The sequence below is a fragment of the Bacillus sp. jun7 genome, assembly GCF_051034795.1.
Lineage (GTDB): Bacteria > Bacillota > Bacilli > Bacillales > Bacillaceae > Bacillus > Bacillus velezensis.
This window is the reverse complement of sequence record NZ_CP093219.1, coordinates 2,893,095-2,950,765: the sequence shown is the minus strand read 5'-3', so window position 1 is coordinate 2,950,765 and position 57,671 is coordinate 2,893,095. Positions and strand designations below refer to the sequence as shown.

At 46.1% G+C, this 57,671-nt stretch carries 55 protein-coding genes (2 of these 55 cut by a window edge); 9 read left to right on the top strand and 46 right to left on the bottom strand.

Translation table 11 applies throughout. The features are described from left to right. The 3 genes from uvrA to MJQ52_RS14415 all read right to left on the bottom strand — a co-directional run. Nucleotides 1-1,351, bottom strand: the 5' portion of a protein-coding gene (uvrA, locus tag MJQ52_RS14425; RefSeq protein WP_071543379.1) for an excinuclease ABC subunit UvrA. It extends 1,523 nt beyond the left edge of the window; 1,351 of the gene's 2,874 nt are visible here — the first part of the coding sequence; the start codon lies at nucleotides 1,349-1,351; the stop codon falls past the left edge of the window. Between the two features lie 7 nt (nucleotides 1,352-1,358). After that, nucleotides 1,359-3,344, bottom strand: coding sequence for an excinuclease ABC subunit UvrB (uvrB, locus tag MJQ52_RS14420; RefSeq protein ID WP_015387640.1), 1,986 nt, complete (start codon nucleotides 3,342-3,344; stop codon nucleotides 1,359-1,361). Nucleotides 3,345-3,519: 175 nt separating this feature from the next. Next, nucleotides 3,520-3,756 carry a CsbA family protein gene (locus MJQ52_RS14415; RefSeq protein WP_003151438.1) on the bottom strand — a complete coding sequence of 79 codons (237 nt, stop codon included), beginning with the start codon at nucleotides 3,754-3,756 and terminating at the stop codon, nucleotides 3,520-3,522. Nucleotides 3,757-4,056: 300 nt separating this feature from the next. On the opposite strand from MJQ52_RS14415, the gene MJQ52_RS14410 reads away from it, so the two are divergent. The 4 genes from MJQ52_RS14410 (at nucleotide 4,057) to MJQ52_RS14395 (ending at nucleotide 10,009) form a co-directional block, all read left to right on the top strand. Further along, nucleotides 4,057-6,558, top strand: coding sequence for a PEP/pyruvate-binding domain-containing protein (locus MJQ52_RS14410; protein ID WP_025853529.1), 2,502 nt, complete (start codon nucleotides 4,057-4,059; stop codon nucleotides 6,556-6,558). Nucleotides 6,559-6,629: 71 nt separating this feature from the next. Next, nucleotides 6,630-7,253 (top strand): TetR/AcrR family transcriptional regulator, encoded by a 624-nt coding sequence (locus tag MJQ52_RS14405; protein WP_015387638.1) that lies wholly within the window; start codon nucleotides 6,630-6,632, stop codon nucleotides 7,251-7,253. Beyond that, nucleotides 7,226-8,563: an MFS transporter gene (locus tag MJQ52_RS14400; RefSeq protein WP_025853530.1), complete on the top strand. Its 1,338-nt coding sequence runs from the start codon at nucleotides 7,226-7,228 to the stop codon at nucleotides 8,561-8,563. Before MJQ52_RS14405 ends, MJQ52_RS14400 begins: the two co-directional genes overlap by 28 nt. A gap of 162 nt (nucleotides 8,564-8,725) precedes the next feature. Then, a complete protein-coding gene (locus MJQ52_RS14395) occupies nucleotides 8,726-10,009 on the top strand; it encodes a BslA/BslB family hydrophobin (RefSeq protein WP_434181829.1) in 1,284 nt (427 codons plus the stop codon). A 42-nt stretch (nucleotides 10,010-10,051) separates the two neighbouring features. Here the strand turns inward: MJQ52_RS14395 and MJQ52_RS14390 are convergent, their stop codons facing one another. From MJQ52_RS14390 to ctpB, 3 genes are all read right to left on the bottom strand, one after another. Further along, on the bottom strand, nucleotides 10,052-11,242 hold the full coding sequence (locus tag MJQ52_RS14390; RefSeq protein WP_094247456.1) for a S1C family serine protease: 1,191 nt from the start codon (nucleotides 11,240-11,242) through the stop codon (nucleotides 10,052-10,054). Nucleotides 11,243-11,316: 74 nt separating this feature from the next. After that, nucleotides 11,317-11,670, bottom strand: coding sequence for a swarming motility protein SwrAA (swrA, locus tag MJQ52_RS14385; protein ID WP_014305920.1), 354 nt, complete (start codon nucleotides 11,668-11,670; stop codon nucleotides 11,317-11,319). 372 nt (nucleotides 11,671-12,042) lie between these two features. Next, nucleotides 12,043-13,446 carry a carboxy-terminal processing protease CtpB gene (gene ctpB, locus MJQ52_RS14380; RefSeq protein ID WP_094247455.1) on the bottom strand — a complete coding sequence of 468 codons (1,404 nt, stop codon included), beginning with the start codon at nucleotides 13,444-13,446 and terminating at the stop codon, nucleotides 12,043-12,045. 167 nt (nucleotides 13,447-13,613) lie between these two features. On the opposite strand from ctpB, the gene MJQ52_RS14375 reads away from it, so the two are divergent. After that, nucleotides 13,614-15,020 carry a right-handed parallel beta-helix repeat-containing protein gene (locus MJQ52_RS14375; RefSeq protein WP_071392356.1) on the top strand — a complete coding sequence of 469 codons (1,407 nt, stop codon included), beginning with the start codon at nucleotides 13,614-13,616 and terminating at the stop codon, nucleotides 15,018-15,020. Nucleotides 15,021-15,066: 46 nt separating this feature from the next. Here MJQ52_RS14375 and ftsX read toward each other — a convergent pair whose 3' ends face one another. The 26 genes from ftsX to degS form a co-directional block, all read right to left on the bottom strand. After that, nucleotides 15,067-15,957, bottom strand: coding sequence for a permease-like cell division protein FtsX (ftsX, locus tag MJQ52_RS14370; RefSeq protein WP_013353766.1), 891 nt, complete (start codon nucleotides 15,955-15,957; stop codon nucleotides 15,067-15,069). After that, on the bottom strand, nucleotides 15,950-16,636 hold the full coding sequence (gene ftsE, locus MJQ52_RS14365) for a cell division ATP-binding protein FtsE (RefSeq protein WP_003151418.1): 687 nt from the start codon (nucleotides 16,634-16,636) through the stop codon (nucleotides 15,950-15,952). Before ftsE ends, ftsX begins: the two co-directional genes overlap by 8 nt. Nucleotides 16,637-16,854: 218 nt before the next feature. Then, nucleotides 16,855-17,196 carry a cytochrome c551 gene (cccB, locus tag MJQ52_RS14360; protein WP_003151417.1) on the bottom strand — a complete coding sequence of 114 codons (342 nt, stop codon included), beginning with the start codon at nucleotides 17,194-17,196 and terminating at the stop codon, nucleotides 16,855-16,857. Nucleotides 17,197-17,231: 35 nt separating this feature from the next. Continuing rightward, entirely contained in the window at nucleotides 17,232-18,080 is an 849-nt protein-coding gene (locus MJQ52_RS14355) for a YitT family protein (protein ID WP_434181828.1), read from the bottom strand. Between the two features lie 169 nt (nucleotides 18,081-18,249). Continuing rightward, nucleotides 18,250-19,351, bottom strand: a protein-coding gene (gene prfB, locus MJQ52_RS14350; protein WP_096034905.1) for a peptide chain release factor 2 whose coding sequence is annotated in 2 segments (ribosomal slippage) — nucleotides 18,250-19,278 and nucleotides 19,280-19,351 — 1,101 coding nt in all. Because the reading frame shifts where the segments join, the coding sequence is not laid out codon by codon here. A gap of 74 nt (nucleotides 19,352-19,425) precedes the next feature. Continuing rightward, the gene (gene secA / locus MJQ52_RS14345) at nucleotides 19,426-21,951 is read right to left on the bottom strand and encodes a preprotein translocase subunit SecA (protein WP_003151414.1); all 2,526 of its coding nucleotides are present in this window, start codon (nucleotides 21,949-21,951) and stop codon (nucleotides 19,426-19,428) included. Between the two features lie 166 nt (nucleotides 21,952-22,117). Beyond that, nucleotides 22,118-22,684, bottom strand: coding sequence for a ribosome hibernation-promoting factor, HPF/YfiA family (gene hpf / locus MJQ52_RS14340; protein ID WP_003151413.1), 567 nt, complete (start codon nucleotides 22,682-22,684; stop codon nucleotides 22,118-22,120). 194 nt (nucleotides 22,685-22,878) lie between these two features. Further along, on the bottom strand, nucleotides 22,879-23,256 hold the full coding sequence (locus MJQ52_RS14335) for a hypothetical protein (protein ID WP_003151412.1): 378 nt from the start codon (nucleotides 23,254-23,256) through the stop codon (nucleotides 22,879-22,881). A 9-nt stretch (nucleotides 23,257-23,265) separates the two neighbouring features. Further along, a complete protein-coding gene (gene fliT / locus MJQ52_RS14330; protein ID WP_003151410.1) occupies nucleotides 23,266-23,610 on the bottom strand; it encodes a flagella biosynthesis regulatory protein FliT in 345 nt (114 codons plus the stop codon). Beyond that, nucleotides 23,610-24,011: a flagellar export chaperone FliS gene (gene fliS / locus MJQ52_RS14325; protein WP_003151407.1), complete on the bottom strand. Its 402-nt coding sequence runs from the start codon at nucleotides 24,009-24,011 to the stop codon at nucleotides 23,610-23,612. The genes fliT and fliS overlap by 1 nt, the downstream gene beginning before the upstream one ends. Nucleotides 24,012-24,030: 19 nt before the next feature. Beyond that, nucleotides 24,031-25,551, bottom strand: coding sequence for a flagellar hook-associated protein 2 (locus MJQ52_RS14320; protein WP_015387632.1), 1,521 nt, complete (start codon nucleotides 25,549-25,551; stop codon nucleotides 24,031-24,033). A gap of 249 nt (nucleotides 25,552-25,800) precedes the next feature. Next, nucleotides 25,801-26,787, bottom strand: a complete 987-nt coding sequence (locus MJQ52_RS14315; protein WP_007407474.1) for a flagellin — start codon at nucleotides 26,785-26,787, stop codon at nucleotides 25,801-25,803. Nucleotides 26,788-26,931: 144 nt separating this feature from the next. Next, nucleotides 26,932-27,156, bottom strand: a complete 225-nt coding sequence (gene csrA / locus MJQ52_RS14310; RefSeq protein WP_003151402.1) for a carbon storage regulator CsrA — start codon at nucleotides 27,154-27,156, stop codon at nucleotides 26,932-26,934. After that, entirely contained in the window at nucleotides 27,150-27,581 is a 432-nt protein-coding gene (gene fliW, locus MJQ52_RS14305; RefSeq protein ID WP_060657507.1) for a flagellar assembly protein FliW, read from the bottom strand. Before fliW ends, csrA begins: the two co-directional genes overlap by 7 nt. 29 nt (nucleotides 27,582-27,610) lie before the next feature. Beyond that, nucleotides 27,611-28,180, bottom strand: a complete 570-nt coding sequence (locus MJQ52_RS14300) for a DUF6470 family protein (RefSeq protein ID WP_003151397.1) — start codon at nucleotides 28,178-28,180, stop codon at nucleotides 27,611-27,613. Between the two features lie 90 nt (nucleotides 28,181-28,270). After that, nucleotides 28,271-29,188: a flagellar hook-associated protein FlgL gene (flgL, locus tag MJQ52_RS14295; protein ID WP_003151396.1), complete on the bottom strand. Its 918-nt coding sequence runs from the start codon at nucleotides 29,186-29,188 to the stop codon at nucleotides 28,271-28,273. A gap of 11 nt (nucleotides 29,189-29,199) precedes the next feature. After that, nucleotides 29,200-30,717, bottom strand: coding sequence for a flagellar hook-associated protein FlgK (gene flgK / locus MJQ52_RS14290; RefSeq protein WP_015387629.1), 1,518 nt, complete (start codon nucleotides 30,715-30,717; stop codon nucleotides 29,200-29,202). A 15-nt stretch (nucleotides 30,718-30,732) separates the two neighbouring features. After that, on the bottom strand, nucleotides 30,733-31,215 hold the full coding sequence (locus MJQ52_RS14285) for a flagellar protein FlgN (protein WP_003151394.1): 483 nt from the start codon (nucleotides 31,213-31,215) through the stop codon (nucleotides 30,733-30,735). A 14-nt stretch (nucleotides 31,216-31,229) separates the two neighbouring features. Beyond that, nucleotides 31,230-31,496 carry a flagellar biosynthesis anti-sigma factor FlgM gene (flgM, locus tag MJQ52_RS14280; protein WP_003151393.1) on the bottom strand — a complete coding sequence of 89 codons (267 nt, stop codon included), beginning with the start codon at nucleotides 31,494-31,496 and terminating at the stop codon, nucleotides 31,230-31,232. A gap of 69 nt (nucleotides 31,497-31,565) precedes the next feature. Further along, nucleotides 31,566-31,985 carry a TIGR03826 family flagellar region protein gene (locus MJQ52_RS14275; protein WP_043867469.1) on the bottom strand — a complete coding sequence of 140 codons (420 nt, stop codon included), beginning with the start codon at nucleotides 31,983-31,985 and terminating at the stop codon, nucleotides 31,566-31,568. A 73-nt stretch (nucleotides 31,986-32,058) separates the two neighbouring features. After that, a complete protein-coding gene (locus tag MJQ52_RS14270; protein WP_202980098.1) occupies nucleotides 32,059-32,748 on the bottom strand; it encodes a phosphoribosyltransferase family protein in 690 nt (229 codons plus the stop codon). A gap of 5 nt (nucleotides 32,749-32,753) precedes the next feature. Beyond that, complete coding sequence (locus MJQ52_RS14265; protein WP_017418816.1) at nucleotides 32,754-33,038, bottom strand: late competence development ComFB family protein; 285 nt, start codon at nucleotides 33,036-33,038, stop codon at nucleotides 32,754-32,756. A gap of 57 nt (nucleotides 33,039-33,095) precedes the next feature. Next, entirely contained in the window at nucleotides 33,096-34,481 is a 1,386-nt protein-coding gene (locus tag MJQ52_RS14260; protein WP_094247454.1) for a DEAD/DEAH box helicase, read from the bottom strand. 107 nt (nucleotides 34,482-34,588) lie between these two features. After that, nucleotides 34,589-35,437 carry a DegV family protein gene (locus MJQ52_RS14255; protein WP_003151387.1) on the bottom strand — a complete coding sequence of 283 codons (849 nt, stop codon included), beginning with the start codon at nucleotides 35,435-35,437 and terminating at the stop codon, nucleotides 34,589-34,591. Nucleotides 35,438-35,534: 97 nt separating this feature from the next. Further along, a complete protein-coding gene (gene degU / locus MJQ52_RS14250; protein ID WP_286047703.1) occupies nucleotides 35,535-36,224 on the bottom strand; it encodes a two-component system response regulator DegU in 690 nt (229 codons plus the stop codon). A 76-nt stretch (nucleotides 36,225-36,300) separates the two neighbouring features. Beyond that, the gene (degS, locus tag MJQ52_RS14245) at nucleotides 36,301-37,464 is read right to left on the bottom strand and encodes a two-component sensor histidine kinase DegS (protein WP_003151385.1); all 1,164 of its coding nucleotides are present in this window, start codon (nucleotides 37,462-37,464) and stop codon (nucleotides 36,301-36,303) included. Nucleotides 37,465-37,686: 222 nt separating this feature from the next. On the opposite strand from degS, the gene MJQ52_RS14240 reads away from it, so the two are divergent. Together MJQ52_RS14240 and MJQ52_RS14235 are read left to right on the top strand one after the other, a co-directional pair. After that, the gene (locus MJQ52_RS14240) at nucleotides 37,687-38,334 is read left to right on the top strand and encodes a YigZ family protein (RefSeq protein ID WP_060657503.1); all 648 of its coding nucleotides are present in this window, start codon (nucleotides 37,687-37,689) and stop codon (nucleotides 38,332-38,334) included. 4 nt (nucleotides 38,335-38,338) lie between these two features. Then, nucleotides 38,339-39,514 (top strand): LCP family protein, encoded by a 1,176-nt coding sequence (locus tag MJQ52_RS14235; RefSeq protein ID WP_071392366.1) that lies wholly within the window; start codon nucleotides 38,339-38,341, stop codon nucleotides 39,512-39,514. Between the two features lie 89 nt (nucleotides 39,515-39,603). On the opposite strand, the gene MJQ52_RS14230 is transcribed toward MJQ52_RS14235, so the two are convergent. The 12 genes from MJQ52_RS14230 to MJQ52_RS14175 all read right to left on the bottom strand — a co-directional run bounded on the left by MJQ52_RS14230 (nucleotide 39,604) and on the right by MJQ52_RS14175 (nucleotide 53,926). After that, entirely contained in the window at nucleotides 39,604-40,680 is a 1,077-nt protein-coding gene (locus tag MJQ52_RS14230) for a glycosyltransferase family 4 protein (RefSeq protein WP_003151382.1), read from the bottom strand. A 132-nt stretch (nucleotides 40,681-40,812) separates the two neighbouring features. Further along, nucleotides 40,813-42,009 (bottom strand): teichuronic acid biosynthesis protein TuaH, encoded by a 1,197-nt coding sequence (gene tuaH / locus MJQ52_RS14225; RefSeq protein ID WP_094247452.1) that lies wholly within the window; start codon nucleotides 42,007-42,009, stop codon nucleotides 40,813-40,815. Nucleotides 42,010-42,028: 19 nt separating this feature from the next. Next, a complete protein-coding gene (gene tuaG / locus MJQ52_RS14220; RefSeq protein WP_003151380.1) occupies nucleotides 42,029-42,787 on the bottom strand; it encodes a teichuronic acid biosynthesis protein TuaG in 759 nt (252 codons plus the stop codon). A 23-nt stretch (nucleotides 42,788-42,810) separates the two neighbouring features. Further along, entirely contained in the window at nucleotides 42,811-43,491 is a 681-nt protein-coding gene (gene tuaF / locus MJQ52_RS14215; RefSeq protein WP_094247451.1) for a teichuronic acid biosynthesis protein TuaF, read from the bottom strand. Beyond that, nucleotides 43,488-44,975, bottom strand: a complete 1,488-nt coding sequence (gene tuaE, locus MJQ52_RS14210) for a teichuronic acid biosynthesis protein TuaE (RefSeq protein WP_094247450.1) — start codon at nucleotides 44,973-44,975, stop codon at nucleotides 43,488-43,490. The genes tuaF and tuaE overlap by 4 nt, the downstream gene beginning before the upstream one ends. 67 nt (nucleotides 44,976-45,042) lie before the next feature. Beyond that, on the bottom strand, nucleotides 45,043-46,383 hold the full coding sequence (gene tuaD, locus MJQ52_RS14205; RefSeq protein WP_094247449.1) for a UDP-glucose 6-dehydrogenase TuaD: 1,341 nt from the start codon (nucleotides 46,381-46,383) through the stop codon (nucleotides 45,043-45,045). 4 nt (nucleotides 46,384-46,387) lie between these two features. Beyond that, a complete protein-coding gene (gene tuaC, locus MJQ52_RS14200) occupies nucleotides 46,388-47,584 on the bottom strand; it encodes a teichuronic acid biosynthesis protein TuaC (protein WP_070082464.1) in 1,197 nt (398 codons plus the stop codon). Continuing rightward, complete coding sequence (gene tuaB / locus MJQ52_RS14195) at nucleotides 47,581-49,029, bottom strand: teichuronic acid biosynthesis protein TuaB (RefSeq protein WP_071392371.1); 1,449 nt, start codon at nucleotides 49,027-49,029, stop codon at nucleotides 47,581-47,583. Before tuaB ends, tuaC begins: the two co-directional genes overlap by 4 nt. 36 nt (nucleotides 49,030-49,065) lie before the next feature. Beyond that, nucleotides 49,066-49,725, bottom strand: coding sequence for an exopolysaccharide biosynthesis polyprenyl glycosylphosphotransferase (locus MJQ52_RS14190; RefSeq protein WP_003151373.1), 660 nt, complete (start codon nucleotides 49,723-49,725; stop codon nucleotides 49,066-49,068). 218 nt (nucleotides 49,726-49,943) lie between these two features. Then, a complete protein-coding gene (locus tag MJQ52_RS14185) occupies nucleotides 49,944-51,434 on the bottom strand; it encodes an N-acetylmuramoyl-L-alanine amidase (protein WP_015387619.1) in 1,491 nt (496 codons plus the stop codon). 21 nt (nucleotides 51,435-51,455) lie between these two features. After that, entirely contained in the window at nucleotides 51,456-53,576 is a 2,121-nt protein-coding gene (locus tag MJQ52_RS14180) for a SpoIID/LytB domain-containing protein (protein WP_003151371.1), read from the bottom strand. Nucleotides 53,577-53,608: 32 nt separating this feature from the next. Then, nucleotides 53,609-53,926, bottom strand: coding sequence for a hypothetical protein (locus MJQ52_RS14175; RefSeq protein ID WP_003151370.1), 318 nt, complete (start codon nucleotides 53,924-53,926; stop codon nucleotides 53,609-53,611). A 181-nt stretch (nucleotides 53,927-54,107) separates the two neighbouring features. Here MJQ52_RS14175 and MJQ52_RS14170 point away from each other — a divergent pair, with 181 nt between their 5' ends. Beyond that, the gene (locus MJQ52_RS14170) at nucleotides 54,108-55,025 is read left to right on the top strand and encodes a LytR family transcriptional regulator (RefSeq protein ID WP_003151369.1); all 918 of its coding nucleotides are present in this window, start codon (nucleotides 54,108-54,110) and stop codon (nucleotides 55,023-55,025) included. A 32-nt stretch (nucleotides 55,026-55,057) separates the two neighbouring features. Here MJQ52_RS14170 and wecB read toward each other — a convergent pair whose 3' ends face one another. Beyond that, on the bottom strand, nucleotides 55,058-56,197 hold the full coding sequence (wecB, locus tag MJQ52_RS14165) for a non-hydrolyzing UDP-N-acetylglucosamine 2-epimerase (protein ID WP_015387618.1): 1,140 nt from the start codon (nucleotides 56,195-56,197) through the stop codon (nucleotides 55,058-55,060). Nucleotides 56,198-56,425: 228 nt separating this feature from the next. On the opposite strand from wecB, the gene galU reads away from it, so the two are divergent. After that, entirely contained in the window at nucleotides 56,426-57,310 is an 885-nt protein-coding gene (gene galU / locus MJQ52_RS14160) for a UTP--glucose-1-phosphate uridylyltransferase GalU (protein ID WP_003151367.1), read from the top strand. A gap of 39 nt (nucleotides 57,311-57,349) precedes the next feature. On the opposite strand, the gene tagH is transcribed toward galU, so the two are convergent. Next, a protein-coding gene (gene tagH, locus MJQ52_RS14155; protein WP_094247448.1) for a teichoic acids export ABC transporter ATP-binding subunit TagH crosses the window boundary here: on the bottom strand, nucleotides 57,350-57,671 show its 3' end. 1,223 nt of this gene lie beyond the right edge of the window; only the last 322 of its 1,545 coding nucleotides appear in the window; its start codon lies beyond the right edge, outside the window; it ends in the stop codon at nucleotides 57,350-57,352.

Below are 57,671 nucleotides of genomic sequence, written 5' to 3'. Positions count from 1 at the left end.
TCTCAGACAGCGTCAGGTTTTTGAAAAATTCCAGTGCATCGCCGACGGAAAGCTCGGTAATGGTGCCGATGTGGCGCCCGTTGACCAAAACGGCAAGCGCTTCTTTCTTCAGCCGGTAGCCTTTGCACGTCGGGCACGGCTTCTGTGACATGTACTGCTCCATCTGTTCACGGATATAATCGGAGCTTGTCTCTTTATACCGTCTCTCAATATTGCGCAGCACACCTTCAAATTCAATTTCATTTTCGCGCACTTGTCCGAAATCATTCTCGTATTTAAAGTAGATCCGTTCATTGCCGCTGCCGTACAGCACTTTATCAAGCTGATGCTTCGGCAGGTCTTTGACCGGAGTCTCCATATCAATGCCGTAATGGCGGCAGACCGCCTGAAGCAGCTGCGGATAATATTGTGAACTGATCGGCGTCCACGGCGCGATGGCGTGTTCCTTTAATGACAGTTCAGGATTGGGAATGACGAGCTCAGGGTCCACTTCCAGCTTCAAGCCGAGACCGTCGCAAGTCGGGCAGGCGCCGAACGGGCTGTTAAACGAAAACAGCCGGGGTTCAAGCTCCCCGATAGAAAAACCGCACAGCGGACAGGCGTGATGCTCGCTGAACATCAGCTCTTCCTGACCGATGACATCTATCATGACACGGCCTTCCCCTAAGCGGAGCGCGGTTTCCAGTGAGTCGGAAAGCCGGGCGGCAACCCCTTCCTTGACGACAATCCGGTCAATGACTACTTCAATGGAATGCTTTTTGTTTTTTTCAAGTTCAATATCGTCGGAAAGCTCGGCCATTTCTCCGTCAATCCGCACCCTTACGTAACCTTGCTTTCTGATTTGGTCAAGCACTTTGACATGGGCGCCTTTTCTGCCTGAGATGATCGGCGCAAGCACTTGAAGCTTCGTCCGCTCCGGATATACAAGAATCCGGTCAACCATCTGTTCGATCGTTTGCGACGTAATTTCAATGCCGTGCTCCGGGCAGTGCGGCTTCCCGACCCTCGCGTACAGCAGCCGGAGATAATCATAAATCTCCGTTACCGTTCCGACGGTTGACCGCGGATTGCGGCTCGTCGTTTTCTGATCAATGCTGATCGCCGGAGAAAGCCCTTCGATCGCATCAACGTCCGGCTTATCCATCTGCCCTAAAAATTGGCGCGCATAGGCAGAAAGCGATTCAACATACCGCCTCTGTCCTTCCGCGTAAATGGTGTCAAAGGCAAGGGATGATTTTCCCGATCCGGACAGCCCCGTCACGACGACGAGCTGATCCCGGGGAATCGTTACATCAATGTTTTTTAAATTGTGCGCCCTTGCGCCTTTCACCTCGATCCGGTCAATTGCCATGTGTTCATCATCCTTCCGCTTTAAGCTCTAACAGTAAATCACGAAGCTCTGCCGCCCGCTCGAAATCAAGCGCTCTGGCCGCTTCTTTCATTTCGTGCTCCATTTGCTCAACGACTTTCTGGCGTTCTTTCTTCGTCATCTTCGCCAGTTTAGGCGCGGCTTTTGTTTTATATTCTTCTTTATCCTCAGCGGCCTGCGTCGCGCGGATCACATCGCGGATTTCCTTATTGATCGTTTGCGGCGTAATGCCGTGAATTTCGTTAAAGCGCTCCTGCTGTTCCCGGCGGCGCTTCGTTTCATTAATCGCGATTTCCATCGAATTCGTGATTTTATCGGCATACATGATGACGCGGCCTTCCGCGTTTCTGGCCGCCCGTCCGATCGTCTGAATCAGCGAACGTTCAGAACGGAGGAAGCCTTCTTTATCCGCATCGAGAATGGCGACAAGTGACACTTCCGGAATATCAAGCCCTTCCCTCAGCAGGTTGATGCCGATTAACACATCATGTTTTCCGAGGCGGAGATCACGGATGATTTCAATCCGTTCAAGCGTCTTAATCTCGGAATGCAGATAATTGACCTTGATGCCGATTTCTTTGAGATAATCGGTCAGATCCTCTGACATTTTTTTCGTTAAAGTCGTCACGAGAACGCGTTCATTCCGTTCAATCCTCGCCTGAATCTCGCCGATCAGATCATCAATCTGTCCTTCGATCGGACGGACGTCAATGAGGGGATCGAGGAGTCCCGTCGGTCTGATGATCTGCTCGATCATTTCCGGCGTATGCTCAATTTCATACGGTCCCGGAGTCGCCGACACGTACACGATATTGTGCATATGCTTTTCAAATTCCTCGAATCGGAGCGGACGGTTGTCAAGCGCTGACGGCAGGCGGAACCCGTGATCGACTAGCACCTGTTTTCTCGCCTGGTCACCGTTGAACATGCCGCGCACCTGCGGAATCGTCACATGTGATTCATCAACGACAATCATAAAATCGTCCGGAAAATAATCAAGCAGCGTATACGGCGTAGAACCAGGAGGACGGAGCGTCAAATGTCTTGAATAGTTCTCGATCCCTGAGCAAAAACCCATTTCCCGCATCATTTCAAGATCATACCTCGTCCGCTGCTCAAGCCGCTGCGCTTCAAGGAGCTTGCCGTTTTCGCGCATCACTTTCAAGCGCTCCTCAAGCTCCTGTTCAATATTCAGAATCGCTTTTTCCATCTTTTCCGCCCGGGTGACGAAGTGGGAAGCCGGGAAAATCGCGACATGGTCACGGTCGCCGAGAATTTCTCCGGTCAAAGCGTCGACCTCCCTGATCCGCTCAATTTCGTCTCCGAAAAATTCCACTCTGATACAATGTTCGTCACGGGAAGCCGGGAAGATTTCCACAACGTCTCCGCGCACGCGGAACGTCCCGCGCTGAAAGTCGATATCATTGCGGGCATACTGGATATCCACAAGCTTTCTCAGAAGCTCGTTCCGCTCAATCTCCATTTCCGGTCTGAGCGACACGACCATTTCCCGGTATTCTTCAGGCGAACCGAGGCCGTATATGCATGACACACTCGCGATAATAATGACATCTCTCCGTTCAAACAGAGAGGATGTCGCGGAGTGTCTCAGTTTATCAATTTCATCATTAATGCTTGCGTCTTTCTCTATAAAAGTATCCGTTTGAGGCACGTACGCCTCCGGCTGATAGTAATCGTAATAGCTGACAAAATATTCGACAGCGTTGTTCGGGAAAAACTCCTTAAACTCGCTGTACAGCTGTCCGGCAAGGGTTTTGTTATGGGCAATGACCAGTGTCGGTTTATTCACTTCTTTAATCAGATTGGACACGGTAAAGGTTTTGCCCGTCCCTGTCGCACCCAGGAGAGTCTGGTGTTTTCTGCCTTCCTGTATGCCTTTGACAAGCTTCTCAATCGCTTGCGGCTGATCTCCCTGGGGCTGATATTTCGAGACTAACTCAAAACGATCTTTCACAAAAAAGCCTCCGTTTCTTTACGAAATCTTCCTATTGATATAGTAACACAATGACGGGCAAAATCACTAAAAATACGAACTAAAGTTCGATGGTTTATTTTTACCAAGTCAATTTTTGTATAAAAAACCTGCTTTTATGGCGTAAAAGCAGGCATTCTATTTCATATTCACCATGTCAGGCATTGTCTTTCTTTTTGTCTGCTTCTTTTTTGGCCATGTACAGCCCTCCGGCCACCAGCGATACGACATCCAATCCAACGATAAAATACGTTTCGGTGTAACCCTTTAAATAGGATGCGAAAAGCAGTGCGGCTGTGAGAGCGATCGCCACATAGTGGTTAAACGTGACGCGCGTAAAAAGGACAACCAGCATAAAAGGGAAACATAATGCAAAAACGGCTTTTGTAATCACAAAAACCCTCCTCGGGAATTCTTCATCTCATCTGATTATAGTAAAAAATGAAGAATCGGACAATCGTTCCCCTGCTATCACAATACCCTTTTTCGGCAGTCTTCAATCATCTGTCAAAAAAAATGTGAATATAAATCCATTGAACCATTAACCAGATGAATCGAACTACCTTTCTTCAGCCGAAAGGATGAGAAGGTTTAGGTCTTTGTATCTTTGACAGTTTCTTCCTCCCTCTTTACAATGTAATGATAGTGTTTACTATCATTTTCTTGGATGAAGAAAAAAAGGGGGTCATACCGCATGTATTCAGTGCGATTTCAAAAAGCGGAAGAATCGAGCCGCTCTGCAGGAGCAAAAGGAATGAACCTGATTAAACTGACGAAAAACGGGCTGCCCGTTCCCGGCGGTTTTATCATTCAGACGAATGCCCTGACACGTTTTATGGAAGACAACGGGCTTCAAGCAGATCAGGAACAGATGGAGCGCGCCATTATGAACGGCACGTTTTCAAAAGAGCTTCGGGAGGAACTGACCGCGTCGTTTTATGAATTGAGAGAATCATACGCCTCTGTCGCCGTACGTTCCTCCTCCGCGTCCGAAGATCTTGAAGGCGCTTCTTTCGCGGGCCAGTACGAAACCTATTTAAATATCAAAACAGAAGAAGAGTTTCTCGAAAAAGTGAAAGAGTGCTGGGCTTCCTTCTTCTCGTCGCGGGTCAGCGGTTATAAAGAGAAAATGAACAATGACACCGCAGAACCGTTAATGGGCGTTGTCGTGCAAGGTCTGATCAATTCCGAGGTTTCAGGGGTCATTTTCAGCCGCAACCCCGTCACACACGATGACGGAGAACTGATGATCAGCGCAAGCTACGGCCTCGGAGAAGCAATCGTCTCCGGCAGCGTGACGCCCGACACATTTATCGTCAATAAAGACACATTTCAGATTGAAAAAGAAATCGGCTTAAAAGAAATGTATATCGTTTCTAAAGACGAAGGCGTGACGGAAAAAGAGACGTCCGCTGACATGAGAAGCCGCTTCTGCCTTGATGACGAGAGCATCAAAGAGCTTGCCATGCTGACAATAAAGACGGAAGAACTGTACGGTTATCCCGTGGATCTCGAATTCGGATTTGCCGAAAATAAGCTGTATCTGCTTCAGGCCAGGCCGATTACAACGATCGCGCAGGATCAGAAAGCGGCAGACGAAGAACGGGAATTTATCATGACGCCCCGGGATCAGAAAGATTTTTGGCTCAATATGGAGGCCAATATAGAAGGTCCCGTCAGCCCGTTATTCGCTTCACTCATTGTGCCGGCTTTGGAATACGGCCTCAAAGAGAGCACGAAGGCCTTCCCTGTGATGGGTATCGAGATTGAGCGTGTCAAACTTCATCAGGGCCATGTTTTTTCCAGACAGCATAAGACGGACGACAAGCTGCCCGCAGAACAGTTAGAAGCGCTTTTCCCCGTCTTGGCTGACCGCATGTATGATATTATTCAGGAAACCTTTCTGCCTTTTTATCAAAAGCTGGACGAACTGGCGCATACAGACCATACACCGGAGACTGCCCTTGATGCGTTCCGAAACCTGCAAGACTTCTATTTAAAAGGATACGAAGAACATTTCAATATTGTCTTTCCGCAGGTTGCGTTAAACATGATACTGGAATCTATGTACGGACAGGTTGAGAAAGAAAACACCTCCCTTCTGTATGAAATGCTGGCCGGCGTCATGAATAAGTCATTGGAGACCGACAGACAGCTCTGGCTGCTTTCCGGACAAGTAAAAGACAGCCCTGAACTGCGGCGCGTCTTTACGGTTTCTCATGCCGATGAGCTGCATCAGACGCTTCTGCAATCAAATGAGGGAAAACGCTTTCTCGAACAAGTCGGCGAATTTTTACAGGAATACGGCTGGAGATCCGTGAAAAGTCATGATCTCATTGAACAAACTTGGGCGGAAAACCCTTATTTCGCTTTGGCCAACATTCAGAACTATGTCCGGAACGGATACGATTTTGACAGTGAGTTTCATAAAACGATAGAAAAACGAAAACAGCTCTACGCCGACTTTATGGATAGAATTGAAGATGACGGCTTCCGGGAGACGTTTGACCGCTATTATCAGTGGACATTGTCTTCATCCGTCATCAAAGATGATCACCATTTTTATATTGATGCGATGCTGGACGCCAAAGCGCGCCTTTGCCTTCTGAAAATCGGCGAGCTGCTTCAAAAACAAGGCGTAATCGATGATCGGGAGGATATGTGGTACTTATACAGCGATGAAGTCGAGAAAGCGCTGGCGTCGCCGGTGCCGATGCAGGAAAAAGCCGCTGAACGAAAACAGCTCTTCCAGCAATATCAATTGCTTGAAGCCCCCGCTTATCTCGGGACTCCGACTTCGGAACAGCTGAAAACGGCTGAACAGATTACCGGCTCCATCACAGAAGATGAAAAAAACACTGAACATCAAATTTACGGACTTGCAGCGTCAAGCGGAATCGCAAGCGGACCGGTGAAAGTCATTCGTGACGCAAGTGAATTTTCCCGTTTTTCAACAGGAGACGTGCTTGTCTGCAAAATGACGACACCGCTGTGGACCAGTCTGTTCCAAGATGCAAAGGCCGTCATTACGGACACGGGCGGCATCCTGTCACATGCGGCGATCATCGCGAGAGAATACGGGCTCCCGGCCGTTCTCGGCACACGTGCCGCGACTGACAGGCTCAACGACGGAGATATCGTCACGGTAGACGGGACAAACGGCAAGATTACGATTGTCAAACGCGCTTCATGCTAGGTTTCCCTCTTTATTGACTGGCAGGGCGGGTGTATACTTGTCCTGCCAGTATTTACGCGAGGTGAAACATGTTGAGAACGACGAACAAGAGAATTATTGACGCCGCGATGAATCTGATCATCCAAAAAGGATACCGCGCAGCGACAACAAAGGAAATCGCAGAAAAAGCAAAAGTAAGCGAAGCAACGATTTTCCGTAATTTTAAAAACAAGCAAGGATTAATGAAAGCCATGATTGAACAGCAGGCGCCGGTTCCGGAAAGCATGATCACCAAGGCGGAAGGCGATCTGTATGAGGATCTTCTTCATTTCGCCACGACCCTTCTGCAGCAATTGGAACAAAAAAAAGAAGTGTTCCGCATCTGCCTGCGCGAACCGGAACTATTCGAAGACGTCCTGCAGGATATTGTCGTATATCCTCAATCCGTGAAAAAGCATTTAATCGTTTACTTTAAGGAGCTGACAAAGAAAAATATGATAAGCCCCGGCAGCGAAGAAGCTAATGCAGACGTCTTTATGACGATGGTTTTCGGTTATTTTATACACCGGCTGCAGCTGGGGAAAAGAGTCATTACTCTCTCTGAGGAAACGATGCTGAAACACAGCACTGAGATTTTCATGAAAGGCATTACCGGCCGGTCACTTTCCGGCTCCAAGGAGGATGAAGGATGGGTTCAAAGAAAGAATGGGCGCTGATCGTTTCGCTTTTGCTGGGAGCCATACTCGTTCCCATCAATTCTACGATGATCGCAGTCGCCCTTTCATCCATTTCCCGCTCATTCAGCGAATCAATTGCCAGCATCACATGGGTAGTGACCGTGTACTTAATCGTGATGGCCGTGACACAGCCCATTGCCGGCAAACTCGGTGATATGTACGGAAACAAAAAAATGTATTTATGGGGCGTCGGCCTTTTTCTCATCGCATCATTGGGGTGCGCCCTCTCGCCAAGTCTTTTCTTATTGATTTTCTTCCGGGCGCTTCAGGCTGCCGGCGGCGCTTTGCTTACGCCAAACAGCATCGCCATCATCCGCCATGTCGTGTCTGAAAAACGGCTTCCGAAAGTATTCGGCTTTTTCGGCCTCGGCGCCGGGCTGGGCGCGGCTCTCGGTCCGTTTATCGGCTCTCTATTAATTGAGAGCTTCAGCTGGCATTCGATCTTTTGGGTCAACATTCCGTTTCTTGCGATCGCACTCGTGACGGCATTAATGATGTTTCCTAAATATAAAGAAGAAACGTCTGACGCACCGCTTGATATCATCGGGTCCGTTTTGCTTGCCGGAAGCATTGTATCTATTATTCTTCTGACGAAAAATGAAAGCTCTTTGGGCTATTGGGTGTACGCGCTGCTCATTCTCGTATTTGTTCCGCTATTTTTCAGGCGGGAGCTTCGCACGAAACATCCGATTATTGATTTTGATCTATTTAAAAACACGACCTTTACGAGCGCCAATCTGTCGGTTCTGTTAAGCAATTTAATGATGTACGCCGTTTTATTGATTATGCCGCTCTTTATGACCGGCCACTTCAGCATGAACACGTCGCACAGCGGCATGGCGCTGTCAGTCTTTTCTGTTTTCATGTCCGCCAGCAACTGGGGCGGAGCTCAGCTGCATCAGAAATGGGGCGCGCGAAGAATGATTTTTCTGTCCTTCGGGCTGATGGCCTTAGCCAATCTCTTATTTTTGCTTTTGGTTTATTCCCATTCCGTTCCGTTTCTTATGGCATCGCTTATTGTAGGAGGCATCGCGTCAGGTGCGGGGCTGACGAGCATGCAGGTATCTTCTCTTGCGACGGTAGAACCGGGCATGTCCGGCATCGCATCCGGGATTTTCTCCACCTTCCGTTATTTCGGAAGCATTATTTCTTCAGCACTGATCGGTTTAATCTCCGGGTTTCATATTCTGTTTATCATATTGATCGGAGTTTCTGTGATCGGCTTGTTCGTATCGCTTGGAATTAAGTCCGGGGAAACCGTTCAGACGAAAAAAAGCCATTCGGCATAACGAAAAAGGTTCCGTAAGCATCTGCTTTCCGGAACCTTTTCTAGTTTTCCTTCTTCATTTTCTCTCTCAAAGTGTCACCGCACTCCCCCGATGCATAGAGTATCGCAATGCGGTTTTGCTCTATGAGATTCTTTTTATTTAAAAGAGAAAAGGGGAATGTAAATGGCTGAGAATCCAGATCAAATTCGCCCGCTGGCACCGTCTCTTACGATCACGGCCGTTCAAAACAGCATAGAAGGAACAGCGTCAGATCTCGTTCTTACCTATTCGCCGAATTCCGTGCTTTCGTTAGGCGGAGTCGTATTCCGTCTGCCTGATGGGTTTACCGCGACAACGAATGACATCCTCAACAACAATAACTTAACTTCTTCACAACTATCAGAAGGCGGCAGAAAAGTCACTTTGCCATTGACGCTTGATCTTCTCGGACTTGCCCAGTTCACGCTTGTGCTGAAAAACAAAACACTCCCGGCGCCAGGCACGTATACCTTTTCTGCAGAGAATACGGTGCTGATCATCGGTTCGCTTCTGCCGGCTTCCGCGGATCTTACTGTGAACCCGGCAGCTTTTGCGTATGTGACCAACTATTTAAGCAACCATGTCGGCGTCATCAATAAAATGACCGGCACGGTTTCAAGTGTCATTTCGGTGGGAGCAGCACCGCTGGGCATCACGATAACGCCTGACGGCAGATTTCTGTACGTCTGTAATTCGGGAGAAAACAGCGTATCCGTTCTCTCAACCGAGACAAATAGCGAGGTCGGGAGAATCCCGGCAGGCGCGTCTCCTTATAAAATCGCCGCTTCGCCAAACGGAAACTTTATATACGTCACCAACCAGCAAAGCAGCAATGTATATGTGATCAGCACACAAACCAATACCGTCACCTCAGTCATCCCCGTCGGCCTTCTGCCGACAGGCATCGCCGTATCGCCGAACGGACAGCTTGTCTATGTGCTGAATACCAATACAAACACCGTTTCAATCATCCGCACGTCAGACAATACAGTGGCGGCAACCATTATTATGCCGTACAGCTCCCCTTCAGATGCCGTCTTTTCGCCAGACGGAAGCAAGGCTTATATGACAAACCTTAACAGCAACAATCTCGCCATCATTGATACCGGCACAAACACGATCATTGATACCGTCAATTCGGAGCTGAATCCGCTCGGTGTCACGGTAACGCCTGACGGGGCGAAAGTGTATATTTTAAATTCGAGCAGCAGCACCGTATCTGTGCTGGATACAGCTGCAAACACGATCACCGCGGTTATTCCGGTCGGTCTGTATCCGTTCAGCGCCAAACCGGCAGCTGACGGAACACGTATCTTCGTCACGAATTTTTTCAGCAATCTGATTTCCATCATCGACACGGCATCCGATACCGTCGTCGGCACCATTACCTCAGTATTGTATCCGGCTGACATCGTAATCCGGCCGTAAAAAAAAGCCCGGCCGCCGTGTTGTTAGCGGCACCGGGCTTTTTTATAATGCTGTCATTTCTTCGTGCTCGTGTTCATCCTGCACGAATAAAATACCTAATTCATGATGTTCGCCTTCATAGGACGCGCGCTGATCAAACCGGATCTCACCGTTCAGGCCGATGATCTCCATTTTTACAAATGCGCGGTTTTTTTGAAGTGCTTCATAAAAATCCGATACATGCTTCACGGGGATGCCGTTTACTTTCGTAATAATCTCACCGATCTTCAGCTCAAGATCGTCCGCGGGTGTATTCGGAATGATGCCGAGCACCATTAAGCCCTGATCCCGCTTAGAGAAATAAAACGGAGCCGCGTTATCGTTCAGCCGCTGTCTCAATGATAAAAACAGGCGTCCGAGCACCGCAATACAAGCGGCAGCTCCGGCAAGCGGAGTCCACCAAAGGGCAGCTGCCCCGAATGCGGTCACGATAACCCCGAGAATCATGACACGTTTCGCCGTTATCCTTATGCTGACTTCCGGAAGTGACCCCTGCACACGCTGTCCGAAGCCGGCGATATAAGGAATCCAGATCAAATGGAAAGAGCCGCCCGGCACGGTAAAGACAGGCCACCAAGAAAGGTGTGACTCAAGCCCGCTGCCCGGCACCAAAAAGAAAAGCGGAAGCAGCCATGCGCGATTCGCCAATTGTCGGCCGATGGGCAGGCCTCTGCTGCTGACGACAAGCGCCGGAGATGTTTTCAGATGCGCTGAACGGCAGGCAGCCGCTCCCTCCGTGATAATCAAAAGGCCCATAAACACGGCCGCCGACGCCCAATTCACACCGAATGCCTGCGGAAACCGATCCGCAAACGGCACTGTGTGGGTATACTGAAGGATAAACGCAATGAACATGCCGGCGCTGACAATATAAGCTGAGGACAGCCAATTCATACGGAACGTCAGCGAAGCCAAAGCCGTCACGGCCGCGATTATGCCGAGAAGACCGAATGGAATCGAAATTCCCAGTCCAAAAAATAATATGGAGAGAAGAATACCCGGTATAAGTCCTTTTATGTATGTAAAGATAAGCTCGTCATACATATCCGCGATTTTTGTATGAAACGTATGGCGTTCACGTTTGATCCGCAAATATCCGCATGCGAGACTTATGATGATAAAAAACCAGAACATCGGGTGCAAAAAAAACAGACCGATACTTTTCAGAAGTTCAATTCCCCATTGAACAGACACTGCTTTCACCGCCTCAAGCCAAACATTTTAATTCTATTCTACCAAATAATCATTGGCTTGAATATCTCAAACGTCTATCTCTCTTCCGTCATCCACAGCGTTACATTTGAGAGAGAGAAATCTTTCAGATAGTGGTCAACCTCCACCTCGATCACGCCGCTGATCAGAAGCATGGACCGCTTAATATCCGTCAGATTGATTCCTAAACGTTTATGGTTTTTCATTAAGTAAGTGAAATAATGCTTCGCACACTCTTCATTGATTTCGTGAACGCATTCAACATTTGTGTAATTGACCAGGTATCTGCTGAACAGCATAAGAAGACTTAGTGCTTTTGTTGATGAAAATGTGACGTCTTTTGTTCTGTCTTTTAGTTGTTCCACTAATTCATAATATTTTTTTTCACGCACAATACTTGCCCTCTTCAATTGTGAACCCCCATTTTTTTATCCAGATAAGCACGGGTGATTACAGCTGCCGTGCTGAAGCGCCGCAAACACTTCTGCTTTCGATACTGAAATGCAGCTGCCAAACTAAAACTGTTCTCTATTAGAACCTTCTTTTATTGTAAGAACTAAAACTGACTGAGGCAACTTTCAAAAGTTTCATTTTGAATACATATTAACTCGGCATAAAGTCTCTCTTCTCTATAAATATCGGGTAATGTTTGTCCTTTATAAATGTTTAAATGTGAAAATTTTTTTAATATCTTGTCAAAACCGTCATAATTATATGTCTTTTGGTTCATTTTTTATGAATGACAAAAGAAACAGGAGACGCAAAAAACGCCTCCTTTTCATTTATTTTACAAATAATGATTTTAACGCCATTTGCAGCTGCAAATCATTTTTTTCGTCAGATTTCTTCTCATTCATCAGCTGATTCATTTTTTCCGCTGTCTTTTTATCAATGACTGCTGTTTTATCAAGCTTGTACCGGTCTTGAAACGCCAGAACGGCTTTTTTCATTGGTTTGCTGAAATAGCCGTCCGCTCTGCCCGGGTCGAAGCCTAGGCCTTTCAGCAGGATTTGGGCGTGTTTGACATCCGCGCTGTTCATATCAGGCTGAAGCGGCTGTTTCAGCTGAAGCGGTCCCGCCGCAAAATAATCCGGCTGGCTCACGGCGATTGTCGGAGCAATGCCTTTTTTGTGAATCCAATTGCCTTTCGGTGTCAGCCATTTGTAAAGCGTCAATTTAATGTTGCTCCCGTCTCCCATAGGCACTGCCTGCTGAACCGTTCCTTTACCGAAAGAAGTGTCACCGACAACGTCATAATGTCCCGCTTCTTTTAACGCGCCCGCAAGAATTTCTGAAGCGGAGGCGCTTCCTTTATCTGTTATAATATTGACGGGATACGGCTTCTTATGTTTTAAGGTTGAGAAATATTGTTTTTTATCGCCGTTACGCTCCGCAATTTGGATATACGGCATGTCTTTTGTGATGAAATGCTTTAAAATTTGTTCGACGCTTTGAAGGTAGCCGCCGGGATTCCCCCTTACATCAAGGACGAGACCGTCAATCCCTTGTTTTTCAAGCTTTTTCAGCGCCGCGGCGAAGTCCTCGGCGGTATGCTCGGAAAATGTCGATATGCCGATGTAGCCGACATGATGACCGCCTGATTCTTTGCGGGAAGCAAATACGGTTTCAAGCGGGATTTCCGCTCTTTTAATCCGGAATGACAGCTGTTTTTCAGTACCCGGACGCTGTATTTTAATAGAAACCTTCGATCCTTTTTTTCCTCTGATTTTCAGCACGGCTTCGTTTAAATCTTTCCCGTTCATTGACACGCCGTTTATACTGATGATTTCATCATTCGGCTTGAGGCCCGCTTTTTCCGCCGGAGATTGCTTAAACGGTGATACGATAATGATTTTATTGTCTTTCATACCGACTTCAGCGCCGATCCCTTCGAAAGAAGAATCAAGAGAATCGGAAAACTGCTTAGCGGTCTGCTTGTCCATATAAACGGAATAAGGGTCGTTTAATGTAGACAGCATCCCCTGAATCGCTCCTTCAAGAAGCTTTTCTTTATCTACATTTTCCACGTATTCGTTCGAGATCAGCTCATATGCTTTTTCGATTTTTTCCATTGCCCGGCTTCTTTCTGCGTCTGATGAATTCGGCTGTGCCGCCCCGGCAATATGGGCTCCGCCGCCGCACATCATGCTTAGGGCCGCTATCACTGCGATCATTTTCTGCTTCATCGTTTACCTCCTCTTAGTCCTTTTACGAAAACCTGGAGATAGTATGTGTAAATTGCAAAGAATTCATGTAACGGCAACAAAAAAATGAAAATGCGAGATTGTTTCATATATATGGGTGACGTATAATATTTTGTATGCAATTCATTATATATACAGGAGAATGCGATATGAAAATAAAATTATCGATTTTATCCGCGGCGGTTCTGGCCGCAGGCATTACCGCCTTTGTCTGGCCAAAAACAGAGGCCAATGAGAAAACGCAGACGGACGCCTTGTATGTTTCTCCCGCAGGCAGCGACCAAAATGAAGGAACGAAAGAAAAGCCGTTCCGCACATTAAAACATGCGGCTGAAAAGGCAGAGGCCGGAACAACCGTATTGATTCGGGAAGGGACATATGATGAAACGTTTGAAGTAAAGCACAGCGGCACGGCCGAAAAGCCGATTACATTTCGGAACTATCAGAATGAGCATGTCGCCATCAGCGGCAAATCTGCGCCAAAAAGCGATTCTGAAACTCCGTTAATTCAAATCCGCAATAAACAGTACATTACCATTCACGGCATTACGCTTGAGAATCTCTCCGTATCATCAGAAGATGCGACGGCCATGGGGATCTGCGTCACCGGATCAAGCAGTCATATCAACATTGACGGCAACCATATCCGGAACATTAAAACCACGGCTGATGAAGGAAACGCACACGGCATCGCATTTTACGGCACAGGCGCCATGAAGGATGTCAGCATCACAAATAATACGGTTGAAAAACTGACGCTCGGCGCAAGCGAAGCGGTCGTGCTGAACGGAAATGTTGACGGATTTAAGATTGCCGGCAATACCATCCGGGACAATAACAATATCGGGATTGACGTGATCGGATACGAAGGAACATCCAAGCAAAACGACTATGCGCGAAACGGCATCATTGAAAACAATACGGTGAGCCATAACTCTTCTTACGGAAATCCCGCTTACGGAGATGAATATTCAGCGGGCGGTATTTACGTTGACGGCGCAGAACATGTGGACATTAAGAAAAACACCGTTTACAACAATGACCTTGGGATTGAAGCCACCTCTGAGCATAAAGGGAAATACGCACGAGATATCCGGATCACGGATAACAAGGTGTACGGCAATGCTTATACCGGTATTTCAATCGGAGGCTATGACACGAAACGCGGCGGCACCATCAATTCGGTGATCGCTCACAACATCATGTACCGAAATGACACGAAGGACCTTGACGGCGGCCAGCTGCTCCTGCAGTATGGCACAAAAGGGAACACGATCGAAAAAAACATCATGACGGCAAGCGATTCACGGATTTTTATCGCAAATGATTTTACGAAAAACGAAGAAAATACCGTTAATCATAACGTCTATCACAAAGAAGAGGGAAAAGACGGTATCTGGAATTGGAAGAACAGAGAATATGATTCATTCACAGCGTACCGAAAAGGAACGGCAAACGATTCGGATTCCATTTATGCGGACCCGATGTACCGAGACGAATCGTCTTATGACTTTACATTAAAGCCCGGATCACCGGCCCTGCCCGTCATTCAGTAACGAGACCATTAAAAAAAGCCAGTCTATATCAGACTGGCTTTTGTATTTATACACGAAGGAATTTACGGATGGAAGTCAGACTTCCCCATACCCCGATCACCGCGCCGATCAGAATGAGCACAAGTGATACTTGGAACACAAACGGACTGTACGGCAGAAGTGAAACAAATGATCCCTGAACTTTCGGGGCCACCCAAGCGACCATCGACTGGTACGTACTCAGCACGAGAGCGATCGGTATGACAGAACCGAATACCCCCAGCAGCAGTCCTTCCAGGAAGAACGGCCAGCGGATAAACCAGTTTGTCGCGCCGACAAGCTTCATGATTTCAATCTCTTTTCTTCTGGCGAAAATCGTGATTTTAATCGTATTCGAAATTAAGAACATCGCCGTGAACAGAAGGCCGATGATTAACGCAATCCCGATGTTGCGTGACACCCCGACGATCTTAAACAGACGGCTGACTTCTTCTTTCCCGTATGTCACTTTATACACATGATCAAGCTTCTCAATTTTTTTCGCGACTTTCGGCGTATCATGCGGATCTGTCGTTTTGACGATAAACGCGTTGTTCAGCGGGTTTTCCTGATCTTGCATTTTCATGGCCTTTCCGCTGTCGCCGAAGCTTTTGACCAATTGATCAAGCTCTTTATCTTTAGATGAAAACTCTACGCTTTGGATACCCGAGATGTCTTTAATCTCATTCTGCAGCGTATCCTGCGTTTTCTTATTTGACGTCAGATCGATTAATACTTTAATTTCCACTTCTTTTTCAGCATTTTTAGCCATGTTGTTTAAGTTCAGCATAATGACTAAAAACACGCCGACCAAAATCAATGTAACGGTAACGGCACTGATGGATGCAAATGTCATCCACGTGTTTCTTCCGAGAGACTTAAAACTCTCACGCAAATGGCGCCCGAGAATTTTAATCATAAGAACCATACTCCCCTCTTGACTCATCACGCACAATAATTCCGTCTTCGATCGCGATGACCCGTTTCTTCATGGTGTTTACTATTTCTTTATTGTGTGTCGCCATCACGACGGTCGTTCCGCGGTTATTAATCTCTTCCAGTGTCTTCATCACTTCCCATGATGTTACCGGATCAAGGTTGCCCGTCGGTTCGTCAGCTATCACGACGTCAGGATTGTTGACGATGGATCTTGCGATGGAAACACGCTGCTGTTCTCCTCCGGAAAGCTGGTCGGGAAACTGCCGCGCTTTATGCTTCAGCTGCACAAGATCGAGCACTTCGAGCACGCGTTTTTTAATGACTGACTGCTGCTCTCCGATAACCTCAAGCGCAAACGCTACGTTTTCAAATACCGTCAATTTCGGAAGAAGTTTGAAATCCTGGAAAACAACACCTATTTTACGCCGCACGAAAGGAATCTCTTTTTCTTTCACAGCCGCGAGATCTTTATGATTAATCAATATTTGCCCTTTTGTCGGTTTTTCTTCTCTGTAAATCATTTTAATAAAAGTAGATTTACCGGCTCCGCTCGGTCCTACGACATATACAAATTCTCCGGGATGAATCATGACTGACAGCCCGTTAATCGCTTTTACACCGTTCGGATAGGATTTATATACTTCTTTCATCTCTATCATGAAATCACCTAATCTTTTATTTATGTCTTGCAGCCATAGAGTTCGCAAACGTACAGCGGTTTATGGCCGATTCGTCAGGAAACAGATGAAAAATCTGAAAGTTCCTTTTCCTCAGTACACTTCATTATACGTCAAATTTAGACATATTACTATTACAGTTTCTTTTCATTCCCAGACCGAGAAAAAACCTTGCCCCTATAACAGGCAAGGTTTTTCTGTTATTTTTTCTGTGACAGCCATTTTGCGATCTTCGCGGCTTCCTCATCATTTACAAGATGGCTCGGCATATTGCCGCGTCCGTTTTTAATGATGCTTTCAATTTTAGCTTCATCATACTTCCCGCCGACTTCCTGTAAATTCGGACCTCCGCCGCCTTCTAAGTCTTTACCGTGACAGCCGATACAGCTTTGCTGATAAAGTTCTTCACCCGCTGACGCAGATGCTTTTGATCCGCCTGAGCTGTCAGAGCTTTCTTTTTTCGATTCATTGGATCCGCCGCATGCCGCCAGCAGGACGGACATGGTCAGAACCAGCGCCAGCAGCGCCCATTTTGATTTCATATGTAAGATGCACCCCTTCGCTATTATAACCTCGTTTACGCGCGTTTGAAACCCTCACCGAGCACCTCGCTTGCGTCTGCGACAATGACAAAGGCTGACTCATCAATTTGTTTGACGATTTGTTTCAGTTTTGTGAATTCGGTCTGACCGACGACACACATTAAGATCGGCCGGTCATGTTCCGTATACCCGCCGACTGCGGAGATCTTCGTCACACCCCTGTCGATTTCTTTAAACACAGCCGATCTGACTGCTTCTTCATGCTGCGTAATGATTAAAGCCATTTTGGAGCGGTTGAACCCGACCTGCACGACATCAATCGTTTTGCTTGAAATAAATACCCCGAGCATCGCATACAGTCCCTGCTCCACTCCGAAAACGAGCATCGCGCTCAGCACAATTAATCCGTCCATGATGGCAAGGCACGTTCCCAGCGACAGCCCCGTGTATTTGTGAATGATCTGCGCCGCCAGAGCCGTTCCCCCTGTTGAGCCTTTGCCGAGATACACGATGCCGATTCCCGTTCCGATCCCGACGCCTCCGAAAATCGCCGCCAGCAGTTCATGGGTCGTCGCGGCAGGCAGATCTCTTGTTAAAAAGACGGCGAGCGGCAGAACGATGGAACCGACCAGTGTCTTCATTCCGAACTTCCCGCCGAGAATGATCACTCCGGCGATAAACAAAGGGATGTTAATAATCCACTGCACGTAAGCCGGTTCAAAACCAAACGTTTCTAAAATGGTGCTGATCCCGCTTACTCCCCACGCTGCTATACGGTTCGGCAGCAAAAATACGTTAAACACGACCCCCGTAATCGCCGCGCCGATCATGATATATATGTAATCTTTGATCAGACGGAGCGGCTTATTGTGATTCACATCCATGCAAAATCCTCCGTTCTCCGATTTTCTCTCGATAGCATTTTAATTCTTCCCGGCTTAGAAGTAAATAACAGCCAAATACCGTATTAATTTGCTAAAGCGCTGTTGTGAAAAATGGAAAAAGAGAACGGATAAAAAAACACACCTTGCCAAAGGCAGGTGTGTTCCCGGATTACGACAGTTTAGAACGTAAATAGGCGTCAATGAAGATATCGATATCTCCGTCCATAACCGCCTGCACGTTCCCCATTTCCGTATTGGTGCGGTGGTCTTTCACCATGGAGTACGGATGGAAGACGTACGAGCGGATTTGGCTGCCCCAGCCGATTTCTTTCTGTTCACCGCGGATTTCGTCAAGCTCCGCCTGCTGTTCTTCAATTCTGCGCTGATACAGCTTCGCTTTGAGCATTTTCATCGCCCGGTCGCGGTTTTTGATTTGTGAGCGTTCCGTCTGGCACGTGACGACTACATTTGTCGGCAGGTGGGTGATCCGAACGGCTGAATCAGTCGTATTGACGTGCTGTCCGCCGGCACCGCTCGCCCGGTACGTATCAACTTTAATATCTTCGGTACGAATATCAATGTCGATTTCTTCATTGAATTCAGGCATGACTTCACATGACACGAATGACGTGTGACGGCGGCCTGATGAATCAAATGGAGAAATCCGCACGAGACGGTGTACGCCTTTTTCCGCTTTTAAATAGCCGTATGCATTGTGGCCTTTAATAAGCAGTGTGACAGACTTAATTCCTGCTTCATCTCCCGGGAGATAATCAAGCGTTTCAACTTTGAAGCCGCGTCTTTCCGCCCAGCGGGTATACATTCTGAGCAGCATGGAACCCCAGTCCTGAGATTCCGTACCGCCGGCGCCCGGGTGAAGTTCTAAAATCGCATTATTTTTGTCATATGGTTCACTGAGCAGCAGCTGAAGCTCAAATTCATTCAATTCCTTCGTTAATGACTTCAGCTCTTTCTCAAGCTCTTGCTGAAGGTCCTGGTCAGGTTCTTCTTTTAAAAGATCATGTGTCATTTGCAGCTCTTCGTGAGACTCGCTCAGCTGATGGTAGGAGTTCACGTATTCTTTCAGACCGTTCGCTTCGTTGATGACGGTTTGGGCCTTCTGCTGGTCATTCCAGAATTCCGGTTCCGCCATCTTTTCATCTAATTCTGCAATGCGGGCTTCCTTTGATTCGAGGTCAAAGAGACCCCCTGAAGTCCGCTAAACGAGAAGCCATATTTTCGAGCTCTGCCCTGATTTCTGATAATTCCATTCCATTCACCTCATTAAAAGATCCGGGGCGCCATAAGACGCAGACCCGGTCATGTTCGCTTCATACAGTCCAGACTATTCTGTCCGGCCGCAGCAATTTTTATATTTTTTTCCGCTTCCGCAATGGCAAGGCGCGTTGCGTCCGATATCTACGACTTTTCGCACCGGCGCTTTTTTCGCTTGTTTGGCCTCATCGCCGTCCTGCGGCTGATGAGCCGTCGTTTGGCCCTGAACAACTTCTTCGCGTTCCAAATTGCTTTCAATCTCGGCCTTCATGACGAATTTCGCAACTTCGTCCTCAATGGACTCAATCATGTGCTCAAACATTGCGAAGCCTTCCATTTGATATTCACGCAGCGGATTTGTCTGCGCATAAGCGCGAAGGTGAATTCCTTGACGCAGCTGATCCATCGCATCAATATGATCCATCCATTTTGAATCAACGGCACGCAATACGATGACTTTTTCAAATTCACGCATCTGCTCTGTACCGAAATTCTCTTCTTTTTCATTATATTTTGTCATGATGCGGTCCATGATCATCTCATGCATTTCATCCGGTTCTTTTCCGAAGATATCGCTCTTTTCAAGCGCGCCTTCATCAAGATACGTTGAATTCACCAGCTCCACGAGGCCGTCAAGATTCCATTCTTCCGGAAGCTCCTCTTTCGGCGTATAAGCGGCAATCGCACGCTCCAGAGAAGACTTGATCATGCCTTCCACAATGTCGCGCAGGTTTTCAGAGTCAATGACTTCAAAACGCTGCTTGTAAATGACTTCGCGCTGCTGACGGAGCACGTCGTCATATTGAAGAAGCTGTTTACGTGAATCGAAGTTGTTTCCTTCGACACGTTTTTGAGATGATTCCACGGCGCGTGACACCATTTTGCTCTGAATCGGCGTGGAGTCATCCATACCGAACCGGTCAAGCATCGCCATCGTCCGTTCAGCTCCGAAACGGCGCATCAATTCATCCTCCATTGAAAGATAAAATTGTGTGATGCCCGGGTCTCCCTGACGTCCTGAACGTCCGCGGAGCTGATTGTCAATCCGGCGGGATTCGTGGCGTTCCGTACCGACGACTGCAAGACCGCCAAGCTCTTTTACGCCTTCGCCGAGTTTAATGTCGGTTCCGCGTCCCGCCATGTTGGTTGCAATCGTGACAGCGCCTTTTTGTCCCGCTTCTTCAATAATCTGAGCTTCACGCTCATGGTTTTTGGCATTCAGCACCTGATGCGGAATCCCTTTGTTTTTCAGAAGTTTAGAAATCAATTCAGACGTTTCAACGGCAACCGTACCGACAAGAACCGGCTGTCCGGTCATGTAGCGCTGGGCGACATCCTCCGCCACCGCCTTGAATTTCCCTTCCATTGAGCGGTAGATCAAGTCCGGACGGTCGTCACGGATGACCGGCTGGTTGGTCGGGATGGATACAACCTGCATGTTATAAATATTGCGGAATTCTTCCTCTTCCGTTTTTGCGGTACCGGTCATACCGGCCAGCTTTTCGTACATACGGAAATAGTTTTGGAACGTAATCGTCGCCAATGTCATGCTTTCATTTTGAATTTCCAAGCCCTCTTTCGCCTCAATCGCCTGGTGAAGACCTTCGCTGTAGCGGCGTCCTTTCATCAGACGGCCGGTGAAGGAATCAACGATGACGACCTGGCCGTCCTCAACAACATAATCCACGTCTTTCTGCATCGCCGCATGGGCTTTTAAAGCCTGGTTGATATGGTGGTTCAAGGCCACGTTTTTGACATCAAACAGGTTGTCGATGCCGAACGTTTTTTCAGCCTTCGTCATTCCTTCTTCCGTCAGCTGAACGCCTTTCGTTTTGACGTCATACGTATAATCCTGATCTTTCTTGAGCGTGCGGACAAACGCATTTGCCTGCACGTACAGTTTTGTGGACTTCTGAGCTTGTCCGGAAATAATCAATGGCGTTCTCGCTTCATCGACTAAAATTGAATCGACTTCATCAATAACGGCAAAATGAAGCGGGCGCTGCACCATTTGTTCTTTATAGAGCACCATGTTATCACGCAAATAATCAAAGCCTAGTTCATTGTTCGTTGAATACGTGATATCGGCTGCGTAAGCTTCGCGTTTTTCATCTTTTGACATCGAATTCAGGTTCAGGCCGACTGTAAGCCCGAGAAACGCAAAGATTTCTCCCATTTGCTGGGCATCACGGCTCGCCAGATATTCGTTGACCGTTACGACGTGAACGCCTTTTCCCGTCAAGGCATTTAAATACACGGGAAGCGTAGACGTCAGCGTTTTCCCTTCCCCTGTTTTCATTTCGGAAATGTTCCCCTCATGAAGGGCGATGCCCCCCATGAGCTGCACTTTAAACGGGAACATGCCGGTTACGCGGCGGGAAGCTTCACGAACGACGGCAAACGCTTCGACAAGAAGGTCATCCGTCGTTTCTCCTTTTTCAAGCCGCTCTTTAAATTCTGCTGTTTTATTTTTAAGCGCCTCGTCAGAAAGATTTTCATAATCTCCTCTTACGGCATCAATGTCATTTGCTATTTTTTCGTATTTGTTCAGCGCACGTTTGGTCGGATCAAACATTTTATTTAAAATCCCAAGCATCTATAACGCTCCTCTATGTTCACATGCAGATTTTGCATGGAATAAATGATAATTTTCTGTCCATGTATACCTCTCATTATCATAACATACCTTTTGCTATTTCCAAAGAATTTGCAGATAAAGATAGAGAAAAACCTTCCGCGCGTTCACGGAAGGCTGGATGGGTTTATTCAGTCGGTTCAATTAATCCGTATTTGCCGTCATTTCTGCGGTAAACGACATTTGTGAGATTCGTCTCCGCGTTGGTGAATACGAAGAAATTATGTCCGAGCATATTCATTTGGAGAATCGCTTCTTCATTATCCATCGGTTTTAAATTAAAACGCTTTTGACGGACAATTTCCGGGCTGTCATCTTCAATTTCGTCCTGAACCGCTACGCCCGTATCAGCAGCGCTGCCGTTCTCGAAATAATGTTTCGGAAGACCCTGCTCGCGGAATTTTCGGTTGACTTTTGTTTTATGCTTTCGGATTTGACGTTCCAGCTTGTTTGTTGCGAGATCAATTGCATTGTACATATCCTCGTTATGCACTTCAGAACGAAGCGCCAGATCAGTCATCGGAATGGTGACTTCAACTTTGGATTCCTTATCGTTATAGAATTTTAAGTTGACGTTCACATCGGCATTGACGCTCTGCTCGAAATATCGTTCCAGCTTGCCGATTTTTCTCTCCACATGATCCTTTAACGCAGGTGTAACCTCAATGTTTTCTCCTCTGATATTGTAGTTCATCAAAGAACGCCTCCCTTTATCTAAGGATATGTAACTATTTCTCTTTTACCCCTTCTGATCCCTGCTGAAACGTTAAAATAATGTGTGAATTCGGTGAACGATGACGAATGGTGTCGGTTTTATCCGGCAGCTTCCGGCAGGATTATAAGTATATGCAAAGGACGCAGGCAAAAGACCTGCCGCTTGCAGCAGGTCTAGTGAAGAACATACGGTTTGATGCAGTCGTGCGTCTGCTCCATCCATAGCTTATAATGCGGCAGAAAGATGGTTTTTAAAAACTCCTGAAAAGGGGCGGACGGGAAATCATAATCATTTAACATGCTGAAATCCTGAAAGATCTCGTCAAATGAGCGGATCGCCGTCTCCACGCATCGGCACTCAATGATAGACAGCAGAAGCGCATGAGAGGAATCGAGATGAAAAAAAGCCTGAATCAAATCGTTGTAAATCCGCTCGCCCTCCGTCTTAAAAAAATCATCCTGCGTGTCCAACAGGTAGCAAAGCCCCTCATCAATCGTAAAAAGAAGCTGGTAATAGGCTGACACCAAATGGTAATCGTTCAAACTTCTCAAAACACTCACCTATTTGCGTTTGTCGTAATAACGGCCGTCACTTGTCGTTTGCTGATACGGATTGAAATACGTATTATGGTAGATTCGTTTTTTCTTAAGCGTTTTTATTTCATTTCGGATACCATCCTGAATCCGTTTCACTTCGCCGGTAATCAGACGGTCCATCGCGGCCACCTGCTGAAGCAGCGTTTTTTCTTCTTCGGAAAAAGGCGGCTTTATGCCCGCAAGCATCTCCTCCCTTTTCTCCGTAAATGCCGTAACGCTGCTGATGAGACCGTCGCTTTCCGGGGCGTCCTTCAGTGCGGCGTACATGTTCTTCGTTTCGTTATACAAAGAAAAGACATTGCTGTTCATCAGGCAAGGCCGCCCGCGCCATGGCTGTTTTTCCGTTCACTCTGCATGGCCTGCTTCCACGTGTCGCGAAATTCAGTAACGAGCTTTTCCGCTTCATCTAAAAACTCTCCGTTATTCTGCACGTTCGCATCGATCAGCCGGCGGCGGATGTAATCATAGATTGATGACATCTGCTCAGAAATCTCAATCTCCCGGTTTAACGTGATGCTGAGCTCTTGAATGATGTTTTGCGCCTTTACGATATTTTCATTTTTGGCTTCAAGGTTGTTTTGCTTCATCGCCTGCCTTGCCAGCTTAATGAATCGCAGGCAGCCGTTATAAAGCATAAGGGTCAGCTCTTCCGGAGCGGCTGTAAAGACGGATGTCTGCTGGTAAGCAGCAAAAGGATTATTTATTGCCATTTTTATAAAACCTCCAAGGTTATGATGTTGAAGATCCTAACATTGACGTGAGATATGAAGATTGGCTGTTCAATTTCTCCAATGCCGTATCCAGTGCGCTGAACTTTTTATAATATCTCGTCTCGATGTCATCCAGCTTCGTTTTCATATTGGAAATATTTGTTTCTATTTCATCCAGGCTTTTTCCAATGGCAAAGCTGGTTGATACCGAGCTTTCCGTACCCGCCTGTTTTGAAATTTGAATCTGCATTTTATTTAATGTGTCTTTTAATCTCCGGGCAATCCCCTGTTCCTCCGGGTTTTTGGTTTTCGCTGTATCAGGGCTGTCTGCATTAAACAGTTTAGCCACAAGAGCAGGATTCTCGGTAATTTTCTGTTTCAGTTTCGCTTCGTCTTTAATGACAAGCTTTCCTTGATCCGTATAACTATCAGACGTCTCAATTCCGAAATCGGCAAGCTGATATTTTTTCCCGTCAATCGTAACGGTTGAGTACAGATCAAGCCGCATCTCCGCCAAACCGTTCTGCAGCGTGCTGTCACTCCGTAATAAACCGCTTTTAGCTTTTGCCTCCCACTGCTCAATCTGCTTATCGGTCATCGCTTCTCTTTGTTCATCGGTTAGCGGCTTATAATCACGGTATTTTGATTCTGTCACCTTCTCGTTTGCGCTTTTAATTAACGTATTGTATTTATCAACGAAATCTTTAATGTTGTTAAAAATGCCGTCCGTATCCGTCGTGCTGTTAATCGTAACCGTTTTATTGCTGTCCGTCACGCTGTTCAGCGTGTATTTGATGCCGTTGATCGTAAAGTTATTGGACGTTTTTGTCATTTCAAGCCCGTTGAACGTAAACTTCGCGTTTTTCCCTTCGGCATTGGCCGTCAGTTCATTTGTTGCATCATCAACGGCAAAACCGAGCTGATCTTTCAGAAAGCTTTTGGTCGCGTCATCACCTGCTGAAAGGGTAAACCCTTCCCCCGTTTTATTGGAAGTGAACGCAATCGTGTCCACATAATCCGAGCCGTTAGAGATTTTCTCTTTTAAAGCCGTCACTCCGAGACCCGAGCTGTTCAGTTTAGAAATGACATCGTCAATCGTATCGGTTGCGGCGATCGTGACGTTTACCTCAGTCGGCTTCGTTTCACCCGGATTTGTGACATTGAATTTCAATGTTTGGCTCTGACCCGAAGTGAAATTGATAGCGCCCGATGATTTATATGTCGTCGGCGTAGCCAGCTGCTGTACAGACATGCTCGTTGAAATATTCTGCTCAGCACTGACGGCCACCGCGCTGACACTGGAATCCGAACTTGTTACTGTTTTTTTATTCCAGTTTGTGGACATCAGCATATTATTAAATGTAGTAGAATACATGTCGGCAATCTGGGTATTCATTTCCCGATAAGCATCGCGCTTCCATTCAAGCGTCTGCTTTTGCTGGTTTAATTTATTAAGCGGCTGCTTTTCGGCATCCATCATTTTTTTCACCAGAGAATCTACATCAAGACCGGAATTAAGGCCTGTGATTCTTGTGACCATATGTACCCTCTCCTTTTCGGCGTTTAGTCGTAGACGGCTCTATGACAACAGTGAGTTTCCGACTGTTTATCATATCACAGCTCCATAAATGTATGATCTTATTCTTATATCGGTCATATTAAAAGGTTTTCAATAATTTAACTGCAAAATATAATGTTTCATTTTGTCAATAGGGTTCTTTGGCTTGCTGAAGGGGGAGATAGCTGAAGAAATAAAAAAAGACCCTGGAGAACCAGGATCTTTCCGTCATTAACCTTTAAGCAATTGAAGAACTTGCTGAGGCTGTTGGTTAGCTTGTGCAAGCATAGCTTGAGAAGCCTGAGTAAGGATGTTGTTTTTCGTGTACTCCATCATCTCAGAAGCCATGTCTACGTCACGGATACGTGATTCAGCAGAAGTCAGGTTCTCAGAAGAAGTACCAAGGTTGTTGATTGTGTGCTCTAAACGGTTTTGAACCGCACCAAGTTTAGCGCGCTCGCTAGATACTGTGTCGATAGCTGTTTTGATTGTTGTAAGAGCTGAAGACGCAGCTTTAGCTGAAGAAGAGATGTCGATACCTTTTGTTACTTTAGAATCTGCAGCTAATTTTTCAGATGCAATAACTTTACCGCCAGCATCGTAATAACCAGCCGGTTTGTTTGTAGCATCGTCTGCATCCGCCCAAGTAGCAGTGCTTCCGTCAGTTGCTGTAAGTGTATTTTGATCTCCAGATACAGTATAAGTCGTACCAACTTTCAGGCTTTCAGAGTCCATTTTATTGATAGACAGGCTCATTGTTTGGCCTTCGTTAGCTCCGATTTGGAACGTAAGGTTTTGCGCAGTTCCGTCAAGAAGTTTCTTCGTGTTGAACTCAGTGTCAGTAGAGATTCTTGTTACTTCAGACGCTAATTGGTCCATCTCTTTTTGAAGCTCAGAACGGTCAGAATCAGTGTTTGTATCGTTCGCCGCTTGTGTAGCAAGCTCGCTCATACGCTGAAGAATGCTGTGAGTTTCGTTCAATGCACCCTCAGATGTTTGGATAAGAGAGATTCCGTCTTGAGCGTTTTTAGACGCCATGTCTAAACCGCGGATTTGAGAACGCATTTTTTCAGAGATCGCAAGACCCGCAGCGTCATCACCAGCTCGGTTGATGCGAAGACCTGAAGATAATTTTTCCATGTTTTTTGCAGCAGAGTTTGAACCTGCATTCAGCTGACGGCTAGTGTTAAGAGCCGCGATATTGTGGTTGATTCTCATTTTGTATTTCCTCCCTGAATTGTTTTTCGCACGTCCTTGTGCATTTGCGCAGCGTCATTTCTGAAGAAAATTTTTCCTCTCATTGGCTACAATATATATATCGGATGGCCGCTTCTATTGTTTATATTGAAAATAAAAAAATCCTCACTTTTTTTGTGAGGATAAGTTAAGTAATAAATCAGTATTAAAAGATACGGCTCTGTTGTTCTCTTCCAGGATCGACAAGTAGATTTCTTTCCGGTGAATATCTACGTGCTGAGGCGCTTCAATTCCCAGCTTCACTTGTTCTCCTTCGATAGCGATCACCTTTATTTCAATATCCGGCCCGATCTGAATGGACTCATTCACTTTTCTTGAGAGAACTAGCATGATCCTCCTCCTATCAGATGTTTTGTTTCATAGGAAGCATCATGTAAAATGATTTGTTTCGCCTTCATTTCCTTTTTATTGACGATAATCGGCGCTTTTAAATTGGCGGTCGTGTTTTCAAAAGGCTCTTCCAGTGTTAAAATCGCCATCACTTCGACGTCCTCTATATCTTCAATGTGCAAAAGCTCAAGCGTCGCTTGGTCAATGTCAAATTCGTACCCTTTAAAGAAAATAAACGGACTGGCGACAATAAAGGCGATGTGCTCCTGTTTCACAGACTGCAGCGCCAAAAACGGTGAATCTTCCGACAAAGGAAGAACAACAAATTGAGTCTCTTCATTAAATCCCGGCAGGCCGTTTTCAAATGAGATAATCTGCCCTTCATCTATTCTGATTTCTCCGTGATATTTTGTTTTAATTATCATGCTTCACAATCCTTTACCACTTTCATCTTTTATTCTGCGTTGCCATCATCAACCGAAATCGTCACCTTAGGGTCTTGCATCATATCAATCTGAACTTTCCCCGGCGTATAATTCCATACAGGTTTATTGACGGCTGCTTCAATTGAAGGTTTGCGGGCTTCAATATCAATCGTAAGCTTTGAAGGAATGCAGTCAATGTCGACGAGAAACTGCGCAGGCAGAAAGTCGCTGAATTCGCCGAATGGATCGGGCGGACTGACATCTGCTGCCTGCCGGGCCATCACATTGCCCGTTTTCTTTTCGATAGCCGCCATTTCCTTCCCTTCCCTGACTGTTTTTGCGATAAACTCGCTGCAGGCTTCCGCACCTTTTTGAGCGGCTTCAGCGTTCAGCTTTTCAAATGATTTGAGATTCAAGTTCTCCCACGCCCTCGTCTGGTCAATCGTCAGTTTGGCCGGCGTGCTTTCAATGTTCAGCTCTGCCGGCGGCTGCTCGATTTCCAGGTCAGCGGGCGGCTGTTCCATCTCGATTTCTTCCTTTTGAAAGGTTATACCGATTTTAGCAGGCACACTGTCAATAATCAATCTCGGCATCTGCACAGAGATCCCTCCTATTTATAGTATTTTAGTAAAAAAAGCGATCTCCCTGTTGTGAGTCGCTTTTTTTATATATTGAAGACGATAGTTATATTATTTCAGGAAGTCGATCAGTGACGGCTGAATGATATTCGCATTCACTGACAGCGCTGCTCTATGAACCGTCTGTTGAGATAGATAATCAACAATTACATCTTCCATTTCTACATCCTCATTATCCGACAATACTTTTTCAGCGGTTGCCGCTTGTGATTCCAATCTTGTCTGAATGAGTTCCAACCGGTTTGTGCGTGCGCCGATATTGGATTTTTCAGCATTCATTTTGTCAGTAAAACCGTCGATATCTGACAGAATTTGATTTGAATCTGCTTCGGACAGCGTGCCTTTGCTTAAAGAAGCTTCTAAGGAGTTGAGAAATTCAAATACATTATCTCCATTTTGTGCGACGCCTCCGAAAGCTGAGTTTGGATCAGAATTCACTTTCAGCACTGCTCCGTTTGAGATGTTGATGTTAACATCCGAAGCACCGGTATAATTCTCATAGTTGTACGTATATGTGCCGTCGGCATTTTCAGTGATCGGCGGGACGTCTGAATTTGTTCCGTTAAACAGATAACGTCCGTTTACCTGAGTATTCGCGACAGAAACGAGCTGCTTTTTCAGCTGGCCGATTTCTGTACCGATTGCTTTCAATTCTGTTTCACCGTTCGAATCACTTTTCGCCTGAACCATCAAATCCCGGATTTTCCCCATAATATCCGTTTCCGAGTTTACGCTTGATTCCGAGTTTTCCAGCCATGTAAAACCTTGCGAAACATTCCGCTGATACTGGTTTACCTGCGCAAGCTGAGTACGGTACTGCATTCCCTTCATTGCGACGACCGGATCATCAGAAGCTTTCGTGATTTTTTTCCCCGTAGACACTTGCTGCTGAAGCCGATCGAGCTTGTCATAACTTGAGCCGATAAATCGAAGAGAATTTTTTGCGATCATCCCTTGAGTTACTCTCATTTACTTATCTCCTATCTTCCTCCGGTGCCCATACCGTTAATAATTTTATCGAATATTTCATCCTGCATCGTTATGATCCGCGCAGCCGCATTATAAGCGTGCTGAAACTGAATCATATTTGTCATTTCTTCATCTAAAGACACTGCACTGACTGATTGTCTCCGTTCATCGGCTGAAAGGGTGTTGCTTTCAGAGTTGTTCATAAGATTGGCTGCTTTTTGTGAATTAACGCCCAGCTTTCCGATAAGGGATTCATAAAAGTCATTAATTGTAGTGGTTTCACCGTTAATAGTCAGCTTGCTGTTCTGTACGGCTGCAAGATTTGTCGCGTTTGTGCCGTCACTTTTTTCTCCGTTTAACGACGCTGCGATATTATCAGTAGACGCAAGGATTTTGTCACTGACTTTTATTTTCGCTGCCGCACCTTTTGCCGGCACCGCTTCACCGCCGCTGAAATCAAAAAATGCTGCACCCTGTTCGCCTGTATAGGTCTTCCCTTTTTCATGAACTGCATTAAACGCGTCAGCAAAGGATAGCGCCATATTGTCAAGAGCCGTCAGCATTTCAGGATAAAGCCCTTTTTCTTCTCCGTTTGACATATAGCCGTATGATTCAATAAGACCTAAAAGTGAGCCTTTTCCGGTAAATGCATCCGCATTGACCGTACTGCTGCCGACTGACACACTCGACACGAGTCCGCTGTCCTTGTCGTAGTTGATTTTCATTTCTGAAACTGTTTTTGTGTTACCGTCGAGCAGCGTACCGAGAGAATTGTTGTTTCCATTCAGCAATTCGACGTTAACCGTGCCCTCAGCAGTCGCCAAGGCATGTCCGCCCGACTTATTATATGAAACTTTTATATTTGCCATAGAAGATAATTGATCAATCAATCTGTCTCTTTGGTCATACAAATCATTAGGGAGCATACCGCTCGGCTCAACTGCCGCTATTTGATTGTTAAGGTCATTCAGCTGATTGAGAATGGAATTGACCTGATCCGCTGTGTTATCCAGGTTCTTTTTAATATCACCCTGAATGTTAGTCAAAGAGGTTGATATATAGTTAAAACTTTCGGCAAGAGATTTCCCCTGCTCCTGCAAAACTGAGCGCGCTCCCGTATTTTCCGGATTCGTCGCCAGATCCTGAAGGGCATTCCAAAACGAACTGAGCGATCCGTTTAATCCGTTATTGTCAAGCTCTTTCATGACGCCTTCCATTTGCGACAATGAATTGGAACGGGCTGTATAGTACCCTAATTTTGTATTTTCCGTTCTGTACTGATAGTCTAAAAAACTGTCTCTGACGCGCTCAACTGAACCGGCTTTTACTCCTGTTCCGATTTGGCCGGCCGTCAGATCACTGTTTTTTGATACTGCGGGATAAGGACTCGTCGATTGTAATGTGACGCGCTGCCTCGTATATCCTTCTGTATTTGCATTTGCAACGTTATTTGAAACTGTGCTCAATGCAGTCTGCTGCGCACTCAATGCACGCCTTGCTGTTTCGAGCCCCATAAAAGTCGATGGCATTGAAAATCCTCCGTTCTAAGCTTTTGAATCGAATAATGTCAAACGGCTGACAGGCTTGCGCGCCGCTTGCGGCTCTTTATAATTCATATTCTCTTTTTCACCCGGCATGATCATATCGAATGCCCCTGAGATGAATTGTAAAGCCTGAATCGTGAGCTGTTTGTTCATCTCATTCACTTCTTTCAGACGGTCAAGAAGCGCAGACAAAGAGTGAAATAACCCTTCAAGCTCCTGTTTTTCACTGCCTGAAGTTCTGGAGATGCATGCAGCAATTGTATTGTCCTCACCGCGGCTGAGAAACTGAGAAGTTAACCTGATTCGTTCTTCCTCAGTCTGCCCGATTGCCTGAATATACTTTTGCTCTTTAGTCAATATGTTGGAGAGCTCTTTTGTTTTACCTGCTTTCAGCGCTTCCGTTTTCTCCTCAGACAGCGTGAGCAGATGTTCATGCAGTGCGCAAAGTCGCTTCAGTTGATCAATAATTGGCTTTGCTGACATTGGCTTTCTCCTTTTTATTGCTTTTTATAAAAATTCACTATGTTTTCAGCGATGCTGTTTGAATCTATTTTATATGTTCCGCTCTCTATATCCGCTTTAAGCTGAGCGATTTTTTCCTGACGTGTTTTAGTGACCGCATCTGACGCATTTTGAAGCTCTTTTGCATGAGAAGAAATTTCCACTTTGTCCTTCGGCTTTGCAGCCTCTTTTTGTACGGCTTGCTTTTCGTAATTTTTTTGGTATGGATTAACGGATTGTGTTCCGTACTGATTGATTTTCATAGGATTCCTCTCGCTTTCTGTTCGCAGTCTAATTCTTTTATCGACTGCGTTATCAGTTAGTTTAGGGAATCAGGTGTTTTTGGTATTATAGGCATAGTATGTGTCTTTTGTACTGTTTTTTTCTTTGGATTCAGCGGCTGTTTTTTGGTTCATATGGTCTAATTGTGACTCAATATCTGTCTGACAGGACTTGCAAAATTTCCCCGTCCTGATCGGATTTCCGCACCTTTCGCAAGGATATGCCAAATTTGGAAGCTGGCTGATCTGAATCCTTTTTTGTTTGATAAACTTGAGGATCAGCTCTTCATCCACACCTGTTTCCTCAGTGATCTGCTGCATCGTCGACTGTCTGTTGATCTGCTTTCTCAAAAATTTATAGACGGTTTCAAATGCTTTTTCTTCTTCTTTAATACATGCCTGGCACACGGTCTGCAGGTTCGTTTTAAAAAATAAAGCATTGCATTTTGGACAATTCGCCAATTCACCCATCGTATTAACTCCTATTCCTTCTTTAATCTGCCTTATATTTCTATCAATTATATCGGCAGAAAAAAAGAATGATTTAGCTCCTGATTAAAGTAAAAGAGGAGACCGATGACGCTTTACCCGCTGTCAGCAGGACTTCGGCGGCTTGATGCAGTGTGGCGCCCGTCGTATAAATATCGTCTATTAAGATGACGTTCATACCTTCGGCCGAGTTTTCGGCTGCTGAAAACTTTTTTTCTGCGGACAGCCTTTCTGTTTTGCTCTTTTTGGATTGTTTTTCATTGTTCAGTCGGATGAGGGGGAAAATGACGGGCATTCCGAGCAGAGAGGCCAGCAGCTCGGATTGATTGAATCCGCGTTCCGCCAGCCGTTCGCCGCTCAGCGGAATAGGGATGAGAGTATGTGTATTTGATGGATATGCCGCTTTAAAGCCGGCAGCAAAGTCACGTCCAAATGCTTGAATGATTTTCGCATCACCCCTGAATTTAAACCGGGCTAATGAGTCCTTCATCGCATCATTATACAAATATACCGAACGGTTTTGCCGCAGCAAAAAGCGCTTTTCCGTTTTTGATTCCCGGGCCGCACAATCAGCGCATTTTTCATTTGACTCCTGAGGCCTCCCGCATATAGTGCATACGGGGCCTTCAATTTTTTCGAATCGGCTGCTGCATATGGTGCATACCTCTTGCTCGGGCGCCAGAGAAAACAGAGATCTCCAAGTCAATGAACTTGAAATTGGTGAGTCACACAATAAACAATTCAGAGATATTACGCTCCTTCCCGAGTTTCACAGAACTCGCTTGGATTAACCGAAACAATCGCCGCTGATTCAGCCAGAATGACAAGCAGCGCTGTATTTTTCTGTTTATCAACTATCTCTGCTTTTGCATAAGCAACTTTCTTTTTATCTGTAACATATGCCGGCTCAGCCCGGTTTAATGAAAGTGCTAGTACATCATTTTTGCATACCCGGCATGTGCATTTCATATGAAGCTGAGGCATATGGCGGTCGAGAAGTTCCTTTAATATGATTTCTTTAGAATTGACAAGCATGCTGACAGCTCCTCATAGGAAAGTATGAGTATACTGTATCACGTTTTCTGAAATTAACTAGTCCAACAATTTACTTTTTTGTGCCAATTTGTTCATATGTTCTATATGTTTTTTTGCTTTTTTCATTCCGTTTGTCATTCCGAAATGAAACATGACGACATCACCGCTGAAATGTTTATAATGCCTTCCCGTTCTGCCCGCGATCTGTACGAGCGCGCTCTCAGTAAAGATAGGTGCTTCTGCGCCGAGGACACATGTCTGAACTTTGGGTACGGTAACTCCTCTTTCTAAAATCGTAGTCGTTACCAGCAGGTCAAGCAGGCCGTCTCTGAACCGTTTCACTTTATCCTTTCTGAATGTGTCTTCCGCATGTACGCCTTCTGCCCGTATGTTTAATTTCTGAAAATAATCCGTTGTCTTTTTCAATACGTGTACAGACGGAACGAATAAGAAAACCGGCAGCTGTGATTGAAGTTTTTGGCGGACCCAATCCGTTACAGAGCGCGGCAGTTTTCCTTTCTGAAGCTTCTTCTTCCAATTGCCGCACCACAAAAAACGCGGCTCCGGGAGAGGTTTCCGATGATATCTGGCCGGTATGCGAACGCTTTTCAGCAAACCGGCTTCAGCATTCTTTTTTAATGTGTCTGAAGGAGTTGCCGTTACATAAACAAGGGCGCTGTTTTTCTTCCTCGCTTTATCAACAGCGAACCTTAATGTCTCATCGGCTGAAAAAGGAAACGCATCTACTTCATCTATTATCATGACATCAAAAATGTCTCGGTAGCGCATCAGCTGATGAGCGGTTGAAATCATCAGCGGAGTCAAGCGGCCTTTGTCCTCGCTGCCGCCGTACAAAGCAGAAACGTCGACTTTCTCAAATGCTTTTTTCAGTCTCGGCAGCAGTTCAAGTACGACATCTGTACGCGGAGTCGCGACACAGACGCGCAAACCCTGATTCAGGGCAAACTCGATACCAGGAAACAGCATCTCTGTTTTCCCCGATCCGCAAACCGCCCATACTAACAGCTCTTGTCTCTCTTTTATCGCATCTGTAAGCGCGGCGGCGGCCTGCTTCTGTCCATCTGTCAGTGTTCCTTCCCAAGAAAGCTTTACAGGCTCCCAGCTGTTTTCAGGGGCTTGATTCCAAGAATATAATGATGTCAGTTCATCAGCCCTTCCCATCATGACACAGGCACGGCAATAGGTAATCTGCCTTTTGGCAGAGGGCGCCCAAAATGCCGCAAAGCAGGCTTGATCAGACTGACCGCATCGTTGGCAGACGTAACGGTTTTTCCGGCGGATGATTGACGGCTCGGCCGTTATATACTCTTTTTCTATAAAACGATTGATGCGCTGATCTGAAAACGGTATCTCAGATCTCAATAAATGCCGGCCGTAAAAGAAATCCCGCACCTCTGAAAATTCTGAAGCACCTTCGGACATCTCCCTGCCTCCTTTCTGCTCAAAGTATGCCTGCCGGGAATTTTTTTGTCGAATCACGAAAATTTAATAATAAAAAAATCTCCGCCCTTGAAAACGGAGATTTTCACTTAGTTTTTAAAACACCAGCCGATTCCGATGGCGCCTTCGCCCAGATGGGTTCCGATCACGGCACCGAAATAGCTGTTATAGAATTCGACATGAGGATATTTACCGCTTAACTCCTGTATAATATCCGCCGCTTCTTCTTCCCTGTTTGCATGGATGACAGCGGCCCGCATCGGGATTCCTTTACTTGCATCCTCCCCAAACAGCTCAAAAATTCTCGAAATCGCTTTTTTGCGTGTCCGAATCTTCTCAAAAGGAACAATTACCTTATTGTCAAAATGAAGAATAGGCTTTACCTTTAACAGACCGCCGATAAAAGCCTGAGCACTGCTTAGACGCCCGCCCCGCTGGAGGTGTGATAAATCGTCCACCATAAAATACGCACGGACTGTTTTTTTCATTTCTTCCAGCTCTTTTATAATCTCTTCCGGTGAGTCAACACCGTCTTTAATGAGCTGTGCTGCCTTTAATGCATAAAAACCTTGCGCCAAACAGCTGATCTCTGAATCAAAGGGATAAACTTTAATATGATCAACCATAGTGTTTGCCGAGGCGGCGCTGTTATAAGTTCCGCTGATTCCGCTGGACAAATGTATGCTTATGACTGCGTCATATGTTTTGCCCAGTTCTTCGTACAATGCGATTAATTCACCGAAAGAAGGCTGGGACGTAGTCGGCAGCTCATCATGATTTTTTACTTCTTTATAAAAACTTCTCCAGTCGAGTTCTGTTTCTTCGCGAAATGTTTTTTCACCGAAAACCACTTGAAGAGGGATCATATGAATATGATGTTCTTCTCTCATCTCTTTCGGAATATATGCTGTACTGTCTGTTACAACTGCAATCTTCATCACTTTACCTGCCTTATTAAGTACTTAATAAGTATTTTAATAGATATGAAGCAGTAAAAAAAGACTTGCCTATTATGGCAAGTCTTCTCATACATGACTAACGCATCTCTACCCAGCCGTTTTTAATGGCTACGACAACGGCTTGTGTCCGGTCATTAACGTTCATTTTCTGCAAAATATTACTCACGTGATTTTTCACTGTTTTCTCACTGATAAACAATGATTCACCGATTCCGCGGTTGCTTTTTCCGTCTGCAAGCATTTGCAGCACTTCACATTCCCGTCTCGTTAATATATGTAATGGTCTCCGGATTTCCGGGTAAACCTCATGCTGAGGATGAGCAGAAACTCCGCTTGTCGCAAGACAGCGGAATTCGTTGACAAGATTGTGGGTTACTTTCGGGTGAAGGTAAGAACCGCCCTCGGCTACCACTTTCACTGCTTCGATTAAAGTATCTGCGTCCATCTCTTTCAGGAGATAGCCTCTTGCACCTGTTTTTAAAGCATGAGTCACATAGTTTTCATCATCATGGATGGAGAGGATAATCACCTTAGATTCAGGGTACAGCTCAACAAGCTGTTTAGTAGCCTCTACTCCATTTACATTCGGCATATTGATGTCCATTATGACAACATCGGGATGATAATGCTCGACGATTCGAGCCGCCTCATCTCCATCGTCACCTTCTGCTACCACTTCAAAGGTAGGTTCAAAATCCAATATTCTTTTTACACCCTCACGGAATAGTTGATGGTCGTCGATAATAACAATATTTACTTTAGTCACACGCTACGCCTCCTTATCCTATTGTTCTATATACGCCGCTGTTCGGTCAATATGTCTTTTGGCTCTATTTAACAAATTATAGGCCGAGAGATAACGGAACCTTAATCATGATAAATGTCCCAAGACCTATTTTAGAGTCTATCGTTATCGTTCCTTCAAGCAGATCTACTCTTTCTTTCATTCCCAGCAAGCCGAATGACTTGTTTTTCTTTTGTTTAGCATCCTTAATATCAAAGCCTTTTCCGTTGTCCTTAATGATAAGAACGACAAAATCAGCGGTTACTTCCACTTTTACTGTTATTTCCTCTGATTCTGAATGCTTGAGTGCATTTGTGACGGCTTCCTGAGCGAGACGGAAAAGCGCCACTTCAAATTGCGGGGCAAGCCTTTTGTTCTCCGTGTCTCCGATACACTGAAAATGTATTTTCACCTTTCCGTTGTATTCTTCAGTTGTATAAAGATATTTTCTCAGTGTCGGAATCAGCCCGAGATCGTCCAATGCCATCGGTCTTAAATCATATATAATCCTTCTGACTTCGTAAAGGGCATTCCGCACATTCTGCCGAAGATTTCTGATTTCCTGAAATCCGTCCTCCGTGCCGCGGTCGCGGAAGATCCGTTCAATTAATTCCGATCTCATCATGACATTTGCCAGCATCTGCGCGGGACCGTCATGAATTTCTCTGGAAACTCTTTTTCTTTCTTCCTCTTGGGCTTCAATGATTCTTAAGCCGAAATCTTGTTTAGCCTGCGCATCGGCAAGAAGAAGCCCTACTTGGCGAAGGTCTTGATTCAGGTAATTCAGAACGACGGTTATTTGGCTGACCAATGATTCTGACCGTTCAATGATTTCCTGAAGCCCCAAAAGCCGGCGTTCTAAATCATCTCTGCGCTCCCGCAGCTGCTTTTCACGCTGCTGGATCATCGTCAGTTCCACTTGAAGTTTGTGCGCCTTTTCATAGGCGTTGCGAATTTCTTCTTCGCTGAACTTATGGAAATTTCTGCTTACTTCAGACAAGCGGTTTCGTGCGTGCCGCGTATGAACTTCAAGTTTGTCGCCCAGCTCAATGACTTCGTACACCTGCTGTTTGATCTGTTTGAGTTCTTCAACCAGCTGCTCATATTGCTGGCGCGACTGCTCTCCGATTTGAAAAACCTCGTCCTTGCTCCCGTCCACGGTTTTCAGCATTTTCATAAGTATAGAATCCAAAACTTTGGAGTCCATCTTCGATTTATTCATCTGTCTCCCTCCGTAACGGTGTTGTTATGTATTTTTATTATAAATGTAATTGAACTGCAATTTATGTCGAATTATAATGAAAGAATGCGTATATTCTAGAAAAAAACATTTTTATATAGTATCTTACTCTTTCATGATACCAAAATATGCGCAAAAATTCTAAAGTCTGTTCGAATTTGTAGAAACAAGTCTTTTAATGCTTGTCAGGAGGGTCCAGCAATCATGCTGCACAGCTATTTAACTGTTAAAGAAGCGGGTGAACATGAGATTGTGATTGAAAAATCACGTTTTATCTGTCACCTGAGCCGTGCTGCTTCTGAAGAGGAAGCGCAGGAATTTATACAAAAGATAAAAAAACAGCACTGGAATGCGACTCATAACTGCTCAGCTTATCTGATCGGCGAAACCGACCATATACAAAAGGCCAATGATGACGGAGAACCAAGCGGAACAGCCGGCGTCCCCATGCTGGAAGTGCTGAAAAAACGAGGTCTGAAAGATACCTGCGCGGTGGTTACCCGGTATTTCGGCGGAATAAAGCTCGGTGCAGGCGGATTGATTCGTGCATATGGGAAGTCAGTGTCTGAAGGCTTAAATCATATAGGAGTTACGGAGCGGAAGCTGATGCGGATTATGCATACATCAGCGGATTATACGTGGCTCGGCAAGATAGAGAACGAACTGAGAGAATCAGTTTTTTTACTGAAAGATATCCATTATGCGGATCATGTCGAATTTGAAACGTACGTTGAAGAAAAAGACAAAGAAGCGTTTCTAAAATGGATGACAGAACTGACGAACGGCAAGAGTAAGAATACAGAGGGAGAACTGACGTATTTAGAAACAGACGTCAGCCCTAAAGGAGACTAATGTAATGGCTGAACGTGTAAGAGTGCGTGTTCGCAAGAAAAAGAAAAGCAAACGAAAGATCATATTCAAACGGATTTTGCTGCTGCTTACCCTCGTTTTGTTAGTCGCTGCAGGATTTGGCGGATACAAAGTATACAAAACGATTAATGCGGCAGATAATGCATATGATGCCCTTTCCCGCGGAGACAAATCAAAATTGCGGGATAAAGTCATCAATATGAAGAAAAAACCGTTCTCCATTTTGTTTATGGGGATCGAAAATTATGCCACCAGCGGAAAAGGCGGACGATCAGATTCTCTTATTGTCGTTACCCTTGATCCGAGAAATAAAACAATGAAAATGCTGAGTATTCCGCGTGATACGCGGGTGACGCTTGCCGGTGACACAACCGGTAACAAAACAAAAATCAATGCGGCTTTTGCTAAGGGCGGAGCGGATGAAACCGTCTCAACCGTCGAAGACTTATTAGGCATACCGATTGATAAGTATGTCACTGTCGACTTCAATGGCTTTAAGGATGTTATTGATGAGGTAGGCGGGGTCGATGTAAAAGTGCCGTTTGACTTCGACGAGATGAGTGACGTCAGTAAAAAGAAACGGATCTATTTCAAGAAAGGAAACATGCATTTGAACGGTGAGCAGGCTTTGGCTTACGCGCGGATGAGAAAGCAGGATAAGCGCGGAGACTTCGGCCGGAATGACCGCCAAAAGCAAATCTTAAACGCACTGATCGACCAAATGTCAAGAGCTGGAAATATTGCTAAAATCGATAAAATCGCTGAAACAGCGAGCAATAACGTCCAAACAAATATCCGAATCACTGAAGGACTCGCTCTTCAGCAGATTTACAGCGGCTTTACCAGCAAAAAGATTGATACACTGACCATAACAGGATCAGATTTATATTTAGGCGGAACCGCAACTACGCGCGGAACATATTATTTCCAGCCGGATCCAGCCAATCTCGAAAAAGTACGGCAGGAATTGCAGAAGCACCTGGATTACCCGTCCGGAAGCAGCACGGCGTCCGATCCCGCTTCTGACAGCACCGGAACGGACAGTACGACTGATTCGACTTCCGGCAGCACAGGAACAAGCGGCACAACCGATTCAACCAACGGTACTGCAGGTGCAAACGGTACGGACAGCACACAGTCCGGCGGCACAACAGGCTATTAAGAGTAAACCCGATCCTTTGAGCAGGATCGGGTTTTTCTATATAATAAGAGAATAGAAAAAAAGCAGACCATTCGCATGATCTGCTCTTTTTAATTTTTCTTTACCAATCTTTTGTAAAACTTGGTAAATGGTTTAAATTGTTCATTTACTAACCCTGTGACCTCTGCTATGATTTGCATAAATACAATCAATACAAAAATAATAAACAGCGAAAGCCATATGGTCGCACTTTTCAGCAGGATGGCACTGACGCTGAAAATAAAGCCGATTAAATAAATGATAATGACAGCCGTGCGGTGTGACAGCCCGAAGGCCATCAGCCGGTGGTGTATATGTGACTTATCAGGCGCTGAGATCGGCTGTTTGTTTAAAATCCGCCTGATGACGGCGAATGTCGTATCAAAAATCGGCACGCCCAAAATGATGATCGGAATGATGATACTGAATAAAGTAACACTTTTATAAAGACCTAATAATGAGAGTACTGAGATGACGTATCCGAGAAAGAGCGATCCGGTATCTCCCATAAATATCTTTGCCGGGTGAAAATTATAAAATAAAAATCCGAGTGTGCTTCCTATCACGACAAGTGAAAGTGACAGAATAAGGATTTTCCCTCCGGATAACGCCATAACGGCGATAGTGGAGAGTCCGATGACCGACAGGCCGGCAGCGAGTCCGTCCAAACCGTCAATCAGGTTCATCGCATTCGTAATACCGACGATCCATAACACAGTCAGCGGGTAAGCGACCCATCCCAATTCTAAACGTTCCGTTAAAAACGGTACGGAGAAAAAGTCCATTTTCAGTCCCGTGCTCACAATCATAATGGCCACGGCCAGCTGGACGAAAAACTTTACCTTTGCGCTTAATTGGTATTTATCATCAAGGATTCCTAAAATAACAATAATAAACGCACCCACCGTAATGGCGGTCATTTTTGTTTCATTATATATGCCGGCCGCGAGCACACCCGCCGCTACGCCGATAAAGATGGCCAAGCCGCCCATACGGGGCATTATTTTATCATGTACTTTTCGGTTGCTGGGCTGGTCAACTGCACCTATTTTGATCGCAATTTTTTTTACGATAGGAGTTAGGATTAAAACCGTTAGCAGAGAGACAAAAAACGCAACAACTATGCGAAACATGCGTTCGTCAAGCATAAAGAAGTCTCCTTTGGAATTATATGAAGTCTTTTCTGATATTGAACCGTTCCTTCCATTATAATTCTTACTAGTTATTATAACAAGCATCATCAAAAAGAAACACGCAAATCAAAAAATGCGCTTTCCCTTTTAATGGGATTGCGCATTTTTCAATATACCCGTGCATTCGAGCATTCGGCCGAATAAAACATTCCAATCTCGTCTCCGGGCCAATTCACGGCGCAAAGCCTCGTATGATCCGCGGCGGTCCGCTGCCAGAAGCGCTTCGCAGGCCGCGATGAAATCTGCGGGGTCGCTCCCTTCAACGTATTCATAAACGTAAGGCCTTTTGATTTTTGACGTAGAAGAAAGGTTGCAGCCGACAACCGGTTTCCCGGCGGCTAAAAATTCAAAAAGCTTAAGCGGAAATACCGCGTCATTATAAGGTGAATTTTTATACGGCATGATGCCGATGTCGACAAGCTGCATATAGGACGGCACTTCATTCGGCGCGGCAGGTCCCGTCCAGATGACATTCGGGCGTTCCAGAAGCGACTCGAAATCCGGATCGTCCTGAGCCGTGTTCGGGCCCACCAATAAAATCGTCCAGTCAGGCCGCACATCTGCCGTTTCCGCCATAAGCGCAAAATCGAGCTTCGGTTTGATTCCGCCGATAAAACCGAGAACCGTTCCGTTTCTTCCCCGTAAAATGTCTTCATCCGGCTGTTTATTTTCCCGTGAAAACAGGTCATATTCCACTCCGTTTTCAATGGTGAACACTTTCTGGTGCGGGTTCTCCAGCTTTTTTCCGACCTCCCGGTGCAGACAGTCAGATGTGCAGGTGATGGAATCGGCACGCTGAATGATTCTCATTTCCGCCTGTTTAATGATGTTTCTTCTTACATTTGACAGCACACCGGCCCGGCCGCTGATCGGAGCGGCCCACAGATCACTGCAATCGTAAATCACTTCATCCCAAGGAAACAGATCTGCCAGAAGCGGAAAACCGGGGAAGGTGTACCATAAGCAGCAGCGGGCCCCTTCTCCTTCTTCCTTCAGCATGTGCAACAATGGTGAAAGTTTATGCCTGTAACACATGTCTGTATACCTGCCGAAACGGAATGCTTTTTGCTGCATGAGATCCTTTACAGTGAACTGCCGGATTCCCTCGGCGATCCCGGCCGTCTGACCATCATTGGCTCGCGGGGACGGGCATACCCAAATGACGCTTTTCGTTTCTTTTTGCCGGGAAAGAAATTCAGCCAGCCGGTGCCGTCTGTATCTCAGCCGGTCATGCCCCCATTCCGCCGCTCCGACGATTACGTGAATAATCGGTTCCACCTTCATCACCCAGCTCCTCTGACACCTACAGTCTTTTCAAGACCGCGTTTTTCGCATATTGCATAAAACACCACGAAGCCTTGATAAAATGCAGGCGCTCAATTTCTCTATAAACAAACCACGTTTTTTTTGCGGCTTTCCACTTGTTGCTTGAAATCGAATTCTGCACAAGCCTGTATTCTGAAAGGCACTCATTCAGGCCGTAAGCCGTAAATCCTCTTTTCAGCAGGGAAAGCCATGTCGCTAAATCCTGCCGCGTTCTGATATCAGGCATTTGAATCTGCCCCGTCTGCTCTCTGTCAATCATGACCGTTAAACATCCGATAATCGTGTTTTTTAAAGCTTCATCATATGACAGGCTTTCAGGGGCTTGAATCGTTTTGTCCGTCGGCGTTCCGTCCTGCTCCATGACGCTGTAGCCCGTAAATGAAAAAGCGCAGGACCGCTCTGCCATAAACGCAAGCTGTTTTTGAAGCTTTTCCTTTTTCCATCTGTCATCGCTGTCCAGAAATGCGACATAACGGCCCTTGGCATGTTTAAGGGCTGTATTTCTGGCAGCCGCGGCTCCCCCGTTTTTATCTAAATAAACGACGCGGATCCGCTCATCTTTTTGTTCATATTGCCGTAAAATATCTCTCGTTCCGTCCGTTGAACAATCATCCGCGATAATCATTTCCCAATGCGGGTGGCTTTGATGTAAAACGGACTGAATCGTGTCTTCGATATATTCACTTGCGTTATAAGACGGTGTAATGACAGATACGAAAGGTTTCCAGTTTGTCATGGTCACATCTCCATCGCAGATTTTTACAAGGACTCTCTAAAAAACTCCGGAATGACAATGAACATAAAGGCAACTGCAATGCCGATTAAAACGCCCAGAACCGCTTTCTTTTTCGGCGGCATGCCTTGTCCCGCCGTTTCATTCATCGGCTCTGAATTGATGACGCCGGCCGCTTTCAGGTTCAGCTGCATATTTTTCAATTCGTATAAAAATCGTTCCTTATCCACTTTGGCGTCCGCGCTGACGGTTTCTCCTTCAAGCGCAGCAATACTCTGCCGCACTACTTTTGCCCGTTTTTCAAACAGGTCCTGATCATTCTTCAGAAAAGTTGTTATGACGGCTTGAAACACCGATTCGGTCTCCTGTTTGTTTTGGCCGCTGTAGCTGACCGTGATCAATGAATCTGATTGTGTTTCGACAGTCAGTTTACTTTTCACAGCCGCTCTTTCTTCGTCTGTTTTATCAGGCAGAGCCTGCTTTAAAAAGGCATCGCTCGTCAAAAGGAGCGGGATTTCTTTTGTATTGTTATAAAGCGGATGATCATAATTTCCCGCGGCGATCGCGGCTTCTGATGTAAAACTGCTGTTTCCGCTTATTTTTGACGGCAATACATATCCCGCCGCCCCTAACACAACGGGCAGCGCAATGATCCAAATGATATTTTTTTTGATACGCCGGGTTATTCTTGTCAACATATCCTTCATCTCGCATCTCCCTGTTTTTCATAGTACGCCGTGACGGCAGACTCCTTTTGTAAACGCCTCAATATATTGACCGCCGCGATCACGAGCGAGAGAAATACCCAGTGGAAAAATAAATTTGATACGGAGCTTGGGCTGATGCTGCTTACCAAAAAACCGGCCATTGCCGTGATAAGTCCTTCTGTGATCAGTCTTGACTGATTTTCCGATTTTCTTTCATGACATTTATAAAGTGTCCAAAAAAGGAACAAATAGACTGTCAGGTAACCGAGCATCGTAAGCACGCCGAAGTTCGCCATAATCTCGACGAGCCAGTTGTGCACCTCAACTACGCCGCCCGTATCATAAACGGGCTCCGCTTTTAAATAGTAAGAGACATTTCCGGCACCCACTCCGAACCCCCAGGAATCAATCACATAGTGAAAGGCGTTCTTTAAAAGATTCGCCCTCGCAAGGTTGGAAGGAAGCGGCTGCTGTCCCGGCATCGCCTGCGGAGCTGAAAACAGATTCAAGACGGCATTGGTGATACGGCCCGCAAATAAAACCGCAAACAGCGCAGCACCCGCTCCCGCAGCGTACAGCGCGAATTTTTTCAACACGGAAGGCAGCAGGATGAAGACGTATACAGCCGCCCCCGCGCATATGCCCAGCAGACTCGCGCGCGAACCGGTCAAAATGATTAAATACAAAGCGCAGATCGCAAAGAGCAGGCTGACGGCCTTCACATAGCCGTTTTTCATATTTTTCACCGCCGCCGCATACAGAAAGAAACTGATGCACAAAAACGTCGCGAAATCATTTTGATTAAAGAAAACGGACGTCGGATAATGCTGTTTGTACTGCGGGCCGTTATAAAGCGTGGAGCTCGGCAGATGGTTGTGTGTAAAATGGTTGTAAAAGCCGATCGCCATCACAAAAATGGTCATCACAAGCCATATGCCGTAAAAAACCATCAGCTGATCAAAGCGCTGAATGAACATGACAATAAGATAAATCAAAAACATGCCCATTCCCATTAAAGCTAAATATTTAATCCCGTACGTCACGGATTTTGCCCACAATAACGATAGGAGACCGTATGTAAACCATAAGGCGAAAAACATCAGAACCCCTTTTACATTCACCCGATTCCATCTGTCAATATGATGACGGTTTGTCAGGATGCCGGCGATGTGAAGGGCGCCCGCTCCGATTAATAACAGCCGGTATATAAATAAGCTGAAAAATCCGAGATGAACCGCAAAGAAGGCCTGGTTTAAAAATGTACACGCGATCAGTATATAAATGAGCCCCATAAACATCTGACCGTTTGTTGTAAAGGCGGATAGCAAAGCAAGTCCGGCAATGCCGATCATGGCGGCAAGCAGCAGCACGGTGATTTTTCCGAAGCCGGCATCCGCCCTGACCGCCCCCAGCATGATGCATCCTCCTGTAATGACAGCGGCAAGCAGCACAAGAACATGTGCCGCTGAACGTTTGATACTCACATGGCAAACCCCTTTCCAAAACCGGCAGCCGAGCCGGACTGCCGAGAGCCTGAAAACAAATCTTTTTCTATCTTGCCAGTTCTTTTATTTGCCGATCGGCATGAACCGCCGGACGTCCGACGGAATGATAAGTGAATCCTGAAACCCTCATATACTCCAACGGAAACATATTTCTGCCGTCAATGATGACCGGCTGTTTGAGCAGCTGCTTCACTCTCTGAAGATCCATCTCCTTGACTTCCGGCCAATCTGTTGTAATCAGGCATGCGTCCGCGTTTTTGATGGCACTGTACATCTCTGTGTGATATTCAATGCCGCCTTCTCCTAATATCGCTGACGCTTCGGGAATCGCGATCGGATCATACGCTTTCACGTGAGCGCCCTGCTCTTTAAGACTTGTGATGATATCAAGAGCCGGGGCGGAGCGGACGTCATTTGTATGCGGTTTAAAGGCCAGCCCCAGTACGGCCACGGTTTTCCCTTTTAAGGGACCGATGGCGCGGTTCAATTTTTCCGTAATACGGACCCGCTGCTTCTGATTGGTTTCAATGACGGCTTCCATCATTTCAAACGGATAGCCGGCGGCGTTTGCGATATGCAATAAAGCCGTTGTATCCTTCGGAAAGCAGGATCCGCCGAATCCGATGCCCGCCTGCAGAAATTTATTCCCGATCCGGCTGTCAAGGCCGACGCCTTCTGACACGTGAGAAATGTCCGCCCCGACACGTTCGCAAATATTGGCGATATCGTTAATAAAAGATATTTTGGCGGCTAAAAAAGCATTTGCGGCATACTTAATCATTTCCGCGCTTTCAAGATTGGTCTTTACGATCTTCGTACGGAACGGCTTATGAAGCTCTTCAATGACCGAAGCGGCATGTTCGCTTGTGGCGCCGATAACCGCCCGCTCCATCTGCATCGTATCCCGCACCGCCGAACCTTCGCGGAGGAATTCAGGATTTGACGCGACATCAAACGGATATTTTCCCTTTGACGCTTCGCTGACGATTTGGTAAACGAGCTTTCCCGTCCCGACCGGAACAGTGCTTTTGGTGACAATGATTTTGTATCCGTTCAGCTGTTCTCCGATTGTTTGCGACGCTGCCTTAATGTAGGTCAGATCGGCTTCACCCGTCTTTGACATCGGCGTACCGACGGCGATATAGATGATATCAGCGGCTTTCACAGCCGGCTCAATATCGGCCGTAAAGGATAACCGCCCGGCACTGACATTTTTTTCGGCTAATTCCTCAAGCCCCGGTTCATATATCGGGATGACTCCGTTTTGCAAGCTTCTGATTTTCGCTTCATTGATGTCACAGCAAGTCACATGATGGCCGATTTCCGCAAAACAAGTTCCAGATACAAGACCTACATACCCTGTTCCTAATACAGCGATTTTTTTCACAGCTTCATCCCTCTTTCGAAAGGTTCTCCTCTTGCCCGGCCCGGTTCATGACGGACCGGTATTTCTCTTTCAGCGCTTTCGCATTGTGGCTTGCGTCAAAATACGTGCGGACGGTTTGAGAAAGTTCCTCGGCTGTTTGCGGCGTCCAAGCCTCTCCTTCGTCATATTGCAAAATGGATTCTGCCAGCGTGTCAGGTGAACCCGGCTTGATCAGCAACCCCCGGTGTTTCCCGAATAAAGAAGCCAATCCTCCGACATCGGTACAGATTACCGGCACCTTCAGAGCGAGCGCCTCAATGACCACAGTCGGCATGCCTTCGCTGTAGGACGGCAGCGCCATTACATCTGAGGCCAGCAGATAGTCCTGTACCTTGTCGTTCGGCACTTGCCCCGTGACGATATGAGCGGCTTCACGCAATGAAGATTCGGCGGGACCGTCACCGACAAAGACAGCTTCATATCTTTCATCCAATGACTGAACGGCTTTTGATAAGTCGAAAACACCTTTCTCTTTGACAAGCCTGCCGATGAACACGATCAGTTTTCTATCCGGAGGAAGGCCGAGCCGTTTTCTGACGGCTTCTTTCGTCTCGTTCCTTTTTCGGAAGGCGTCAAGCGTGATGCCGATCGGAAGCACGCTGCACTCCGCCTCGATGAGCTTTTTCATTTGTTCCCGCAGACTGCCGCTCACAGCGTAAATATCGGCTGCTTCCCGCACCGCAAATGTAAATGCGCGATGAGCGCTTTTGCTGTAATGCGGATAGACATTGACATCACTGCCATGCAAGGTCAGCACATACGGGATGCCTAAAGCCTTTGACACAATGGCCGCCGCTCCGCCTGACGGCATGGCGAAATGCGCGTGAATCAGATCGGGCTTCAGGCCATGATTTTTAATTTCGGAAAGAACCGATAACGCCATTCTTTTATGCGGCTGCGCCCATTTCAGCTGCCCGGGAACCGCCTGATAAAACGGCCGGTGGACGGACACACCTTTCCGCCATTCATGCGCCGGCCTTATATCCTTTTGCCGATACGTCTTTTTCAGCACCCGGAATGGCGCGGCGAGTTTCGGCCGCGGACAAATGACAGTCATCTCCGCGCCAAGCTTTCTCAGTTCTTGGGCCTGCGTCTCATGAAAAACGCCTTCTCCCGGCTTCTCACTGCTCGGATATACACTTGTCATCCACAATACCTTCATAGCAAACGTCCTTTTCTTAATTTACTTTTCATATGCGGATAAGCTTTTCCTAACAGGAACAAATAACACAACGCGCCGCAGGCTACGGAGATCGCCAGCCGCAGCTTGACATCAAGGCTGATCCGCTCCGTTCCGAAGCTGGCTGTAAAGGCGATGACACCCATTGCCGCCGTAAGCAGAAACGGTTTGGCCACGGCTTTGAAGTAAGCCGACAGCCGCAGCTTAATGACATATGCCAGCAGCCAGCGCCCGATCAGGAAATTCAGGATGCTGATGAAAGCGTACGTCCAGGCTACCGTCAAGAGATTTCCGGACAGCACGGCGGCGTACAAAGATGCACCGTACAGCAGCATCACCCCGGCGTCCCAATAAAATGCCAGATCGGCCCGCCCTTTTGCCAGCAGCACTGATCCGTTCGGATTCATCAGAACCCTTAAAATCCCGACGATGGCGAGAACGTTTAAAACCGGGACAGCCGCCAGCCATTTTTCTCCGAAAACCGAAGCCACGAATGCATCCGATACTGAAACCAAACCGAGCAAGAGCGGAAAGGATATCAGCGCGAGTATTTTGGTCATATTGAGAAACCCTTCTCTGATCACGCTGTTTTCATGCTTGTTTTTCGCAAAGACGGGAAACGCGACTCTCGTAATGATGGGATTAATTTTTAATACCGGAAGCGTGACAATCTGGTAGGCCAGATTGTAAATGCCGAGCGCCTCGGCGCCGATAAAACTGCCGATCAGAATCATATCAATATTCGCCCCGAGCCGGTTCACAAGCCGGGAAGACAGCTGAAAGGCTCCGAAAGAAAAGAAGCCTTTCATTCCCTTCAGATCAAAAACGAACGCCGGTCTCCATGTTTTTCTGCAGGACACCCAGTACAGAATGCCTTTTGACGATTGCAACAGCACCTGGGAAATCACATAGGCGAGAATCGGGTCCGTATAAAAAACCGCAGCCGCCAAGTAAACGAAGGACAGCACATTTGAAAAGATTTCAATCTTGCTTAGCGTGTTAAATGCCAGCGCTTTTTGCAGCATATACTGATATTGCTGACCGATCGGCGCGATTAAAAACATGACGGCCAGCACGCGGATTAAATAGACAAGCTCCTCCCGCCGATAAAAATCGGCAATGAGCGGACTGCTGAAAAACAGCAGCGCAAACAGCGCAAGCCCCGTTATGATATTCAGCCAGTACAAGGAAGACATCTGTTTTTCAGTCACATGATCTTTTTGAATGAGCGCGGCGCCAAAACCCATATCAAGCGCAATTTGGGCAAACACCACTACCGTTGTGATCATGCCGACAAGGCCGAATTCAGCCAGTGACATGACCCGCCCGAGCAGGGCGAATTGGACGATTTGAATGACCGTAATACACGCTGTCGAAATACTTGTCCATTTGGCGCCGCTCAAAATTTGATTTGTAATACTAGGCATCGTTTTCCCTACTTTTTTGTCTGCTGACCAGAATTTTTATCGCGCCCCGTCACCGGTCCAGATCACTTTGCACGTTTTGAGCATAATCTTCAGTTCCAATGAAAAGGTCAGGTTGCGGATATAATATAAGTCAAACATCAGTTTTTCCCTCGGTGTCATGTCATATCCCCCGTTGACCTGCGCCCAGCCGCTTAATCCCGGCTTAACGGCCAGCCGCTCCGTAAACCCCGGAATCTCAGCCTGAAACTGTTCCGTAAACACGGGACGCTCGGGACGCGGGCCGATCAGGCTCATTTCTCCCCGAAGGACATTTACCAGCTGCGGCAGCTCATCAATACGGGTCCTTCTGATAAAAGCGCCGACCTTTGTCACGCGGGGATCCTTTTTCAGCGCCCAGACCGCCCCCGATTTTTCAGCATCTATTTTCATAGAGCGGAGCTTATACAAATAAAACGGCTTCCCATCTTTGCCTACCCGCTCCTGCTTGTAAAAAGCCGGGCCGGGCGACTCCAAACGAATCAGTATGGAGAACAGGCCCATCACCGGGAGCGCCGCCAAAAGCCCCGCAAGCGCAAACACAATGTCCATGAATCGCTTAAAAGCCAAATAACGGGCCGTTCTTTCCGTAACGGCAGCGGAAGTCCCCTGCCGCACTGCATAGTTATTATTTACATTCATGCTTTTCTCTGCTCCCACTGACACACACCTCACGATTTGTTGGGATGTTTGATGACCTATGCCGTGAGTTTAGCAGATGGATGTTAATTGGAAGTAAAGGAAACGTTAATGTTTATTAGAATGTTTCGATTATTGTTTTTTTATTGTAAATCTATTCATATCCATATTTGAGACAAAGCATAATGAAAAAATAAAAAAACAGACCGGTATGAACCGGTCTGTTTCCATGAAAAAAATTATCTGAAATAGGAGGAAACGCCTTGGGTGATCCCCGCCGCGAGTCTGTCCTTTTTCGTTGATTGTTTTAGAATATTGGCATCAATCGGGCTTGTGACAAAACCGGTTTCTAACAAGACACTCGGCATTTTAGAATACTTAATGACGTAAAATCCGGCAGTTTTCACACTGCGGTCACGCGTGCCGAGAGCAGAAACCATTCTCGGCTGAATATTTTGGGCAAGCCTCAGACTGTTTGCCGATTGGTAGGTTTTATCATAATACGTCTCCGTACCGTTTGCACTGCTGTTATCATTCGCATTTGCATGGACGCTGATGAAAATATCGGCGTTCGCCTTCGCCCCTTTGTTCACTCTCTCCTCAAGCGAATCAAAGGTGTCGCCCTTTCTTGACATTACAGTAAGCGCGCCCGCGCCGTATAATTGATTGTTAAGACGCGTAGCGATATCAAGGTTTACATTTTTCTCAAGCAAGCCGTTTCCGGTTGCACCTGAATCCTGATAGCCGTGTCCCGGATCAATAAAGACCGTTTTGCCGACAACGGGATTTTTAAGCTGCGACGCGGCATTGTTGCTTAAAGATGAAGCACTTCCTATGACGGTGAAGCTGGTGATGTTTTTACTTCCGATATACGTCCGGACGTCTTTTGACAGACTGTCTCCATTCGTCAGCAGGTGAACTCTTCCCTGTTTGGCGCTCAGCACGCCTCCGACGATGGTATCCGCCTCTTTAAAGCCATTGGTAACAAACGTATAGCCTGTGCTTAAGCCTGTCTTTTTTGCAAGATTCACAGACAGGTTATAGCGGTTTTTGCCGCTGATTCTCGAAGGGTTCGGCAGCTTATTATAAAGTGAGCTGCTGATGCTGCTTGTCCCGCCGATGACAATCGTGTTTTTAATCCCTAAGCTTTTGATCGCATTGGACGCAGAACCATTTAACGTTGAATCATTAGTGAATAAAATCGGATATTTTTTAGCGGACGCATAAGAAATCGCAGCCATTCCATCCGCATCAACAAACCCGTTGACCACAAGGGCTGTAGAAGATCTTGTCATTTCACCCGCCACTTTTGCGGCTGTGGCATATCTCGTGCTCCCTGATAACCGTTTGACACTGATGCCTAATTTAGCAATTTGATTTGCGGTATTTTTCGAAACGGCAGGTGTGCCGCCTACGATAATCACATTTTTCGTTTTTAAATCAATTAATCCCTTTTTTGTGCCGGCAGACAGCTGATCTTTATTTGTAAACAGCAGCGGCGCATTTTTTTGATATGCAAGCGGCGCAGCGGCAATTGCATCGGCATATGAAGTTCCGCCGGTGATAATTACCGTTTTCGCTTCACCCCATGATTGTTTTGCCGCCAGTACAGCCGTATCATACCGGGTGCTTCCGCCGATCCTTTTAACCGTATTGTCAGCCAAAGCGGAAGGGACAAATAGAATGACCCCGAGAATAAAGACGGGGAGACATTTTATGATGAATTTCAATCCGATCTCCTCCACAGAAGTTTAGTAGTTTGTAAGTGCTGTATTAGGATAATAGAACGCAAGAATAGAAGTATACGGCTCTCCGGCCTCCGCTCTTTCTTTTGCTCCGTATTGACTCATTCCTACGCCGTGACCGTATCCCTTTCCTGATATCGTGATTTGCGAAGAATTACCGGACGCACTGGCGTATGTGCTTTTAAAAGATGAAGCTCCGATCATCGTCCTGAGTTCAGACGCTTTCACCTCAACAGATGCAGTCTTGTTCATGACATAGCCCTTCGACTTGTCATTCACATGGTACGTGACCTTCACCGCGGCGTCTTCCGCGCGCTGGCCTTTTGTTTTTCCGGTGAGCGAGAGATCAGAGATACTTGCAATTTTTATGGAACTTGCATTGGTTTCTTTATTTTTCATCAGCCAATTTTTTATTCCGTTGAGCTGCGCAGCATTTGCTTCGTTTGTTTTAGACCACCAGGATGCGGGATTTTTCATATCCAGACCCGCTGGCAGCTGCTGCTTCTGCAATGTTAAAGACCAGCTGATTTCCGGATCTTTTGTGTCCTTTTTGGCTACTAAATACGGCACTTTCGATCCCCACACTTCATCGCCGGCTTCCATGTAACCGCCATTGCTTGATGAGTAAGTGGCATCTATCAATCTGCCGGAATAAGTGAGCACTTTCCCTTTTGTTCCGTTAACGGCTGCGGTGGCGTTTGGATACCAGCTGTATCCCCCGTAAACCTGAAAGGCCGTTGTATCCGCGACTGTTTGTCCCATCTTGCCGATAGAGTAGGTGCGGGCGGCAACAGCCTGGGCTTTCAGCGCTTCTGTCGGCCAGCTTCCCGGCATTTCATTCGGCAGGACACCTTTCAGATAATCCTCAAAAGGAATGTTTTCATTAACAGGCCTTACATATTTGCCGGATTCAGCAGTGAAACTCATATTCCCCAGATATGGCTTCCCGTCAATGCTGATTGTGTTTGCTGTTGAATATTTTTCAGGAACCGCCTTGAAAGACGTTTTTCCGCTGTTAATGCCTGCAACGCCTAATTTGCCGCCGGACGTTTCAATACGGTACGTCTTTCCGTTTACGAGATAAAACTCTTTTGCGTAAGCAGCCTTAACTGAATCGGCAATTGAATTCGCGCTGCCTATTAATGTATAAGAATAGGTGCCTTTCGTTTTAAAAAGGCCGGCCTCGTCGGCGGGTGTTTCGCTTTTTTTGATGTATACAAGCGGCATGTGATTTGCGGCGGCAATATTTGATCCGACTACGATGTCCGCTAATTTAGTCCCGTTGGCAGCCACCGTTTTGCTTGCATCCATGCCAAGCGAAGTGACTGCGTTTGCTGATATTTGATATCTGTTTGATCCGGTAATTCGTTTGGTGACCGAGGCCTTCTTTTTAATTTGATTCTCCACATCTTTGCTGACGCTTGAAGTGCCTCCCATGATGATCACTTTTTTAGGCAGATTGTAGCTCGGAAGGGAGTCTTTTTTCGTCAGAAGAATCGGATAGCCGTTTTGCGCGGCATATGGCGCGATTGCCAGCGCATCCGTATATACATCCCCCGTTACTACGACCGCCTGGTCATAGCTGCCCATTTCGGCCGCAATATTTTTGGACAGATCATATCTGTTTTTTCCGCTGATCCGTTTCGTACGGCCGTATTTCTTCAATGTCTTTTCCGCGGCTGACGAAATACTGTTCGTCCCGCCGATGATTAAAATATTATCCGGATTGAATTTCTTGATTTGCGCTTCTGTGCTGCTGCTCAGTTTTTTCGCTTCAGTCAGCAGAACAGGCGCTTTCAGTTTATTCGCTAAAGGAATGACGGAAAGCGTGTCCGCAAAATAAGCGTCCGTATTCACGACGACTACGTTGGACGGGTTTTTCCAATACTTAGATGTCGCGGCGTTAGCTGTATCATATTTGGACGCGCCTCCCAATCTGACAACGGAGGACACATCGCTTCCCGTCAGTTTATAAGTTCCTGAAGGTTCGATATTCAGAGTCGATTTATTACCAATATAATTCGTCAGTTTTACTGAGATATCAGAACTGGCCGCAAAAGTGCTTTCCGGTAATAAAGCCAGGCTGAATATCACAGAAAAACAGACAGCCCATATTGTTTTCTTCAATTTTTATCCCGCCTTTTGCTGATCATGGTGTATTATTTTGCTTTCTCGATTTCCTTGATCTCTTTTTGGCCTTTATCATTTGTGAAATAAGTAATGCTGACTTTGTCATTTTCGCTGAATTTATTCAGAACATCAGAGAAGTCATCAGAAAATTCAAAGCTGACGGGCTGATCATCCACTTTTACTTCAATTGTGTGCGTATCCGCCATACCGACATAATATGCCGTTTCTTTTTGAGCCTGGTTCTCCGAAGAACCGCTTCCCTTCTTTGATTGTTCCGCCGTTCCGCACGCTGCCAATACAACAGAAAAAAGCAGTATTAAGAACGAAGCTGCAATAGTTTTTTTCATTTTTTTCACCTCATCTTTATGTATCGTCTTATACTAACTTTTTTTTAAGGTAATTTTAAGGTCTTTTTGTAACCTTTTTTTTAAGAATTTCGTCTATTACATGGTTATAAGTAAAAATATGACTGGGTTTATAAAGATTAGTAAATTGCATCATGAAAGTTAATAGAAAAGGTGATGACAAATGAGAGCTGAACGAAAAAGAAAGAAGAAAAAGGTTCTTCTGACAATCGTAACAATCATCGGGCTGTTAGTTTTATCATCAGGAGGCTACGTCTACTACTTGTGGCACAAAGCGGCTTCAACGGTGGCAAGCATTCAGGAAGACTTAAAAAAATCGGACAAACGTGACACGGATATAGATCTCGGAAAGAAGGATCCGATTTCTGTTTTAATCATGGGAGTCGATGAGCGGAAAAATGACAAAGGGCGCGCGGACACGATGATTTATATGACCGTCAATCCTAAAACGAATACAACGGAAATGGTCAGCATCCCGCGCGATACGTATACGAAAATCTCCGGCAAAGGTACGATGGATAAAATCAACCACTCCTATGCCTTCGGCGGAACCCAAATGGCCGCGGATACCGTCGAGGACCTGCTCGACGTGCCGGTAGATTATTTTGTGAAAGTAAACATGGAGAGCTTCAAAGATACCGTGGATACACTCGGCGGGATTACGGTGAACAGCACGTTCGCCTTCAACTACGACGGGCATTCTTTCGGAACGGGGAACATCAGCCTGAACGGCGAAGAAGCACTTGCCTACACCCGCATGAGAAAAGAAGACCCCCGGGGGGATTTCGGCAGACAGCAGCGGCAGCGCCAAGTGATTGAAGGGATTATTTCTAAGGGGGCAAACATCTCGTCTGTCACGAAATTCGGAGATATGTTTAAGGTCATTGAAAACAATATGAAAACAAACATGTCATTCGATGATATGTGGACGGTTATGACTGACTATAAAAATGCCCGCAGCAAAGTCACTCAGCATGAACTGAAGGGAACGGGAACGAGAATCAACAATATCTATTATTACAAATTAGATGAAGCAAGCCTCGCTTCAGTCAAAAAAGAATTAAAAGAAAGCCTGAAATAATAAAAAACTCTGCATATGATGCAGAGTTTTTTTTATTCTGTAAAAGGCTGCGGACGGGTTTTTCTATAGCCGTACCGATAAAGCAGTTCTTCCGCAATCCGTTTTGAGGCCGATCCGTCACCATAAGGGTTTGACGCCTTTGACATCCGTTCATACTCGGCCTGATCGGTTAAGAGCTGTTTTGTCAGCTGATACACCGTTTCTTCATCTGTACCCGCCAGCTTCAATGTCCCGGCTTTCACTCCTTCGGGGCGCTCGGTTGTGTCCCGAAGCACCAAGACCGGCTTTCCGAGAGAAGGCGCTTCCTCCTGAACCCCGCCTGAGTCGGTCAAAATGAAATTTGCTTTCGCAGCGAAGTTATGGAAATCCACGACCTCCAGAGGTTCTATTAAATGCACCCTGTCCGAATCAGCAAAATGGGCTTCTGCGGCCTCACGAACTGCGGGATTCAAATGAACGGGATAAACGACTTGTACGTCCTCAAACTCTTCAACGATTCTTCTGACGGCCTTAAACATCTGTTTCATCGGCCTGCCTAAATTTTCACGTCTGTGCGCTGTCAAAAGAATCATCCTGCTTCCTTCCAGCTTGTCAAAAATCGGATGAGAATAGTCTTCCCGCACTGTCGTTTGAAGCGCGTCTATCGCCGTATTTCCCGTGATAAATATAGAATCCGGCTTTTTATTTTCAGCAAGCAGATTCTGTTCTGCCTGGCTTGTCGGCGCAAAATTCACATCAGCGATCACGCCCGTCATCTGCCGGTTGATTTCTTCAGGGAAAGGAGAGTATTTATTTTGCGTACGCAGACCGGCTTCCACATGGCCGACGGCGATTTGATGATAAAAGGCGGCAAGGCTTCCGGCGAACGTTGTCGTCGTATCTCCGTGGACCAAAACGATATCTGGTTTTACTTCTTGAAACAGCTTGTCCAGTTTCAGCAAAGCATGAGATGTAATTTCTGAAAGCGTTTGACGCTCTTTCATAATATTCAAATCAAAATCAGGCGTGATGCTGAATGCTTCAAGCACTTGATCCAGCATCTGTCTGTGCTGTGCGGTTACAGTCACCAGCGAATCAATTTCCTGATATTTTTCAAGCTCTAATACGAGCGGAGCCATTTTAATTGCTTCAGGTCTTGTACCGAATACGGTCATTACTTTTAGTTTTTTCAACGGTTTGTCTGCACCTCGTTTTATATGTCGGATATCCCTTCATGTTAACATATTTATGCCGTTTCTTAGATATTGTAAAGCTTAATGGCAAACAAAGCAAAAACCGTTACAAGACTCTTTGAAAGCGGATTAAAAGGTGTGAATTTTAATCAATTGTGGTAAAGTGGAAAAAGACTAGGTTATAGTTCTGAAAAAAAGATTTTGCAGAAACAAGGATGGTGTTATTCAGTGAAGAAAGTACGCAAAGCCATTATTCCGGCAGCAGGTTTAGGCACTCGTTTTTTGCCGGCCACAAAAGCAATGCCTAAAGAAATGCTTCCAATCGTTGATAAGCCGACAATTCAGTATATTATCGAAGAAGCTGTCGAATCCGGCATCGAAGATATTATTATCGTAACCGGAAAAGGAAAAAGAGCAATAGAAGACCATTTCGACAATGCCCCTGAACTGGAACGCAATTTAGAAGAAAAAGGGAAAATCGAACTGCTTCAAAAAGTGAAAAAATCGTCAAATATTGCGGATATCCACTATATTCGCCAAAAAGAGCCAAAAGGACTCGGTCATGCCGTTTGGTGCGCACGCAACTTCATCGGCGATGAACCTTTCGCCGTTCTTCTCGGCGATGATATTGTCCAGGCTGAAAAACCGGGACTTCGTCAGCTGATGGATGAATACGAAAAAACATTGTCTTCCATCATCGGTGTTCAGCAAGTTCCTGAAAGCGACACACACCGCTACGGAATTATCGATCCGTTAACAAATGAAGGCCGCCGTTACCAGGTCAAAAATTTTGTAGAGAAGCCTGAACCGGGCACAGCTCCTTCCAACTTGGCTATTTTAGGAAGATACGTTTTCACTCCTGAAATTTTCATGTACCTTGAACAGCAGGAAGTCGGTGCAGGAGGAGAAATTCAATTAACGGACGCCATCCAAAAGCTCAATGACATTCAGCGTGTCTTCGCTTATGATTTCGAAGGAAAACGTTACGATGTCGGTGAAAAACTCGGATTTATCGAGACGACGCTTGAATTTGCCTTACAGGATCAGGATATCCGTCATAAATTAATTCCGTTCATGAAGGATCTTCTTGAAAAAGAAGAAGCTGACGAATAGAAAAAGCTGCCGAATCCGGCAGCTTTTTTTATGTGATCTTTACGTTTTAGACGTTACCGTCAGTGTCTTATCAGCATTGTTCACAGAAAAAGTATATTCCTGGTTTTTAAGCATGAGCAAATTCTGATTGATTTTGCTGCCGCCTTTTTCACTTAAAGCTGAGATGTCTGCAGGACGCGATAAATGAAAAACCACTTCGGAGACTGTATCATTGTCAATCACTACATCCGTTTTTGCATCGGATGCTTTTAATACGTTCCGTCCGTCAGCCGTTTGTCCCGCAGCTGGATTTTTCAATTTACGCTGCACATCGTCCCGGCTTTTATTGAGATATGAGAGAAACTCTTCTGCTGTTTGGCTT

Coding starts and splice junctions, on each gene's coding strand:
- MJQ52_RS14275 (WP_043867469.1), bottom strand. CDS start 31,985: ATGGGTGAATTGGCGAATTGTCCAAAATGCAATGCTTTATTTTTTAAA.
- MJQ52_RS14260 (WP_094247454.1), bottom strand. CDS start 34,481: ATGTCCGAAGGTGCTTCAGAATTTTCAGAGGTGCGGGATTTCTTTTAC.
- csrA (WP_003151402.1), bottom strand. CDS start 27,156: ATGCTAGTTCTCTCAAGAAAAGTGAATGAGTCCATTCAGATCGGGCCG.
- fliW (WP_060657507.1), bottom strand. CDS start 27,581: ATGATAATTAAAACAAAATATCACGGAGAAATCAGAATAGATGAAGGG.
- tuaC (WP_070082464.1), bottom strand. CDS start 47,584: ATGAAGGTATTGTGGATGACAAGTGTATATCCGAGCAGTGAGAAGCCG.
- flgK (WP_015387629.1), bottom strand. CDS start 30,717: ATGCCATCGACTTTTATGGGGCTCGAAACAGCAAGGCGTGCATTGAGT.
- MJQ52_RS14395 (WP_434181829.1), top strand. CDS start 8,726: ATGGCTGAGAATCCAGATCAAATTCGCCCGCTGGCACCGTCTCTTACG.
- secA (WP_003151414.1), bottom strand. CDS start 21,951: ATGCTTGGGATTTTAAATAAAATGTTTGATCCGACCAAACGTGCGCTG.
- tuaG (WP_003151380.1), bottom strand. CDS start 42,787: ATGACAAACTGGAAACCTTTCGTATCTGTCATTACACCGTCTTATAAC.
- cccB (WP_003151417.1), bottom strand. CDS start 17,196: ATGAAATCAAAATGGGCGCTGCTGGCGCTGGTTCTGACCATGTCCGTC.
- tuaF (WP_094247451.1), bottom strand. CDS start 43,491: ATGAAGGATATGTTGACAAGAATAACCCGGCGTATCAAAAAAAATATC.
- MJQ52_RS14240 (WP_060657503.1), top strand. CDS start 37,687: ATGCTGCACAGCTATTTAACTGTTAAAGAAGCGGGTGAACATGAGATT.
- MJQ52_RS14285 (WP_003151394.1), bottom strand. CDS start 31,215: ATGTCAGCAAAGCCAATTATTGATCAACTGAAGCGACTTTGCGCACTG.
- MJQ52_RS14320 (WP_015387632.1), bottom strand. CDS start 25,551: ATGGTCACAAGAATCACAGGCCTTAATTCCGGTCTTGATGTAGATTCT.
- MJQ52_RS14175 (WP_003151370.1), bottom strand. CDS start 53,926: ATGAAAAAAACTATTGCAGCTTCGTTCTTAATACTGCTTTTTTCTGTT.
- ftsX (WP_013353766.1), bottom strand. CDS start 15,957: ATGATTAAAATTCTCGGGCGCCATTTGCGTGAGAGTTTTAAGTCTCTC.
- MJQ52_RS14355 (WP_434181828.1), bottom strand. CDS start 18,080: ATGGATGTGAATCACAATAAGCCGCTCCGTCTGATCAAAGATTACATA.
- MJQ52_RS14230 (WP_003151382.1), bottom strand. CDS start 40,680: ATGCTTGACGAACGCATGTTTCGCATAGTTGTTGCGTTTTTTGTCTCT.
- flgM (WP_003151393.1), bottom strand. CDS start 31,496: ATGAAAATCAATCAGTACGGAACACAATCCGTTAATCCATACCAAAAA.
- fliT (WP_003151410.1), bottom strand. CDS start 23,610: ATGAACAGCAATGTCTTTTCTTTGTATAACGAAACGAAGAACATGTAC.
- tuaH (WP_094247452.1), bottom strand. CDS start 42,009: ATGAAGGTGGAACCGATTATTCACGTAATCGTCGGAGCGGCGGAATGG.
- MJQ52_RS14400 (WP_025853530.1), top strand. CDS start 7,226: ATGGGTTCAAAGAAAGAATGGGCGCTGATCGTTTCGCTTTTGCTGGGA.
- fliS (WP_003151407.1), bottom strand. CDS start 24,011: ATGGCAATAAATAATCCTTTTGCTGCTTACCAGCAGACATCCGTCTTT.
- hpf (WP_003151413.1), bottom strand. CDS start 22,684: ATGAACTACAATATCAGAGGAGAAAACATTGAGGTTACACCTGCGTTA.
- tuaB (WP_071392371.1), bottom strand. CDS start 49,029: ATGCCTAGTATTACAAATCAAATTTTGAGCGGCGCCAAATGGACAAGT.
- ctpB (WP_094247455.1), bottom strand. CDS start 13,446: ATGAAGCAGAAAATGATCGCAGTGATAGCGGCCCTAAGCATGATGTGC.
- MJQ52_RS14375 (WP_071392356.1), top strand. CDS start 13,614: ATGAAAATAAAATTATCGATTTTATCCGCGGCGGTTCTGGCCGCAGGC.
- flgL (WP_003151396.1), bottom strand. CDS start 29,188: ATGAGAGTAACTCAAGGGATGATCGCAAAAAATTCTCTTCGATTTATC.
- MJQ52_RS14235 (WP_071392366.1), top strand. CDS start 38,339: ATGGCTGAACGTGTAAGAGTGCGTGTTCGCAAGAAAAAGAAAAGCAAA.
- MJQ52_RS14170 (WP_003151369.1), top strand. CDS start 54,108: ATGAGAGCTGAACGAAAAAGAAAGAAGAAAAAGGTTCTTCTGACAATC.
- degS (WP_003151385.1), bottom strand. CDS start 37,464: ATGAATAAATCGAAGATGGACTCCAAAGTTTTGGATTCTATACTTATG.
- ftsE (WP_003151418.1), bottom strand. CDS start 16,636: ATGATAGAGATGAAAGAAGTATATAAATCCTATCCGAACGGTGTAAAA.
- MJQ52_RS14265 (WP_017418816.1), bottom strand. CDS start 33,038: ATGCTTGTCAATTCTAAAGAAATCATATTAAAGGAACTTCTCGACCGC.
- MJQ52_RS14315 (WP_007407474.1), bottom strand. CDS start 26,787: ATGAGAATCAACCACAATATCGCGGCTCTTAACACTAGCCGTCAGCTG.
- MJQ52_RS14255 (WP_003151387.1), bottom strand. CDS start 35,437: ATGAAGATTGCAGTTGTAACAGACAGTACAGCATATATTCCGAAAGAG.
- MJQ52_RS14410 (WP_025853529.1), top strand. CDS start 4,057: ATGTATTCAGTGCGATTTCAAAAAGCGGAAGAATCGAGCCGCTCTGCA.